The organism is Nonlabens antarcticus (assembly GCF_015356755.1).
In the GTDB taxonomy this organism is placed as follows: domain Bacteria; phylum Bacteroidota; class Bacteroidia; order Flavobacteriales; family Flavobacteriaceae; genus Nonlabens; species Nonlabens antarcticus.
The window spans coordinates 346,030-403,700 of record NZ_JADFCO010000064.1; the positions used below are offsets into that span (position 1 = coordinate 346,030).

Annotated in this window: 58 protein-coding genes (1 of these 58 running past the window's edge); 35 read left to right on the top strand and 23 right to left on the bottom strand. The window is 38.3% G+C overall.

The genetic code is table 11. The features are described 5' to 3' along the window. Window positions 1–679: the 3' portion of a glutamate-1-semialdehyde 2,1-aminomutase gene (gene hemL / locus IQ282_RS07675; protein WP_194851261.1), read on the top strand. It extends 614 nt beyond the left edge of the window; 679 of the gene's 1,293 nt are visible here — the last part of the coding sequence; its start codon lies off the left edge, out of view; it ends in the stop codon at window positions 677–679. A gap of 198 nt (window positions 680–877) precedes the next feature. Here the strand turns inward: hemL and IQ282_RS07680 are convergent, their stop codons facing one another. After that, on the bottom strand, window positions 878–1,306 hold the full coding sequence (locus IQ282_RS07680; RefSeq protein WP_194851262.1) for a hypothetical protein: 429 nt from the start codon (window positions 1,304–1,306) through the stop codon (window positions 878–880). 247 nt (window positions 1,307–1,553) lie between these two features. Here IQ282_RS07680 and IQ282_RS07685 point away from each other — a divergent pair, with 247 nt between their 5' ends. From IQ282_RS07685 to IQ282_RS07705, 5 genes are all read left to right on the top strand, one after another. Then, window positions 1,554–3,518 carry a putative porin gene (locus tag IQ282_RS07685; protein ID WP_228547265.1) on the top strand — a complete coding sequence of 655 codons (1,965 nt, stop codon included), beginning with the start codon at window positions 1,554–1,556 and terminating at the stop codon, window positions 3,516–3,518. Between the two features lie 183 nt (window positions 3,519–3,701). Continuing rightward, a complete protein-coding gene (locus tag IQ282_RS07690; RefSeq protein WP_228547266.1) occupies window positions 3,702–4,712 on the top strand; it encodes a hypothetical protein in 1,011 nt (336 codons plus the stop codon). Window positions 4,713–4,920: 208 nt separating this feature from the next. Further along, entirely contained in the window at window positions 4,921–5,088 is a 168-nt protein-coding gene (locus IQ282_RS07695) for a hypothetical protein (RefSeq protein WP_194851264.1), read from the top strand. Window positions 5,089–5,144: 56 nt separating this feature from the next. Further along, window positions 5,145–7,574, top strand: coding sequence for a TonB-dependent receptor (locus IQ282_RS07700; protein ID WP_194851265.1), 2,430 nt, complete (start codon window positions 5,145–5,147; stop codon window positions 7,572–7,574). Window positions 7,575–7,584: 10 nt separating this feature from the next. After that, entirely contained in the window at window positions 7,585–8,142 is a 558-nt protein-coding gene (locus tag IQ282_RS07705) for a type 1 periplasmic binding fold superfamily protein (protein ID WP_194851266.1), read from the top strand. A gap of 80 nt (window positions 8,143–8,222) precedes the next feature. Here IQ282_RS07705 and IQ282_RS15035 read toward each other — a convergent pair whose 3' ends face one another. The 5 genes from IQ282_RS15035 to IQ282_RS07725 form a co-directional block, all read right to left on the bottom strand. Beyond that, a complete protein-coding gene (locus IQ282_RS15035; protein ID WP_262893089.1) occupies window positions 8,223–8,351 on the bottom strand; it encodes a hypothetical protein in 129 nt (42 codons plus the stop codon). Between the two features lie 35 nt (window positions 8,352–8,386). Continuing rightward, on the bottom strand, window positions 8,387–8,551 hold the full coding sequence (locus IQ282_RS07710) for a lmo0937 family membrane protein (protein WP_194851267.1): 165 nt from the start codon (window positions 8,549–8,551) through the stop codon (window positions 8,387–8,389). Between the two features lie 136 nt (window positions 8,552–8,687). Continuing rightward, entirely contained in the window at window positions 8,688–10,241 is a 1,554-nt protein-coding gene (locus IQ282_RS07715; RefSeq protein ID WP_194851268.1) for a cryptochrome/photolyase family protein, read from the bottom strand. 227 nt (window positions 10,242–10,468) lie between these two features. Beyond that, window positions 10,469–11,797, bottom strand: coding sequence for a DASH family cryptochrome (locus tag IQ282_RS07720; protein ID WP_194851269.1), 1,329 nt, complete (start codon window positions 11,795–11,797; stop codon window positions 10,469–10,471). A 508-nt stretch (window positions 11,798–12,305) separates the two neighbouring features. Further along, complete coding sequence (locus IQ282_RS07725) at window positions 12,306–12,947, bottom strand: flavin reductase family protein (RefSeq protein ID WP_194851270.1); 642 nt, start codon at window positions 12,945–12,947, stop codon at window positions 12,306–12,308. A gap of 79 nt (window positions 12,948–13,026) precedes the next feature. Here IQ282_RS07725 and IQ282_RS07730 point away from each other — a divergent pair, with 79 nt between their 5' ends. Both IQ282_RS07730 and IQ282_RS07735 read left to right on the top strand, forming a co-directional pair. Continuing rightward, window positions 13,027–13,824, top strand: a complete 798-nt coding sequence (locus tag IQ282_RS07730) for a class I SAM-dependent methyltransferase (RefSeq protein ID WP_194851271.1) — start codon at window positions 13,027–13,029, stop codon at window positions 13,822–13,824. A gap of 71 nt (window positions 13,825–13,895) precedes the next feature. Further along, complete coding sequence (locus IQ282_RS07735) at window positions 13,896–15,422, top strand: GH3 family domain-containing protein (protein ID WP_194851272.1); 1,527 nt, start codon at window positions 13,896–13,898, stop codon at window positions 15,420–15,422. A gap of 137 nt (window positions 15,423–15,559) precedes the next feature. Here the strand turns inward: IQ282_RS07735 and IQ282_RS07740 are convergent, their stop codons facing one another. From IQ282_RS07740 to hemG, 6 genes are all read right to left on the bottom strand, one after another. After that, on the bottom strand, window positions 15,560–16,144 hold the full coding sequence (locus tag IQ282_RS07740) for a hypothetical protein (RefSeq protein ID WP_194851273.1): 585 nt from the start codon (window positions 16,142–16,144) through the stop codon (window positions 15,560–15,562). A 131-nt stretch (window positions 16,145–16,275) separates the two neighbouring features. Then, entirely contained in the window at window positions 16,276–18,744 is a 2,469-nt protein-coding gene (locus IQ282_RS07745; protein ID WP_449406807.1) for a TonB-dependent receptor domain-containing protein, read from the bottom strand. Next, entirely contained in the window at window positions 18,683–20,038 is a 1,356-nt protein-coding gene (locus IQ282_RS07750; protein ID WP_194851274.1) for an HTTM domain-containing protein, read from the bottom strand. The genes IQ282_RS07745 and IQ282_RS07750 overlap by 62 nt, the downstream gene beginning before the upstream one ends. A 59-nt stretch (window positions 20,039–20,097) precedes the next feature. After that, window positions 20,098–21,225, bottom strand: coding sequence for an imelysin family protein (locus IQ282_RS07755; protein ID WP_194851275.1), 1,128 nt, complete (start codon window positions 21,223–21,225; stop codon window positions 20,098–20,100). Between the two features lie 148 nt (window positions 21,226–21,373). After that, the gene (locus IQ282_RS07760; protein WP_228547267.1) at window positions 21,374–22,579 is read right to left on the bottom strand and encodes a DUF4856 domain-containing protein; all 1,206 of its coding nucleotides are present in this window, start codon (window positions 22,577–22,579) and stop codon (window positions 21,374–21,376) included. A 156-nt stretch (window positions 22,580–22,735) separates the two neighbouring features. Beyond that, window positions 22,736–24,043, bottom strand: a complete 1,308-nt coding sequence (gene hemG / locus IQ282_RS07765) for a protoporphyrinogen oxidase (protein ID WP_194851276.1) — start codon at window positions 24,041–24,043, stop codon at window positions 22,736–22,738. A 272-nt stretch (window positions 24,044–24,315) separates the two neighbouring features. On the opposite strand from hemG, the gene IQ282_RS07770 reads away from it, so the two are divergent. The 7 genes from IQ282_RS07770 (at window position 24,316) to IQ282_RS07800 (ending at window position 30,223) form a co-directional block, all read left to right on the top strand. Further along, window positions 24,316–25,248 (top strand): peptidylprolyl isomerase, encoded by a 933-nt coding sequence (locus tag IQ282_RS07770; protein WP_194851277.1) that lies wholly within the window; start codon window positions 24,316–24,318, stop codon window positions 25,246–25,248. Window positions 25,249–25,410: 162 nt separating this feature from the next. Beyond that, window positions 25,411–26,502: a BT_3928 family protein gene (locus tag IQ282_RS07775; protein WP_194851278.1), complete on the top strand. Its 1,092-nt coding sequence runs from the start codon at window positions 25,411–25,413 to the stop codon at window positions 26,500–26,502. Next, entirely contained in the window at window positions 26,499–27,572 is a 1,074-nt protein-coding gene (locus IQ282_RS07780; protein ID WP_194851279.1) for an ABC transporter permease, read from the top strand. Before IQ282_RS07775 ends, IQ282_RS07780 begins: the two co-directional genes overlap by 4 nt. Window positions 27,573–27,692: 120 nt before the next feature. Then, window positions 27,693–28,286 (top strand): hypothetical protein, encoded by a 594-nt coding sequence (locus IQ282_RS07785; RefSeq protein ID WP_194851280.1) that lies wholly within the window; start codon window positions 27,693–27,695, stop codon window positions 28,284–28,286. Next, a complete protein-coding gene (gene tpiA, locus IQ282_RS07790) occupies window positions 28,286–29,038 on the top strand; it encodes a triose-phosphate isomerase (RefSeq protein WP_194851281.1) in 753 nt (250 codons plus the stop codon). The genes IQ282_RS07785 and tpiA overlap by 1 nt, the downstream gene beginning before the upstream one ends. Further along, window positions 29,039–29,887, top strand: a complete 849-nt coding sequence (prmA, locus tag IQ282_RS07795) for a 50S ribosomal protein L11 methyltransferase (protein ID WP_194851282.1) — start codon at window positions 29,039–29,041, stop codon at window positions 29,885–29,887. Between the two features lie 60 nt (window positions 29,888–29,947). After that, complete coding sequence (locus IQ282_RS07800) at window positions 29,948–30,223, top strand: ATP-dependent Clp protease adaptor ClpS (RefSeq protein WP_194851345.1); 276 nt, start codon at window positions 29,948–29,950, stop codon at window positions 30,221–30,223. A 71-nt stretch (window positions 30,224–30,294) separates the two neighbouring features. Here the strand turns inward: IQ282_RS07800 and IQ282_RS07805 are convergent, their stop codons facing one another. Next, complete coding sequence (locus tag IQ282_RS07805; RefSeq protein WP_194851283.1) at window positions 30,295–30,969, bottom strand: M24 family metallopeptidase; 675 nt, start codon at window positions 30,967–30,969, stop codon at window positions 30,295–30,297. Window positions 30,970–31,083: 114 nt separating this feature from the next. Between IQ282_RS07805 and IQ282_RS07810 the strand changes: the two genes are divergently transcribed. Genes IQ282_RS07810 through IQ282_RS07825 form a run of 4 tightly spaced genes read left to right on the top strand, consistent with a single transcriptional unit; the run spans window position 31,084 to window position 36,241 of the window. Beyond that, window positions 31,084–31,755, top strand: a complete 672-nt coding sequence (locus tag IQ282_RS07810; protein WP_194851284.1) for a TetR/AcrR family transcriptional regulator — start codon at window positions 31,084–31,086, stop codon at window positions 31,753–31,755. A 1-nt stretch (window position 31,756) separates the two neighbouring features. Further along, entirely contained in the window at window positions 31,757–33,439 is a 1,683-nt protein-coding gene (locus IQ282_RS07815; RefSeq protein WP_194851285.1) for a peptidase domain-containing ABC transporter, read from the top strand. 2 nt (window positions 33,440–33,441) lie between these two features. After that, window positions 33,442–34,794, top strand: a complete 1,353-nt coding sequence (locus tag IQ282_RS07820) for an HlyD family secretion protein (RefSeq protein ID WP_194851286.1) — start codon at window positions 33,442–33,444, stop codon at window positions 34,792–34,794. Next, window positions 34,778–36,241 (top strand): TolC family protein, encoded by a 1,464-nt coding sequence (locus tag IQ282_RS07825; RefSeq protein ID WP_194851287.1) that lies wholly within the window; start codon window positions 34,778–34,780, stop codon window positions 36,239–36,241. The genes IQ282_RS07820 and IQ282_RS07825 overlap by 17 nt, the downstream gene beginning before the upstream one ends. Before the next feature lie 140 nt (window positions 36,242–36,381). Here the strand turns inward: IQ282_RS07825 and rluF are convergent, their stop codons facing one another. Next, window positions 36,382–37,134, bottom strand: a complete 753-nt coding sequence (rluF, locus tag IQ282_RS07830; RefSeq protein WP_194851288.1) for a 23S rRNA pseudouridine(2604) synthase RluF — start codon at window positions 37,132–37,134, stop codon at window positions 36,382–36,384. A 628-nt stretch (window positions 37,135–37,762) separates the two neighbouring features. On the opposite strand from rluF, the gene guaB reads away from it, so the two are divergent. From guaB to IQ282_RS07870, 8 genes are all read left to right on the top strand, one after another. After that, entirely contained in the window at window positions 37,763–39,238 is a 1,476-nt protein-coding gene (gene guaB / locus IQ282_RS07835) for an IMP dehydrogenase (RefSeq protein WP_194851289.1), read from the top strand. Next, window positions 39,239–39,853, top strand: a complete 615-nt coding sequence (locus IQ282_RS07840) for a fumarylacetoacetate hydrolase family protein (protein WP_194851290.1) — start codon at window positions 39,239–39,241, stop codon at window positions 39,851–39,853. Then, window positions 39,850–40,182 (top strand): Hpt domain-containing protein, encoded by a 333-nt coding sequence (locus IQ282_RS07845; RefSeq protein ID WP_194851291.1) that lies wholly within the window; start codon window positions 39,850–39,852, stop codon window positions 40,180–40,182. Before IQ282_RS07840 ends, IQ282_RS07845 begins: the two co-directional genes overlap by 4 nt. Window positions 40,183–40,185: 3 nt before the next feature. Then, window positions 40,186–41,442 (top strand): competence/damage-inducible protein A, encoded by a 1,257-nt coding sequence (locus tag IQ282_RS07850; RefSeq protein WP_194851292.1) that lies wholly within the window; start codon window positions 40,186–40,188, stop codon window positions 41,440–41,442. Window positions 41,443–41,501: 59 nt separating this feature from the next. Further along, entirely contained in the window at window positions 41,502–41,741 is a 240-nt protein-coding gene (gene rpmB / locus IQ282_RS07855) for a 50S ribosomal protein L28 (protein ID WP_194851293.1), read from the top strand. Between the two features lie 21 nt (window positions 41,742–41,762). Beyond that, on the top strand, window positions 41,763–41,945 hold the full coding sequence (gene rpmG, locus IQ282_RS07860) for a 50S ribosomal protein L33 (protein ID WP_194851294.1): 183 nt from the start codon (window positions 41,763–41,765) through the stop codon (window positions 41,943–41,945). A 7-nt stretch (window positions 41,946–41,952) separates the two neighbouring features. Then, entirely contained in the window at window positions 41,953–42,105 is a 153-nt protein-coding gene (locus tag IQ282_RS07865) for a DUF4295 domain-containing protein (RefSeq protein ID WP_194851295.1), read from the top strand. A 913-nt stretch (window positions 42,106–43,018) separates the two neighbouring features. Beyond that, window positions 43,019–43,582, top strand: coding sequence for a hypothetical protein (locus tag IQ282_RS07870; protein ID WP_194851296.1), 564 nt, complete (start codon window positions 43,019–43,021; stop codon window positions 43,580–43,582). Here the strand turns inward: IQ282_RS07870 and IQ282_RS07875 are convergent. Both IQ282_RS07875 and IQ282_RS07880 read right to left on the bottom strand, forming a co-directional pair. Next, window positions 43,579–44,325: a zinc-dependent peptidase gene (locus IQ282_RS07875; protein ID WP_194851297.1), complete on the bottom strand. Its 747-nt coding sequence runs from the start codon at window positions 44,323–44,325 to the stop codon at window positions 43,579–43,581. The genes IQ282_RS07870 and IQ282_RS07875 overlap by 4 nt on opposite strands. 88 nt (window positions 44,326–44,413) lie before the next feature. After that, entirely contained in the window at window positions 44,414–45,133 is a 720-nt protein-coding gene (locus IQ282_RS07880) for a Bax inhibitor-1/YccA family protein (RefSeq protein WP_194851298.1), read from the bottom strand. 115 nt (window positions 45,134–45,248) lie between these two features. Between IQ282_RS07880 and IQ282_RS07885 the strand changes: the two genes are divergently transcribed. The 3 genes from IQ282_RS07885 to IQ282_RS07895 are packed head-to-tail and all read left to right on the top strand — an operon-like array spanning window position 45,249 to window position 46,897. Next, complete coding sequence (locus IQ282_RS07885; RefSeq protein WP_194851299.1) at window positions 45,249–45,797, top strand: RNA polymerase sigma factor; 549 nt, start codon at window positions 45,249–45,251, stop codon at window positions 45,795–45,797. A 30-nt stretch (window positions 45,798–45,827) separates the two neighbouring features. After that, window positions 45,828–46,430 carry a hypothetical protein gene (locus IQ282_RS07890; protein ID WP_194851300.1) on the top strand — a complete coding sequence of 201 codons (603 nt, stop codon included), beginning with the start codon at window positions 45,828–45,830 and terminating at the stop codon, window positions 46,428–46,430. After that, a complete protein-coding gene (locus IQ282_RS07895; protein ID WP_194851301.1) occupies window positions 46,427–46,897 on the top strand; it encodes a hypothetical protein in 471 nt (156 codons plus the stop codon). Before IQ282_RS07890 ends, IQ282_RS07895 begins: the two co-directional genes overlap by 4 nt. A gap of 300 nt (window positions 46,898–47,197) precedes the next feature. Here the strand turns inward: IQ282_RS07895 and IQ282_RS07900 are convergent, their stop codons facing one another. The 6 genes from IQ282_RS07900 to alaS form a co-directional block, all read right to left on the bottom strand. Beyond that, window positions 47,198–47,824, bottom strand: coding sequence for a DUF4230 domain-containing protein (locus IQ282_RS07900; protein ID WP_194851302.1), 627 nt, complete (start codon window positions 47,822–47,824; stop codon window positions 47,198–47,200). After that, on the bottom strand, window positions 47,821–48,738 hold the full coding sequence (locus tag IQ282_RS07905; RefSeq protein WP_194851303.1) for a GSCFA domain-containing protein: 918 nt from the start codon (window positions 48,736–48,738) through the stop codon (window positions 47,821–47,823). Before IQ282_RS07905 ends, IQ282_RS07900 begins: the two co-directional genes overlap by 4 nt. A 65-nt stretch (window positions 48,739–48,803) precedes the next feature. Further along, complete coding sequence (locus IQ282_RS07910) at window positions 48,804–49,094, bottom strand: hypothetical protein (RefSeq protein ID WP_194851304.1); 291 nt, start codon at window positions 49,092–49,094, stop codon at window positions 48,804–48,806. A 19-nt stretch (window positions 49,095–49,113) separates the two neighbouring features. Continuing rightward, on the bottom strand, window positions 49,114–49,752 hold the full coding sequence (locus IQ282_RS07915) for a hypothetical protein (protein ID WP_194851305.1): 639 nt from the start codon (window positions 49,750–49,752) through the stop codon (window positions 49,114–49,116). Between the two features lie 148 nt (window positions 49,753–49,900). Beyond that, window positions 49,901–50,470 carry an RDD family protein gene (locus IQ282_RS07920; protein ID WP_194851306.1) on the bottom strand — a complete coding sequence of 190 codons (570 nt, stop codon included), beginning with the start codon at window positions 50,468–50,470 and terminating at the stop codon, window positions 49,901–49,903. A 15-nt stretch (window positions 50,471–50,485) separates the two neighbouring features. Beyond that, on the bottom strand, window positions 50,486–53,107 hold the full coding sequence (gene alaS, locus IQ282_RS07925; protein WP_194851307.1) for an alanine--tRNA ligase: 2,622 nt from the start codon (window positions 53,105–53,107) through the stop codon (window positions 50,486–50,488). 216 nt (window positions 53,108–53,323) lie between these two features. Between alaS and IQ282_RS07930 the strand changes: the two genes are divergently transcribed. After that, a complete protein-coding gene (locus IQ282_RS07930; RefSeq protein ID WP_194851308.1) occupies window positions 53,324–54,304 on the top strand; it encodes a M23 family metallopeptidase in 981 nt (326 codons plus the stop codon). Continuing rightward, the gene (locus IQ282_RS07935) at window positions 54,304–54,630 is read left to right on the top strand and encodes a MerR family transcriptional regulator (protein WP_194851309.1); all 327 of its coding nucleotides are present in this window, start codon (window positions 54,304–54,306) and stop codon (window positions 54,628–54,630) included. The genes IQ282_RS07930 and IQ282_RS07935 overlap by 1 nt, the downstream gene beginning before the upstream one ends. Window positions 54,631–54,741: 111 nt before the next feature. Here IQ282_RS07935 and IQ282_RS07940 read toward each other — a convergent pair whose 3' ends face one another. Beyond that, window positions 54,742–55,566, bottom strand: a complete 825-nt coding sequence (locus IQ282_RS07940; RefSeq protein ID WP_194851310.1) for a transporter — start codon at window positions 55,564–55,566, stop codon at window positions 54,742–54,744. Between the two features lie 174 nt (window positions 55,567–55,740). On the opposite strand from IQ282_RS07940, the gene IQ282_RS07945 reads away from it, so the two are divergent. The 3 genes from IQ282_RS07945 (at window position 55,741) to IQ282_RS07955 (ending at window position 57,658) form a co-directional block, all read left to right on the top strand. Further along, window positions 55,741–56,169 carry a DUF2141 domain-containing protein gene (locus IQ282_RS07945; protein WP_194851311.1) on the top strand — a complete coding sequence of 143 codons (429 nt, stop codon included), beginning with the start codon at window positions 55,741–55,743 and terminating at the stop codon, window positions 56,167–56,169. A gap of 135 nt (window positions 56,170–56,304) precedes the next feature. After that, window positions 56,305–57,216: a TIGR01777 family oxidoreductase gene (locus IQ282_RS07950; RefSeq protein WP_194851312.1), complete on the top strand. Its 912-nt coding sequence runs from the start codon at window positions 56,305–56,307 to the stop codon at window positions 57,214–57,216. Window positions 57,217–57,220: 4 nt separating this feature from the next. After that, window positions 57,221–57,658, top strand: coding sequence for a hypothetical protein (locus IQ282_RS07955; RefSeq protein ID WP_194851313.1), 438 nt, complete (start codon window positions 57,221–57,223; stop codon window positions 57,656–57,658). Window positions 57,659–57,671: the final 13 nt, after the last annotated feature.

A 57,671-nucleotide genomic window follows, 5' to 3' on the forward strand; every position in this document is an offset into this window, starting at 1 on the left:
TATTATCGAGCCTATTGCTGGAAACATGGGGTGTATCATCCCTCAAGAAGGTTTCTTGGAAGGTATTCGGGAATTATGTGATGCTAACGGTGCTTTATTTGTTTTTGATGAGGTGATGACTGGATTCAGGCTGGCGGCTGGTGGAGCACAGGAAACAACTGGAGTAAAGGCAGATATTGTCACTTATGGAAAAGTAATAGGTGGTGGTTTGCCAGTGGGTGCTTTTGCGGCACGCAAGGAAATCATGGATCACTTAGCACCTACTGGACCTGTTTATCAGGCGGGAACCTTGAGTGGGAATCCGCTGGCGATGAGTGCTGGTCTGGCGATGTTGACTCATTTAGATCAGCATCCTGAGATTTTCACAAGTCTCGCTAAAAAGTCAGAACATCTACATAATGGGATTGCAGAAACGCTTTCGCGAAATGGAATTGACCACCAGATCAACAGGTATGGAAGTATGATTTCTGTACATTTTACAGATCAGCCGGTAGTCGATTTTGAATCTGCCGCTAGAGGAAATAATGAGTGGTTCAAAAAGTATTTCCACGGTCTATTGAATCGTGGTATTTATTTGCCACCCAGTGCTTTTGAAAGTTATTTTCTGAATGATGCTCTTAGTTATGAGGATCTGGATCGCACTATTGAAGCTGTTGACGAGGTGGTTAATGAATGGTAAGTACGCTTTCGCGAAAGCGAATTTCATTCCGGCCATCTAGCTACTTATTTGTTATTTGGATTATTCAAGTTCAGATTTCTTTGACATTGAGTGTTTGCTTTAAAACCACTAATGCGCTACGTACTTCAACTAAATAGAAAAAGCCTGAAAGCAATAGCTTTCAGACTTTTCCCAACCAACCAACAAAAATTATAATTTTTATCCTCGTTTTGCTTTCATCATTCGATGGCGGCGATTTTTCTTGTTTTTAGCAGCTTTTTGAAAACCTTCATACTGATCATTTGTCAATATCTTTTTCAAAGATCTTTTAGTTGCGATATTAGCATCCATTCTCTTTTCTCGGTGTGCCACTTTCTGATCAGTCGTCATTGATTGAAAATCCTCTTGTGAGATTTTGTTATTTTGACGTATCGTACGATGCTCTCGTATTAGGTTAAATATTTGTTCTTCTTGTCTATCAGTAAGATCAAGAGAAAGAGTCATTTTCTTTGCTCGTATGGAGGCCATAGCTTCCGGACTTAGATTGGAAGCTAGTTCTTTGCGGTTATTGTTACGTTCGTTTTTTTGTTGTCCCTGGGCGGTAAAGATGGCAAGCATAAAAACTATTGGAAATAGAAGACTTTTCATGATGGCGTTATTTAAGGTTCTTTACCTTGTGACGCTTGCATCATAAAAAAGTTTAAAGCGGGTGAACCTTACTTGATACAATAATTAAATCGCTTCATACAGACTATTAATCTGTATTACATAAATATTTTTACTCATTTGTAATCTAAAAATGGTGAAAAGAAAACTTTACTATTATAGCAACGTCTTTGAGAACTACTAGAACCTGCTACATATAAATACTTATTTTTGGCACTTTATTTCAATGATGAAAAATCTACTGTTTTTATTACTACTCCTGCCCGTAATGCTATCTGCACAAGTGCAGCCGGTCAGGGATATTAATGGTGACTCCCGTAATAACGACAGGCCCTTGAATAATAAGGAGGTAAATGTCGAAGGGGAAAAACCACCGATTACAGACTATTTAATCATTAGTCAAAAACGTGATACTATTTTTCTCGATACCACGCTATCAATGCAAAAGGACTACAAGTTCAATTACCTGAGGAAGGATGATTTTGAATTGATGCCTTTTTCTAATATAGGTCAACCCTACAACAAGCTGGTTAAGAGATTTGATATGGAACAGCTTTCTCCTAGAATGGGAGCGGAGGCGCGCCACGATAATTATTTTGAGGTGGATGATATTTATGATTACTATGTTCCCACACCATTAACCGATTTGTATTTTAAAACTGCAATAAATCAAGGACAGCAATTAGAAGCATTGTTCACGAGTAACTTGTCACCTCAGTTTAATTTTTCTATCAGTTATAAAGGAGTACGCAGTGCTGGTGATTATGTAAACACATTAACCAGTACTGGGAATTTTAAGTTTACCTCGAGTTATGTTTCTAAAAACAATAAATATCGATTGAGATTGCACACCGTTTTCCAAGATCAATCAAACCAGGAAAGTGGAGGTTTAAATGCTGATGCGTTGAGAGGATTTATAAATCAGGATGAAAACCTAGACGACCGTGGAAGACTAGAACCAAATCTATCCACCGGATTCAGCCTACTTGATGGTAGGCGTTTTTACATCGATCATGATTATGAAATTTTGGGAAGGAGCGATAGTCTGAGTAACTATAGCGTTCGTATTTACAACAAGATCAATTACGAGGATAAATTCTATCGTTATACAGAAGATACAGCTACTGAAAGTTTTTTAGGAGAAGCCTATCGTCCCAATAACATTTATGATCAAACTAATCATGAGGAAGGTACTATTGAAATCGGTGCTTCTTTAGATCAAGAACTATTGGGCTACTTCAAAGCAGGAATTGCTTATCGAGAATACAACTATGGTTATGACCGTATTGTAAATAAGGTTAATGATACCATTACGAATAGATTAAAGGGGAATCTGGTGCAGTTTAAAGCGGAGTTTGCAAAGCGCATAGGTGCGTTTCAACTTCAGGCCCGTGGCGGTCTCAATGTTGCTGGAGATCTTGATGGTCAGTTTTTGAATGCTATAGCCACGATAGACTTTAAAGATTTCAACGTTGGTGTGGGAGCTGGGGTAAGTTCGAGAGCACCTAACTTTAATTTCCTGTTGCATCAAAGTGATTACGTTTTGTACAACTGGCAAAAGAATTTTAGCAATGTCAAAAAGCAACAACTCACGTTTGAGGTGAATTCGCCCAAATATTTTGATCTGGATGTGGAATTCAACACTTTTCAGGACTACACTTACTTTCAGGAAATACCGGTTTTAAGTTTGCAAGGAGAAACAACTGGATATACCGCATCACCACAGCAGACAGGTGAATCCTTAACCTACTTAAAGGTTAAAGCTCATAAATCCTTTGAGTTCTTAAGATATTTTGGATCTGACCATACCTTGTTGTATCAAAACGTTACACAACAAGAGAATATCATCAACGTTCCCAGTTTTATCACTAGAAATACTATATACTATAAGGATAGGTGGTTCAACAAAGCCTTGTTAATCCAGACAGGCATTACATTGAAATATTTTGATGAATATCGTATGGATGGCTATGATCCCGTACTAGGAGAGTTTTATTCTCAAAACTCTGTAAAATTAGGAGCTTTTCCCCTTGCAGACATCTTTATCAATGCAAAAATACAGCAGACTAGAATATTCTTAAAGGTTGAAAATGTCACTGCACCATTGGGTAAGCCAGAGTTTTTCAGCGCTCCTCGACATCCTTATCGGGATTTAAGTATTCGTTTTGGGTTGGTATGGAACTTCTTTTTGTAGGAATTATACCTCGTTTTTCAAACTCTAAATTATAAATCTTTCCTAAAAACGTTAAAGTTAATGACCCTTGAGTTGTTGACAATACTGCGGTTGAAGCCTTTTTTTGTTAAATACCGAATTGGCATTATCAAATATTTGAGGATTACAGAGCGTTAAGAAGGTATGTTTGAAAAAAGAAAAACTATGAAAATTACAAAATTAACTTTAGCGCTATTAGCAGGAGCTGTAGCGTTTGTATCGTGTAATGACGATGACAGTATTAACGATGGGAAATTTGACAGGGCAGAACTTTACGCTACAAGCAATACTAGCGGAAATATAACTGTTTATGATTTTTCTGATTCAAATGAAGTTACTACAACAATGTTATCTACACCTGGTTCAACAGATAACGAAGGTATCTTTTATGACGAGGATTCAGACCAATTGATCTTTGCTTCAAGAACTACTAAAACGGTCAATATCTCTGGAGATGTTGAAGATTTAATCACTGGATCTCCAGCCACTTTAAATTCAACAATGTCTACTGCAGACCTAGTAAGTCCTAGAGCCGTTGCTGTAAATGGTAACTTTATAGTTGTGTCTGACAATGATTCAAATCAACTTTTTGTATACCAAAGAGCTGGAGCAACTGCAACGCTTAGAAACACTATTCAAGTAAATTTTTCCTTGTGGGAAATACAGTTTAACGGGAATGACCTTTACGCAGTAGTAGATAAAACAAACCAGCTTGCCGTATTCACAAATTTCCTGTCTAATGCAAGTGATCAATCGCTACCAGCTTCTAAAACAGTTGCTTTTGAAGGCATAGTTAGAACACACGGTTTTGTTTACAATCAGAAAGATGACATTATGATCTTAACAGATATAGGAGCACCATCAGGAGCAGGATCTGATACAGATGGAGCATTCCATATCATTGCTGATTTTACATCAAAGTTTAATAATGTAGCAGACGGTGCTATGTTATCAGCAGCTGGAAATCAAGTAAGAGTTGAAGGAGCCGCTACCTTTTTAGGAAATCCTATCAGTGCTTCCTATGACAGTGAGACAAATACCATTTTTATTGCAGAAAGAGCTAACGGTGGTGGACGTATCCTTGCCTTTGATAGTTCTGTGAGTGGAAATGCTACACCAGCTGTCAATAATCCATTACCAGGAGCAAGTACAGTTTTCTTTTATGGTAATGACTAATTTCCAGACGACATTGTATATCATGAAAGCCACTTCAATTGAAGTGGCTTTTTTTTTGCTATTATAAAAACCATCGTATCTTTAACGCATGCAAAAACTTAGGAATCTTATTTCTATTGGTTTTCTGGTGTTGTTTATAGCAGCCCAGTCCACTGTTCTGCATCAATTTTCGCATGACGATTATTCGACACATTGTCAAATCTGTCTTGTGGGACAACACTTCCAGTCACTGACTTTTAATTCAGCAGCTGTTGTTCAAGTCCCTGTAAATATTTTAGTAGCTGTTAAGAAGGATACTGAAAATTATTACGCTTTCGCGAAAGCGGAAACTCTTTCCACCTATTACGCTTCACGGCCACCGCCGGTTACTTGCTAGATTCTATTTAGCGTCCTGTTTCAATGGACGGCATTCAAGTAACTTAAATAACAATCATGTTTTATAAAACACTGATGGTTGCTGCTCTATTTATGAGCGCAGTAACTATACAGGCTCAGGATTGCAACCTTGAGCTTAAAGGTATCGTGAAAGATTTTCACGATGGCGCGCCCCTTTCTTTTGCGCAACTATATATTCAAGAAATTCAAAAAACAGTTTCTACCGCTGCTGACGGTTCCTATCGCATACCTGATTTATGCGCAGGAACTTACACGGTGATAGTAACTCACTACGACTGTAAAACACAAACACTCAAAATAACAGTAGATAAGAATACGATTAAAGATGTGCTCCTGGAACATCATATCAACAATTTACAAGAGATTGAGATTATTGCAGATGTTCACGATGACCATAAAAATTCTCAATCGAGCACCCGGATCACTCAAAATACAATCAACGATTTTAGTGGCGCTACCCTAGGTGATGCACTTGCGACAGTTCAAGGAGTCACTGCTTTGAAGACGGGAAACAGTGTGGTTAAGCCTGTAATTCATGGTCTTTACGGGAGCCGTGTTGCTATCGTTAACGATGGCTTGCGACAGCAGGATCAAGAATGGGGCGTTGAGCACTCGCCCAATATTGATTTGAATACCGCCAGTAATATTCAGGTAATTAAAGGAGCAACCGCACTTAGATATGGAGGGGATGCTATAGGGGGAACTATAGTTATTGAGCCTGAGCGTATTATCGCAAAGGATACTGTGAAAGGTAGAGTGGTATCCCAACTTCAATCTAATGCACGCGGTGGTAGCATTAGTGGATCCATTAATAACTATCGAGAATCTGGATGGTACCAGCAAGCAACTCTTACCTATAAAAAACTAGGGGATTTTGAGGCACCGGATTATGTATTGAGCAATACGGGTAACCAGACTTATGCGGCAAACTTTGCAGTGGGTTTTCACAAGTTTGAGTATGGAGCAAGTATCAAGTATTCTTATTACAATACAGAATTAGGAATTTTACGAGCATCACATATAGGGAATGCAGCAGATTTAGTCCGTTCCATTAATTCTGGAGAACCTACTGTTATAAACGACTTTACGTATGATATAGATCCCCCTAAACAAATGGTGGAACATCACGGGATCCAGGCGAATGCCTATAAGAGAATACAAGGTTTAGGAAAACTGGAAATAGATTACTCTTTCCAGTTTAATAACCGGCTAGAATTTGATATAAGACGAGGCGAAAACGCAGGGAAAGCATCGTTAGACTTAGACCTAACCACGCACACGCTAGCGGCATATTTCTTCTTGGATTCCATGGAAGATTTTGAAATGGAATTTGGAGTCGATGGTTTGTATCAGATAAATAGTCCCAATCCAGATACGGGAATACGCAGATTGATACCTGATTATAACAGTCAGAAGTTGGGATGGTTTTTTAGTCTCAATCACAATCTAAACGAGCAATGGTTGTTGGACGCAGGTTTCAGATATGATCATTACAATATTGATGCGACTAAGTTTTATCAAACCTCCCGATGGGAAGGATTGGGTTATGACCAGCAATTTCCTCAGTTTGAAATAGGGGAACAAGGCAATCAGATTTTGACAAACCCTGAATTCCGTTATGATTTATTTGCTTTCAGTGCAGGAGCTAAATATTTTGCGGATGATCACTATGATTTTGCGATAAACTTAAGCAGTGCAAATCGTGCGCCTAATCCCAGTGAGCTTTATAGTGATGGATTGCACCATGCACTCGCGACTATTGAGTTGGGCCAGCTGGATTTGAATAAGGAGCAATCCTATAAATTAAATCTAGTGGCGCATGCGGTTCATGGCTCCCTAGATGTTGAGGTGAATCCTTTTGTGAATCTAGTCAACGATTATATACAGCTGATTCCTACGGGTCTAGAATCGACCACTCGCGGTGCTTTTCCCGTATATCAATATGAGCAGATTGATGCGGTACTCGCTGGGGTTGATCTGGGATTGAACTGGGATGTTTTTACAAGAAATTCAAGAGACGCACAATCCATAGAAATGCTCCGTTGGAATTCTAGATTTTCTTATATATACGGTCAAAATAAGACAGCGGAAGAACCCTTGATTACCATGCCGCCTATACAATTTTCTAACGAACTGGTCTGGAGTCAAGGTGTTTTCAAAAACCTGGATCTCAAGCTGTCTAATCAAACTATTCTAAAGCAAACCCGTTTTCCAGATAATGATTATGCGGTTGATGTTCCAGATGATCAAGGTAATTTCTCTACTCAAGTGGTCAATATCTCAGAATCTCCAGCAGCTTATAGTTTATGGAATCTGGGGGCTGGGTACGCTTTCGCGAAAGCGAAAATAAATCTAAGAGTCAACAACCTTTTCAATACTAATTACAGAAACTATTTAAACCGTCAACGATTCTATGCAGATGATATAGGACGTGACGTACAAATTCAATTTATCTATAACTTTTAAATAAAAAATCATGAGATATCAAATATTAAAAATCGCAATAACTACAGTTTTATACTGTGTTTTAGTGAGTTGCAGTGACAATGACGTGCCACAATTAATTAATGAAGAAGAGTTGATTACAACCGTTGAATATACATTGACTAATGATACAGACGCAACAAACGTTGTCGTGTACAAATCTGTAGATGCAGATGGAAGTGGGCCTGAAGCTCCAACTTTAATGACAACAGGAACTTTACTGGCAAATTCCACCTATTCTGGAACGATCCGCTTTTTGAATGAATCTGTAGCGCCTGCTGAAAATATTACAGAAGAAGTGCAAGAGGAAAGTAGTGAACATGAAGTTTTTTACGCTACCTCTATCGCAGGTATTGCAATTACAAAAACAGATACAGATAGTGATGGAAACCTACTGGGTTTGAGAACTGCTCTAAAAACGGAAGCACCAGGAAATGGAAATTTGACAATCGTTTTACGTCACGAGCCTATTAAACCTAATGACAATACATTATCAGGAGCGGCAGGCGAGACTGATGCACAAGTTGTATATTCCTTAATAATTCAATAGAGGTTTATTTTCAAGACCTAAAAAAAACCCTCCAGATTCTTTAGAATCTGGAGGGTTTAATAATTTAAAGGAGTGTAGAATTAATCTATAGCATCTCCTACATCATCTGCAACATCCTCAATTTTATCACCAGTAGTTTCTTCTCTACAGCTTGTGATACTTACAGCGAATAATGCTACAATGCTCAAAACTAAAATTTTCTTGATCATAATATTTGTTTTAAGAATTAAAATTTTCAATTGAATTACATTCTGCGACCAGAAATAATGTTATAAAGAACAATAATGATCGCTATAACTAGTAATACATAAATTAAATTACCCATACCCATTCCATCGCCTACTCCTATAAGTCCTAGAACAAAAACAATAATACAGATAACGGCAACAAGCCAAAGAATACTTCTCATAATAGTTGGTTTTTTAGTTAATAAAGGTGAATTTACTTACATCAAGTGTAAACGGTTGTTAACGAAATTGCAATTTAATAAAAATTATCATTCTAATTTGTAAGGTTCTGTCATTAAGGTGTTGTTTTCTAAGGTTCTAATAATTATTTGGGTTTTCAATAATATGTCGTGCTTTTTTCATGTGAGCACTTAGTAACTCAGGATCCATCTTTTTTAACAACGCCATCATCATATTCATACGTTGATTTGATTTGAAATATTCCTTTTTCTCTTCCAGAAAATTCCAATAAAGCGAATTAAAAGGACACGCATCTTCCTCTGCCTTTTTCTTTGAAACTTTATAAATACAGCCCTTGCAATAATTACTCATCTTGTTGATGTAGCTACCACTAGATACATAAGGTTTTGTGGCTACCAGGCCGCCATCAGCCCATTGCGACATCCCGCGGGTATTCGTTATTTCCACCCATTCTATGGCATCAATATAAATTCCCAGATACCATTCATCCACATAACTAGGATCTGTCATAGTAAGAAGTGCATAATTCCCTGTGATCATCAACCGTTGAATGTGATGCGCATAAGCATTATCTAATGAATTATTAATAGCACTTTTAAGACAGTTCATTTTAGTATCGCCCGTCCAGTAGAATTCTGGAAGTTTGTTTCTATTTTCAAGTTTGTTGCGGTGTTGATAATCGGGCATTTCTCTCCAGTATATACCACGCATGAATTCCCTCCAGCCTAATATTTGACGTATAAATCCTTCCACTTGTGAAATGTCAATGGGATTCTCAGTTTTTTCGCTTTCGCGAAAGCGGGTAATCGCAGTTTCAATAACTTCCTTCGGGCTCAGTAATTTACTATTCATAGCAAAGCTCAATCGCGAGTGGAATAAGTACTCTTGATCTGTATGCATCGCATCCTGGAAATCACCGAAGTGAATCAATAAATTCTTGCAGAAGTAATGCAAAACATCAAGTGCATCTTGTCGGGTTGTGGGCCAGTTGAAATTGTTTTCGTCAATCTTACCAAATGTTTTCACACCGCTTTCTTCTAGAAGGGTAACTATCTTGCTTACATCCTTCCTGAATCCGCGTTCATGAGCAATGTTAGTTTTCTCGTCCCACTTTTTACGGTTGCTTTGATCATAATTCCATTTACCTCCTTCTGGTTCCTTGTCTCCTTCAATCATCAAGTCATACTTCTTGCGCATATCACGGTAGAAATATTCCATAGTTAGACGTTTCTTACCTTCAAAAAATTTTGAAACGTCCATTCTTTTAGTCAAGAAATGCTCTGTATCAAATCCTTCCCATTCAATGTCAAGTGACGCGCAAAATTCTTTGAGTTGTTGATCCAGCCGCCATTCGTCAGGTGCGAGGTATTCAAATTTTTGAATATCGTGTTTCTTGATTAAGGCAGTAAGGTTTTCAACAAGATCCTGCTGATTTTCTTTATGATCAAGCGTGTAGTAAATACTTGTAAAACCGCGACTGTCCATCCATTGTTTAAATCCACGCATGGCCACAAAAAACGCCACTACTTTTTGAATGTGATGCATCACATAATCGGTTTCCTGCCTCATTTCGGCCATGTGATACATGACGTGTTCTTGGTCACCATTGAACCAGCTGTGACTGTGATTGAGTTGATCTCCTAAAACAAGACGAAGCGTTTTTTGTAACATATTCCTTTTCTAATCTACTTATAGTTCAAATACTTAGTCATGAATAAAATTCCAAGACTCACTCTGGCATTAACTGCCATATGGCTAGCAATGCTTTGTTATTTTTCTTTTTATACGTCAGTTTCATCTTCAACTTTAATGATGATCTATATCACTGGTCAAGGTTTTTTGACTGCCTTAGTCATTACCCAATGGAACAAGGAACGCAAGTCAAGCAAATGTAAAGGCTAAAACATACGCTCGTTGAGCCACAGATTTCTATACTTTTTATCTCTATCATAACGATCGGCTTGTGATTTAATATTAAAAGTACGGTTGCGAGGATCGTTGCCTACACCGCTATTGTACATCCAGTTCCCATAATTTGAATGAACATCATAGTCAATTAATATATGTTCAAAATAAGCGGCTCCTAAACGCCAGTCTTGTTCTTGATGCATTGACCAGTAACTGGCAACATTCTGTCTACCGCGATTGCTCATAAAACCAGTAGCGGCAATTTCCTTCATATTGGCATTTACAAAGTCTTCATTTGTTTTCCCTTTGATCCACTGCTTTAAAGCTACTTGATCTGAATTCCATTCGTATTCTTTTTCCAGAATACCACTTATGCTGAATATTTTTTCTTGATGTTTGAGGGAGACATATTTGAAGAAGTCTCGCCATATCAATTCAAAAATTAACCAGTAGGTATCTTGATTTTCTACAACCTCGTTTTCAAATCTTTTTACTTCGTGATAAATCTGCCGTGCAGAAATACAACCTATTGCTAACCAGGCGCTGAATTTGCTGCTGTAATCAGTTCCTACCAGTCCATTTCTGGTTTTCTTGTAATACTGGAGTTTTTTAGTTTGCCAGAAATAATCGTTCAGTCGGTTCCAAGCCTCAGTCTCACCACCTTGCCATGGAAAAGCGCTGCGGGAATCGGTCTCAGATTCTTCAAGTCCCAGTTCCTCTAATGTTGGAATTGATGTTTCTGGAACTTTAAAAGCTTTTTGCTGGTAACCTTTAATACTTACTGTTTCCCGGATCTTAGATTCCTTCTCTAACTTCTTTCGGAAACCTGTAAAGACTTTTGGGATTTCTGCAATGGAATAGGGGATATCATCCGGATGAAATAAAAACTGATCATAAACACGATGTCCTTTCAAGTTCACCTTCAGACCTTTTTCTTCCAGCGCTTTTCCTACCGCATTTTCTTGATCTGTTTCGTCTCGCGTCCATTCCGTTTGCAAAAAGATATTTTTAATACTAAACTCTTCTACTAACCGTGGAATTACATTTTCAGGTGCATCGTTAAAAACTAGTAGCGGGATTTCGTGGTCTGAAAGGTTTGATTTTAGATCTTTCACTGCTTGCTGAATAAACCTTGCACGAAATTTACCCGTTTTCCCAAAAGGAATATCAACCTTCAGGTTCATTCCAAAATCACTTTCCGTATAATAACGAGGATCAAAAAAATAAACTCCTATTATAGCATCATTTTCCTCACAAGCAGCTTTCAAACTGTTGTTATCTTCAGTTCTCAGGTCATTCCTAAACCAGACTAGATTCATACCTTTTATGCTTTTTATTATCGTTACGAATAGTAATTATTACAAATTTAAAGATGGGAATATTAGAAGCACAATGTGAAAATCTCAAAAAAACGCAAACAACTAACGCTAAGTGTCTTTCTATAAAGAAATGTAAATGCAAATCTGATTTGTTCTTAATATTTAAAACTTCATTAATTATGGCTAAAAGCTCAACGCTAACAAAGTTTTAGAAATTCGACTCCTCAACTCCTTAACTGTTCTCGACTGCGCTCGAACTGACATTTCACTTTATACTTTTAAAACTGAAAGTCAAATCTAAATCTCAACTTAAACTGAAAATCCTTTTCGCTATTCTTTGTTCGTTGATCGATATTCGATGTTCTAATGTATTCTTAATACTTATAACTCCATTACTTATAAATCATAGCTCAACGCTAACAAGGTTTTAGAAATTCAACTCCTCAACTGTTCTCGACTGCGCTCGAACTGACATTTTTACTAAATACTAAATACTAAATACTAAAATCTACAGCTCTATCTCACTAATATCATCGCCTACTCTTGCATAGCGCAGTCTTTTCTGAACGGTCCCTGTAGCATAACCATCCAGTCCATTCACAGCTATTGATCCCGCTTTTTCTAGGTTGAGCCATCCGTCTTCACTTTGGATTCCTTCATTGAAAAAAATATCAGTGATTTTACATAAGACGAGAATGCAGTTGTTTTCTTTCAAGAAATATTCGCTTTCATAGGTTGCCGCTACTTGGATCGCCGCCATTTTTACGAAAGGAGCTTGTATTCCATCCCGCGATATTTTTTCAATATTCAGTGCTTCAAATTCTGAGGTTGACTCTGGATATTTTGCGCTGGATTGATGTGCTTTGTTAACTAGATCAAGCTGAATATGGTTGAGCGTAATTACTCCAGTTTCTTTCAGATTTTGATAGGTGTGTCCCACGCCATGACCTAGTGGTCGTTGTATAAAGGTAAACATCGCAGGATCGCTACCCAGGTGCGTTACACTGCTAAAAATAGACAGGTTGTCAATACCATTAATAGACCTAGTGGCTAGTAAGTTAGCGCTTTTATAACCGGTAACACTATTGATCAAGTTACCGCGATAAAATCGTTCCATATTTTTAAGATCACTAGAGCTGTAATGCGTCATAATGTGGAGGGTTTTGCTCAAAGATAAAACATAGCCAATCTCGTTAGATCATCACAAATTAAATTTGCTACATTAGATTATGAAGATAAAAGATGCCTTTCAGGTCAACAAACAAACTTGGAATCAGAAAACTGCTATTCATTATGAAAGTGAATTTTATGATAAGTCCGCTTTCGCGAAAGCGAAAAACTCTCTAAAACCCTACGAACTGAAAGCATTGGGAGATGTAATTGGGAAAAGTTTGCTGCATTTGCAATGCCATTTTGGTCAAGACAGTTTAAGTTGGGCTCATAAGGGAGCTGTTGTTACGGCTGTAGATTTTAGTGAATCAGCGATTGATCAGGCAAGACAGCTAAGTATGGAATTAGAAATTCCTGCAAACTTCTTGTGTTGCAATGTGTTAGATGTTTCAAACCATATCACCGACACCTTTGATATAATTTTTACCAGTTACGGAGTTATATGCTGGTTGCCAGACTTAAAGCCATGGGCTCAAATGATTGCAAGGCGACTCAAAAAAGAAGGTATTTTTTATATGGTAGAATTTCATCCTATCGCCTGGATGTTCGATTATAACGCAGAGTCACCACTTATGAAATTTTCATATGCACTTAAAGACCGTATATATGAAGAGTATCGCGGCACGTATGCAGATGAGAATGCAGCAATCACTAGCAAGGAATACAGCTGGAATCACTCCTTAAGTGAGGTTATCCAATCACTGATTGATGCAGGATTGCAAATCGAATACTTTGCAGAACATGATGAAAGTCCGTACCGCATTTTTCCAGAAATGGAAGCTGTGAGCGATATGTATGTACTCAAGCACAAATTATATCCTACTATTTTTGAGCTGAAAGCAAAGCAGTTGCTATAAACCTATCCTAAGAGAAACTTAACATCAAATGTGGGTGAAGGAATAATCCTATTTTTGAAAAAAATATTTCAATGGCTATACTGGGACCTATCATAAAAGCAGCACTCAACATTCATGAGTATTTTACTCATGTAAATGATCACCAGGAAGCACAACAGGCTGTTCTAAAAGAGTTACTGATACGCGCTGCAGATACTGCTTTTGGTAAAGAATATGATTTCCATCAGATTCTCGCAGAAGATGATATTTATAAAGCTTTTGAAAACGCTATTCCTTTCCATGATTACCATAGTATGGATGAAAAATGGTGGAGTAGAGTTAAGGAAGGAGAGGAAAATGTAACCTGGCCGGGAATGCCATCTTACATGGCCCGCAGTAGTGGTACCACCGGGAAAAAGAGCAAAATGATTCCTGTGACTAATGCCATGTTAGAAGCGATACGCAAGGCAGGTGCGAGACAGGTAAGTGCGTTAACTAATTTTGAACTAGATTCTGATGTCTTTGAAAAAGAAGCGCTGGCGTTAGGAAGCTCTACAGAACTTGATGATGTTGACGGGTTTAAAGTGGGAGAAATAAGTGGTATTGCAGCGAGTAATATACCAGAATTCCTAGAAAGCAAATACCGTCCAGGATCTGAAATCGCGGCCATGGAAGATTGGGATGAGAAGGTTCAGAAAATTGCAGAAATGTCTAAAGAATGGGACATTGCGATGATTAGTGGAATTCCTTCCTGGTTAGAATTAATGCTAAAAAAGGTGATTGATTATCACAAGGTAGATTCCATTCATGAGGTCTGGCCTTCCTTGAGTGTTTTCACTTCAGGTGGTGTGGCATTTGAACCTTACCGCAGCAGTTTTGAAGCACTATTTACAAAACCAGTACAAATTGTAGATACCTATCTTGCTAGTGAAGGATTCATCGCTTGTCAGCAAAGGCAAGAAACAGATGCGATGCAGCTCATCACAGATGGTGGGATTTTCTTTGAATTTGTTCCCTTTAAGCCAGAATACATTTTAGAAGATGGAAGTCTGCGTCAGGATGTGGTCGCCCTTGATATTTCTCAAGTAGAGCCAGATGTTGATTATGTATTATTAATTTCCACCGTTAGTGGTGCATGGCGTTATCTAATAGGTGATACGATTGCATTTACAGATGTTGACCATGCCGAAATTAAAATTACCGGAAGAACTAAGTTCTTTCTCAACGTGGTTGGAAGTCAGTTATCCGTACTTAAAATGGAAACTGCCATAGGTGAGGTGCAAGAGGAATTGAGCGCCACCATTAAGGAATTTACTGTTTATGCTCGTAAAATTGATGGAGAATTTCATCACAAATGGTACCTAGAAACTGACTCTGATATCTCTGATGAAACTCTCGCTACCTCTCTAGACGAGAAACTACAAGAGGCAAATAAAAATTATAGAGTTGCTAGAAGTAAAGCTCTTGAGGGAGTGAAAGTCTACAAGGTTCCCAATGGTTTTTTTAACAAATGGAATGCCCATCAAAAGAAAATGGGAGGACAGGTAAAAATGGCAAAAGTCCTGAGCGATGACAAACAAGAAGAGTGGGAGCAGTTTGTAGAGGATGAGTTGGGTTAGTTTTCAATTCCAGTACCAATTAACAGTGGATAGTTGTTGTTTTATCGTTGTTTCTATTTATTGAATCATTTGATAGTAGGTTGTTGTGCGAGGTAAAAAAATATTTAATTCATCTAACCTCTAACCTCTATTTGTAATCAACTCATTTCTTTCATGGTCGGTTTTTTACCCGTGGTACCGTAGCGATTAATCAGCTCAGTGATTTCTTCTGGAGATAGGTAAAACTTGCGCATGTGGTCTTTGTAAGAATCGGATAGGCTTGTATTGTTGAGAATAAAATCCTTGGTTTTCAAAATATAATTTCCCATCCCATGTTTTACGGCATAATCGTCTGCTGTGCGTTCTACTTCTTTTATATGTGAAGGAGAATACAAGTATTTCAATCCAAAAATAAGCATGCTTATCGTGGAGCGACTTCTATAATCCATCACATGACCCAACTCGTGACCTAGCCATCCTATTAGCACATCATTAGGGACTTCATCAATGGTAAAATATTTATCTTCTACTTTAAACTTTTTACTAATGAGCACAATGTAGGCGCGCTCTTTACGCGATTTTAAAAGACTGGTCCATTTAGGTTGCGCCTGCATAAAATTCTTGCGCACCATATCGTTATACTTAAATTCAACTTCAGTATGAGCAAGTTCTGGGTAGAAAGACATCGCCATTTCGGCTTCTTTCCTGATGTTGTCTGGCGCAATTAATTTGGGATAATTCATTTAGATGTAAGATAGCTTTTACCCTTAATTGAGGTCGTGAAAAATGAGTTAAATGAACTTTTTAACCATCAAGGCTGTATTAATTAACCTATAAATTAGAGCTAAACCGCTTTCGCGAAAGCGAACTTAAATTAAATTTTGATCTCTAAAGTGACATAATAATTGCGACCGGGAGAAGGGATGATCCCAGGACCAGGGTAACCAGTTGCGCGTCTCGTGAAGTAAGCGTTGTCCAAAGCATTATTAATTCCAGCTTCTAACTTGTAATTTTTGTACTTGTAGGAAGTAGAAAAATCAAGAATATCATAACTGGGAATAGCACCTATGACACCGCTTTGGTTTCCCTCTGTGGCATTAGTAGCATCTGTGAATTGCTGGCCCAGGTAGCTGTACTGTATGCTGGATAAAAAGTTTTTGTAACCAAATGTGAGTCCGGTTTTAAAGTTCAATTCAGGAACAAATTCTACCTCGCTTCCCTCAACGCCGTTTTCATCAGATCTCGTATATTCAGACTGTATGAAAGATGTATTTAGGAAAAAGTTGAAGTTATAATCATTGTTTTTGATAAATAGTTTGTTCAAATTAAAATCGAAAAGCGACTCCACACCGTATATCACCGCATCGCCTACATTAGTTCTTAAAATTTTTGCGTTTCCATCAGGCGTTGCCTCGACAACAAACCCGATGCGATCATTATAAAACAATCCAAACACGTTTGCATCGTAAGAAATGAAATCATTAAAATTCCCACGTAGTCCTAGATCTGTCGTGAATCCTTTTTCGTCAGCAATATCAGGATCAATGCTAAAAGCAGGGTTTACCGTACTTATATCGGCAAATGTAACTGACCGGTAGTTTTGGGAAATATTTCCATAAATTTCAATGCCGTTTGCTGGTTTGTAACTGGTTCCCAAACCTAACAATACAAATGAACGCTCGTTCACGGCATCTTCCCTTACTCGTTCACTGAGGATTACGTTCCCAGCTGCATCAGTATTAATACGTTGGAAATAGCCGTCACTTTCTGTTTTGATGTATTCCAGTCTAAATCCTGGTGTAATACTTAATTTGTCATTTAAATAAAAAATATTCTCCCCAAATACGGACAGATTCGTATTCGGGTAATCAAATCTATTTTGGGTAGTGAAATTCGGAAAACGGTCGTTTTGGAAATCAAAGTTGGGATTAGTTCCATCAGATCCGGGCCCTTGTTCACTGGAGTTGGTTGCCCGATAATATTTTGAACCTATCAAAAAAGTAGCATCTCGTTTACCAATGGTATATTCAGAAACCAACCTCGTTTCAAAGCCGTAATTATTAAAGTTCCCATCTATTAAATCTCGTGGACCACCTGGATCTACTTGACTTACTCTATTAGAACGAAACCCTAATGACTTTCTAGAAGCATCGAGACCGAAAGCACTGAACGAGAAGTTTGTATTTTCAGAAAATTCATGATCCAGACGAATGTTATATAGAAGCCAGTCCACTTTAAACCAGTTGCGCTCGCGATTGCTTTGGTAGGGATCTGCATTGAATTGACCATCAGTTAAACCACCGGCCTGTTGAGCGAGATATCTTAGGTAAGTAAGTTCTCCAGAAATCTTAGTCTTTTCATTGAATTGGTATCCTACGTGGCCATAAAAGTTCTTACTCTCAAACTGAGAATTAGGCCTAAAACCGTCCCCTTTTTTGTAATTGAAGAAAGTGTAGTAACTCCACTTTCCAGCTGTGCCGCTGGCACTGGTGAAATTAGTATAGAGGTTATTGCTTCCTAGTGTATTTCTGGTTATAAACTCAAAAGGCTTATTTTTTTCCGGTTCTTTCATTACAAAATTAATCAACCCACCGAATTGCGTTCCATATTGTAGGGAAGCAGCGCCACGTATCACTTGGATTTCCTTTAAGCCTTCAGAAGCTGGTGAGTAGTAACTTTCAGGATACCCTAGAACATCTGCACTAATATCATAACCGTTCTGACGGGTGTTGAAGTTTGCGGTACGGTTAGGATCCAGACCGCGACCACCTATATTTAATTGTAGCCCTGCATCATCATTTTGAAATATATTGAGTCCCGATACCTGATTGTAAATCTGTCTTGCATTGTTAGTAGCTAGGTTTGCAGTAGAGTTTTCCAAAAGGATAACCTCTGTTTTTTTTCCTGCATAGATGGCAGTTCCTTCCACATCTTTCAAGCGTTTAAGGTTAAAAACTTGTTGCTTTCTAACGTTGATCTGGACTGCGGTAAGCGTCTCTGCGAGATTAGAAAGTTGGAAATTAACTGTGGTGTTTTGAGTAACCGGAATTGTTTTTTCCAGTACTTCATATTCATAATCAAACACTACCATACTCAATTCAGATTCAGCGGTAGAGAAAGAGAACTCACCTTGTTCATCAGTTTTTGCAAGTATAGCCTTGTCTTTTTGATAGATACTGGCTTGAGCAATGGGAAGTCTTGTAATTGCATCAGTTACTTTTCCTGTTACTATATTTTGAGCGGAAGCAGCAATAGAAATTAAAACAAAAAGTAAGAATAATTTATAATCCTTGAATATCATCGTTGAAGGGTAAGATCCAGTCTTTATGCTGGAATGATTCATTTATAGAGTACAAGTCAATTGATTTATCAATATAAGGCTGACTTAACCTTCCATTGAGAGCTACATAACTTTCTGCAAACACCTGAACATTTTGATGTCCTTGTGCTGTAAAGTGATCGCCTAGATAATGTGCATATTGCAAGATGAAATCTGGCTGGAAGCTCATTTGTTTTTCTTGATATGAAGTGAGGAAGTCTGTGTTATCAACTACAAAACTAGCGCCAGTATCACCATCCACGATTCTGTATTGAGTATAGCCCATTTTTTCCATAAGCATTACCCGCCAGGAAAAACGATAGCCTTCTTCTGTCCAGAAAAGTTCATCTGGATACAGGCTGTAACGCCATGGCAATAATAATTGAATAACAAAAAATAAGGATAGTACTGGTAGAATGATGAAGGGTCTTCTCACTCTGTAATTCTGGCTGATGATTATTTTTTTGATTTTATATGCTGGTGGTTTCAAAAACCTATTGAGAATTCTTAAAATTCTTTTATGAAATGCGGCATCAAAAAAGATCAGACAGCTTACAATCATTACTAATGGGAATACTCCTATGGGAAACAACATTCTTGTTAACACGTGAAAAACAACCGCCAGAATAAAACCTAATGTTCTCGTTTTTCTGTACAATAAAAGAAAAGGAATACTTAAATCATAGAGCATTCCTGACCAGCTCATCACATAAGGAATCCATTCTAATTGCATGAGATTTCCCAACAAGGGCAAGTCATATTTTGAGGGCAACCAAATCTTCAATGGCATCGCACGCAACAACCAGTCAGAGTTTAGTTTTGCTAGTCCTGCATAAAAGTACACGATGCATAAGAGCAGTTTGATGCTATCTGTGGTCCAGCGAGGTACAAACTTGTACGCTTTCGCGGAAGCGTAATTATCTAACGCATAATACTTATTTGCTGGTAAAAAAATCATCAAGAAACTCAATACACTCACGAAGTAATAATGATTGAGGTAAGTGGTTTTATCCATCAACTCGATGTACGTAAAGCTTAAAAAAAACATTATAATCGCTATCCTATATTTGAATCCTAAAGCGACAAAAAGCGCAGAAAGTCCACATATCGCATATAAAATATAGGTGTAATTGCCTAAAGGTTGGATCCATTCAAAGCCATAATAGGAAAAATGAAATTTGGGATCAATGTATAAAGTCTTTATCCAGCCGTTGAGCCAAAACCGAACCACGCTAAAAACCATCATCAAACCGAAACCAATGCGAAATACCGCAAGCGGTGCACTGGAAACATTTTTATTGAAATAGTTGTGGAACATGTTTTTAATAAAAAAAGGCCGCCAGTTTAATAGCGACCTAGGGATTTGTATGTGATTAATTAATCGCCATCTGCATCCACATAATCTACGGACACATTTAGTACTTGTAACATATCTACCTTCATCAATACTACAGCACGCTGTAATTCATCATAAGTAACTGTCATTTTTGAATTGTCCGTTGAAACTTGTTGGGATAAATCGTTATTGAGTGTATTTAATTGAGCTCTTGCAATTCCAAATTGGTCATTGATCATTGCTGTAAGTGAGATTTCAGTAGACTCATTGACATAATCTGCATATCCAAGACCATTGCTGGAGCCTGCAAAAGAAGTTCCATTGAAAAAGTCTTCTACAGCTTTAAGACTTTCTAGGGCTAGCTCCTTTGAATAAACCTTGCTGTATAATCCTTCTACACGATCTGGTAAAGGAGTGGTGGAGAAAACACCTGCAGGTATTCCTATCTTATTAGCTCGCAATCCCTTTTCATAGTAGAAGATAAAATCATTGACTAACTTATTGATGGCACTGGAAGCATTATTTGCCGTGCTAGTAACAAAAACGTCACGATAGGATGTCAACCAGTCATTACGTACTTGCGAAGTCAAACCTTTCATCTGGTTTGTAATATCTGTCAAATACAAAACGTTTTTCCTAAAGTTGGAATCCGTTGAGTAAGCTGCAATAATGGAAGCATCATCTGCGGCAATAGCATAGATCATATATTCTACGGCAGGAAATCCTACGGCATCATTATTATTTGCTGTTGTTAGATCATAATTTCTCTCGTCCAAATTAGTTTCATCAATTCCATTGATGTTACTCTCGATGTCAGAGGTATTTGTAGGATAAATGTTCATCTGGAAGGAATACAGAATTTCTTCGGCCTTTCCTATATTGAACATTTCCACATATTGCCAGGTTTTATATGCTTCCAACCACGAGCTTCTCATAGTGGTTAAATTTGTCTGGGTAGGATTCTCAGTAAATTCCAACCGATCTGCATTTAACTGATCTAATTTGTTTTCTAAATCTGTTAGTGATGGGAGAATAATATTGTCCGCAATATTTGTTAGCATTGCTTTCCTATCAAAATCATTACTGGGAATATCATTTGTAGACTCGTCTTCTGAGGTACAGGAGAATAAAGCGATTGTTATAAAAAACAAGAATGAAACTTTTTTCATTTAAGGGTTTTCAATTTTAATTTTAATTTTGTAACGTAAATACGTTTAAGAGCAATGTTGTTGCAACTAATTGGTACGTAATAAACCAACAGCCTTACTTGAAAAAATAAAAGCCTTAAGGTTTTTACCTTAAGGCTTTTTAATTTTTTTATCCGGCAGCTTGCTCTACAGTGAAACCAAATCTGGAAGAAATAGTTTCACAAATAGTGTCTAAAGTATCGTCTGTCACATCCCAGAAACCATCATTTTCAGTAAGCTGGTCTAAGATCGTTTGAACTTCAGCTCTTGTGAAATAGGGTTGATTTGAATTTGGTTTTCTTGTGAATTGAAGACTGTATACAAATCCGTAAGCCTCCGAAAATGCGTGGAATGCTCGTGCATTATCAGAGTCTAGGTTTCCTTTTCCGTTCTGAAGATAGAAGACGGCTCTTACAGCTGGAATCTTAGAAATGTTTTCTTTAATGATTTCAGCTTGTTGATCTCTCAGGTCATAATCTCCAGCGACAATTGCAGCACGACCTAGTTTGAATGCATCATAAATTGTTGCTGCAATTCCGGTAAAATCTGAATCAGATTCTACACGGTCTAGGTATTCACCTAAAAAGCTATCTTGATCAAGAATAGGAGTTGCCGGGTTAGGTTCTGCACCATAAAGATATCCATAGGCTTCATCCCACTTATGCTCCATAGTCGTGTAGTTCTTACCAGACTCTAACACCTGGTTATCGTTATTTAGACGATTATCACCTTCATCAAGAACCTGCTGGCTTAAATAGTTGTTCAACATTTGGTCTGTCATCAGGCCACCTAATAGTCCTTTTGCAAATGCTTGATTGTATTCTAGACCATCAGCATTGATGTAACGTATGGTTCCACCGCCTGCTTGTTGCAAGTTTCCAGCAACTCCTTTACTTGCTGTAGTGTTCCAGGCAGGAAAAACTTCATTGACTTGACCTGCAATGTAGCCATCAAAATCAGCTTTTATCGCTGCAGCTTCAGTGCTGTTGCTACCGTAATAGTCAAGGCTAGCGGCAACTTTGCTACGTACACTTTTATCGGAGGCATTTAATGCAGGATCATTAAAATCGTTTGAACCTTGAACGTGAGCAAACTTATTATCGATAATAGCTTCTGTCAAGGTATTATCCTTTAAAGCATCAAGAACTTGTTCAGACATCTCGATGCGAGTAGTTTGCCCAGAGAAGTTTACCGTAGAGGCACTGTTGCGAGTAAAGGCATAAGTTGTAGGTGCTTCCGTGTTTACACGTGTGATTTCATCGTCATTAGAATCACAGCTCATTAATGCTGCAACGGATAAGACGGATAATGAAATATTTTTTAAATTGGTATTCATATCTTATTTAGACTTAATTAAAATAATAAGTTGACAAAAGTAATGCCTTATTTAGATTAAATAAAAATAATCAGGAAATAAATCTATTGGTTTTATGTATCGTAATCACGATTTTAATAGAAATAATCTTTACTAAAGGTTAATTGGCTGACGCACTTAGAATTGTGAGGCGTCCTTCATAGTTTGTTCAATGCAATCACCTAGTGAAACTCCATTGATATAGTTTCCCAATATTTTAAAATTGGGACATCTCGATTCCCAAAGTTGGATTTCCTTGAGCCAGTCGCTATGACCTGAGCTTTTTTGAGGTATCGCTTTTTTCCAATATTTTGAATGGATAAGTTCTAAATCACCATCGATGCCGGTCCATTTTCTAAATAAAGGGATGCACAGTTTTTTAAAGATTTTCTTAGCATCTTTCTTTTTACAGTTATCTGGACGCACAAAGAAATTTATTAATGCTTTATCGCCGTTCACTGCTGTAGAAAAAGTATTCCCATTATACATTACACCTATAAAATCCTTGCGCTCAAAAGAAGAGGCTAGAAAGCCAAAACCTTTTGTCTTTTTCTGCAATTCCTTAAGGTTGACTTGAACTTGTAGCGTGAGCATTGGATTGTAAGCTATTTTCCGTTCTGGAAAATGATCTTGTTTAAGAACTTTTTTGAGAGCATAATAAGGTAACGTAGAAATCACTTTTCCTGCCTTTATCTTAGTTCCGCTTTTTAATTTAATTTCCCAGTGATGACCAAATTGTTTAATGGATTTTATGGGAGAATTTAAATGAATATCAGATTCCAGCTTTCGCGAAAGCGAACTGGTCAAGGTTTCCACACCATTTTTGAAGCTCACTATTTTGCGTGAGGCAGAAGGTGACTTTTTTAAACCTTTAAGAAGGCTCCCGTATTCTTTTTCAAGCTCTACAAACCGTGGAAAAACAGAGGCTATCTCCAGGTTTGCAGCATCACCTGCATAAATACCACTAACAATGGCACCGGCCATGCGCGTTGCTACTTCCTTTCCAAAACGCCTTGTGAAAAAATCCAATACACTTTCTCCATCTGGAGAAACGCTCTTAATAAAGGGTTCCTTAAGAATGCGCAGTTTTGCACTAGAGGAAATCAATCCTGTATTTATTAGAGTTAAGGGCGACGCTTTTAGAGTATGCAATTGATCATTCCACAAAATCTGGCGGATTTTACTCTCCTCCATCGCTGGAACAATATCATCTATAATTCCCAGTTCGCCACATAATTTCTCTACCGCTGGAGTCATTACCAGGCTGTTTGCACCGTGCTCCACGAGCAAACCATTGATAAACTCAGACTTGATCACACCACCCGCACGAGAATCTGCTTCAAGAATGACAAAGTCAGTATTTTGTTTGTGTAGTTGATAGCCCGCACTAAGTCCAGAAAGCCCTGCACCTAGAACAATGTATTCGTAAAACTCCTTGATAACCATAATTCAAAGGTACTAAACCTAAGTTTTGATATAGATGCACAGGTGGCTCTTGTATTATAAATATTCTTTAAAAAATAATAGTTTTAAATGGGAGTTCGCTTTCGCGAAAGCGGTGTAATTATAAGGAGTGATAATCTTCATTTTATTAAAGAATAGAAAAGCAGGAATGCTAACCAAAGCAGCATTAAACAAAAACTTATGCTTTCTGTATGATTTTGAATTGTGTCACGCAGGGCTAATCGATTAACTTTGCTTTTTTAAAATTGAAAATTATGCAAGACGGAATTTATGCAAAGTTTGTTACTTCAAAAGGCGATGTTCTTGTGCAACTGCACTACAAAAGAACACCTGGAACGGTTGGCAATTTTGTTGCACTAGCTGAAGGGAATCTAGAAAATAAGGCCAAAGCTCAAGGAACTCGCTACTACGATGGGATGAAATTCCACCGGGTAATTCCGGATTTTATGGTTCAAGGTGGTGATCCACAAGGAACCGGTGCTGGTGGTCCTGGTTATCAATTTGATGATGAATTCCATCCAGAATTACGTCACGATGGACCGGGTGTTTTGAGTATGGCAAATGCTGGACCTGGAACAAATGGTTCACAATTTTTTATAACACATGTGGAAACGGCGTGGCTAGATGATAAGCACACGGTTTTTGGGAAAGTTATAGAAGGTCAAGATGTGGTGGATGCAATTGCCCAAGGTGATGAACTTGAGAAAGTGGAAATCATTCGTGAAGGTGCAGAAGCTGAGAAATTCAATGCTGTAGAATCTTTCCGTCAGTTTGAGGGAGCAGGACAAAAGCGTGAGGAACAAGCCAGAAAGCAAGCCGACCAGGAAATGGAAGAAATTGCAGCTGGTTTTGATAAAACGGATAGCGGTCTGAGGTATAAGATCATTAATAAAGGTACTGGAGCCAAAGCTGAAAAAGGTAAGATGGTAAGTGTCCACTATAAAGGAATGCTACCCAATGGTAAAGTTTTTGACTCTAGTTATGACCGCAAAAAGCCTATCGACTTCAAACTAGGTGCAGGACAGGTAATTGCTGGATGGGATGAAGGCGTTGCCATGTTGAACATAGGAGACAAGGCGAGATTTGTTATTCCACCACATATCGCATACGGTAGCGCAGGTGCTGGAGGAGTCATTCCACCAGATGCGACCCTAGTATTTGACGTTGAGCTGGTTGATGTGAAATAGAGGCCTTAAAGCCACAATGTGTACTTTTAAAATGTAACATTGAAAAGTTATAATTAAATCCCCAATTGCTTATTTGCAATTGGGGATTTTCTTTTGAGAGCTATTTCCAGCTTTCTGGTTTAGTTGCGCAGAGCGCGTTATCTTTAGCGCAAGATTTATTCTATGAAAGTTCTAGTTAATTTTTGCCGGGTATTTGTCGGCGTGTTGTTTATTTTTAGTGGATTGATAAAGCTGAATGATCCACTGGGTTTTTCTTATAAACTGGACGAGTATTTTAGTGCTGCGGTTTTAGGTCTAGAATTCTTGCAGCCACTAGCCTTGCCACTAGCGATATTTTTAGTGATTCTAGAAGTAGTTTTGGGTGTTATGTTACTTCTGGGCTTTCAACGCAAATTCACAATATGGTCGCTGCTTTTAATGATATTGTTTTTTACGTTCCTAACGTTCTACTCCGCTTATTTTAATAAGGTGACCGACTGTGGTTGTTTTGGAGATGCCATACCGTTAACGCCTTGGCAGAGCTTTATTAAGGATGTAATTCTGCTATTAATGATTGTCATTCTATTTATGAATGTACAATTGATACGACCACTATTTGCAAAATTCACATCCACTATTATCATAATGTTGATGACTATAGGATGTTTTGGACTGGGTTATTATGTATTAATGCATTTACCGGTTCTTGATTTTAGAGCTTACCAGGTGGGAACTAACATTAATGAGTCTATGCAGCCTGATCCTAACCGACCAGATATTTACGGATACGACTGGTACTATGGCGAGGATGGAAATGAGGAAATAATAACTACTGATGGATTGCCGCCAACAGGAAAACCTAATTATACAAAAGTTGAAACCCGACTTATTGAAAAAGGGTATGAGCCGCCTATTAATGATTTTGCCATTTCCTCAAATGAAGGTGACATCACACAAGAAGTTCTTGCAGAACCTAAAATTGCCGTGCTCATTATGTACAATTTGAGAAATGCTGAGCATGGCGGTATGCTCAAATTGACAAAGTTTATCAACCGGTCCAAAGCCGCTGGCTATAAAGTTATAGCGCTGAGTTCCTCATCTCCAGAAGCGACAAAAGATGCTAATGAAAGTTATAAATTAGGTCTTGAATTTTATAGCATGGATGGTACAGCGCTTAAGACCATTGTACGCTCAAATCCCGGAGTGATGCTCCTAAAAAACGGAGTAATTACTGGTAAATCTCATTGGAATGATTTTGAGGAGCTGAGTTTATGATTAGCTATTTGCTTAGGAAATTGGGTTACGCGATATTGACTCTTTATGGTGTCGTTACCGTCGTTTTCTTATTATTTTATCTGCTTCCAGGCGATCCTGCTCAAATGATGATGGGGCAAAATGAAAGTGAAGAACAACTTGCCGCGCTGCGTGGAAAGTACGGTTTTGATCAGCCCATCGGCACACAATATCTCTTATTTTTAAATGATCTAAGTCCACTTTCCTTTCATAGTGAAGTTCCAAATGATTTTACATTTGACGATGGTAACTATACTGGTGTTGATCTTCTTACTATTAGTCAGAATACACTGATGTTAAAGTGGCCATATTTACGGGAGTCTTTTCAAAAATCTGGTAAGAAGGTGAGTGCTGTAATAGGAGAAACATTACCCAACACTATTTTACTTGCCGTTTGCGCTATAACGATAGCATTAGCGATAGGCCTCGTTTTGGGAGTCATATCAGCATTGAATAAGAATAACTGGATTGATAATGCGATCCAGTTGGTGAGCACCATGGGAATGAGTGTTCCTAGTTTTTTTAGCGCTATCATCTTTGCGTTTTTGTTTGGTTATCTCTGGCATGAATACACAGGCTTGAGAATGAGCGGCAGTTTGTATGAACTGGATGATTATGGCGAGAATGTTCAATTGCAGTGGCGCAATTTGATTTTACCAGCAGTTGTTTTAGGAATACGTCCGCTAGCTGTTATTAGTCAATTGATGCGCAATAGCTTGTTGGAAGTTATGAGTCAGCAATATATAGTGACGGCTTATTCTAAAGGCTTAACTAAATACCAAGTAATTGTAAGGCATGCCTTCAAAAATGCGCTTAATCCAGTGATTACTGCAGTAAGCGGCTGGTTTGCAAGCATGCTTGCAGGTGCGGTTTTTGTAGAGTATATATTTAACTGGAACGGTCTGGGAAAAGAAATAGTAGAAGCACTCAATACGCTAGACCTGCCTATGATAACTGGCGCCGTTCTTGTGATTGCTTCCTTATTCATTGCGATTAATATTCTAGTTGATTTTGTTTACGTCTGGCTTGATCCTCGCGTAAAATTAGATTGACTTAAACTGGATTTTTTGAACTGGCATAGATTTCGTACTAGAAATCCCACCTGTAATAATATCAATATCTTTGCAGCTTCAAACCACAAGAACCCTATCGTTCCCTAAGAACAACAAACCATGAAACAAATTATTTTTTTTATCACTCTAATCGTGAGCAGCACAGGAGTTGCTCAGGGAGAGAATGAACAAATTAAGACAGATTTTCAGAAGTATTCAAATGCTTTAAAAAGCAAGCAGTTTACTCAAGCAACTTCTTATATGCCAGATGCGATATTTGATGTTGTGAGTAAGCAACAACTGGTGCAAGAAATGAAAAATACGCTGGATAGCTCTGAAACTGAAATTAAAATTAACGGGATCGTGATATCGGGATTTGGTACTGCAATGAATGTTGGCAATACAGATTACGTACCGTTTAACTTTACACAGAAATTTGACATTAAATATTTAAACCTTTTTGATGCTACTGACGATGAGCAATCCCGTAATTCTACGACTAAGTTCATAGTACAGATGCTCAACGAGAGCATGCCAGAATCAAATGTAAGTTTTGATAAATCCACAGAGGTTTTTAAAGTGAGCAGTCTTAAACAAGCCGTAGCTGTAAAAACCAACGGGTCTGCCAACTGGAAATTTGTAGTTATTGAAGCACAACTAAGAAGCGAACTTGCGTCTATACTGCCAGCTGCGGTCGTTAAAAAATTAAACTAATGAGAAAGAATATTGTTGCGGGAAATTGGAAAATGAATTGTGATCTGCCCATGACGCAGGATCTAATCGCAAAAATAATAACAGAGTTACCAGATACCCTCAATTGCGAATTGATGGTTGCACCATCTCATCCATTTTTGTATGCTGCATTTAATGCATCACTGGAAACTCCTATAGAAGTTATCGCTCAGAATGTGAGCCAGCATGAAAATGGTGCTTTTACAGGCGAGGTTTCTATTGATATGTTGCAAAGTGTGGGGATCCAGACGGTGATTATAGGACATTCAGAACGTAGAAATACCTTCCTAGAAAGCGATCAAGAACTTGCTGAAAAAGCGAAGGCTGCCATCGAGAATGGTATGAGAGTAATATTTTGCATAGGTGAGCATTTAGAGCAGCGTAAAACGGGCAACCATTTTGAAACTGTTACCGCGCAGATTGAAAAAGGATTGTTCGACCTGACTGCAAAAGAATGGAAACAGATTGTTCTAGCTTATGAGCCAGTCTGGGCGATAGGAACTGGAGAAACTGCTAGTCCCGAACAAGCACAGGAAATGCACGAGCACATCCGCAAGTTTGTTGCCGATAAATACGGTGATAAAACTGCCCAAAATGTGAGCATTTTGTACGGTGGTAGTGTGAAGTCTTCAAATGCTACAGAAATTTTTGCAAAACCTGATGTGGATGGCGGTCTGATAGGTGGCGCTTCCCTCGATGCAACCTCATTTATTGATATAGCAAAAGCTTTTTAAATGTCAAAAGTTACAGATCAATTATACGTAGAATACACTTTTACCGTGAATCCTACAGAGCCATGGAATGACGTTCTCGCTGCAGAATTAGGCAGCTTTGGATTTGAGAGTTTTATGGATACAGAAACCGGTTTGCTGGCTTATATTCAGAAAGATCTAGATGCTGATGATCTATTGGTTGATTTAGAATTGTTGCAGAATGATCTGGTAAAGATCGCTTTCGCGAAAGCGGACATCCCAGCAACCAACTGGAATCATGAGTGGGAAAGTAACTTTGATTCCATCATGGTACAAGATCGTTGCGAGGTGCGTGCACCCTTTCATAAAAGTCACGAGGTTGAATTTGATATTGTGATTGAACCTAAAATGAGTTTTGGTACCGGTCATCATCAAACGACGCACATGATACTGGAACATTTGCTAGATATAGATGTTAAAGATCAGAAGGTTCTGGATATGGGAAGTGGCACTGGAGTTCTCGCGATTCTTGCTCAAATGCGTGGTGCTAGCGCGGTGGATGCTATCGATATTGACACCTGGTGTTATGAAAATGCACTTGAAAATGTCGAACGCAATAATGCCGATAAAGTAACTGTGATTCTAGGAGGAGCAGAGCAATTAAAGGATCGCTATTATGATACAATAATTGCAAATATCAATCGCAATATTTTATTACTTGACATTCCTGCTTATGCAAAATGCCTTTCTTCTGGAGGTCATTTATTGTTGAGTGGTTTTTATGAATCAGACCTGGATGCTATTAAAAATGCCTGCATCGCAGTAGGTTTAGATTATCTGAGCCATAAAAAGAAAGACGACTGGGTTGCACCCATACTGCGCAAAAAGTAAAGTTGCGTTAAACAGATTTTACAAACAGGCCTGATTCCTTAATTTTGTACTATGATGAAGATGAGCACACAGATTGAAGAGCTTCCAGAACTGGACGTGGAAGTTGCTGAAAAAAGAGAAAACAGAATCGTTTTATTTAACGATGAGGTCAATACATTTGATCACGTGATTGATATGCTGGTAGAAGTTTGCGATCACACTCCCATTCAAGCAGAGCAATGCAGCATGATCGTTCATTACAAAGGAAAGTGTAATGTAAAAACGGGCGATTATGATGATCTAGAACCTAGATGTTCTATGTTGCTAGAAGCTGGTTTGACAGCAGAAATTCAGTAAGTAGTTCCGGAAAAAAAAACTAAAAAGCCCGCTTCACTTTTGTGAAGCGGGCTTTTTAGTTATGAGATTTTTTAGATCGCCACCTGTTCAAAAAAGGATCCTATTTTTTTCTCTCGATCGACCAGATGAATCTCTATAATCCAGTGACGCGCTTTTCCTTCTGAATCCAATGAATTCATGGCAATTTTGTTTTCCGGATGTATGTAGTTGGTTTTATCCTCGCCTTCAAGTTGTTCATGTGGAAAATGGCCGATTAAATGACCAGCAATGGGACCACCAAATTCCCACCCAGCATCCTGAGCAATTTGCATGCAATAGGAGTAAAGCTCATTGCCAGTGAGAGATGGGTCTTTCAGTAAATATTCCTGAGCCATAAACCACAATCGCTCACTGTCATCTGCAAGTCTATGTTTTGTACGATCGTTTCCTAAAACGTAAGTTCTACCATAATCTGCTTCATATTCTTCTAAAATAGGACCGAAGTCTAAGAATACGATATCATCTTCTTGTACTATAAGATTAGGTGGGTTTTCATCATAAGGCTGCAATGTGTTTACACCAGCTCGAACTATTCTCTTGTGCCAATACTTTTTGATATTAAAAAGCTCTTCAGCCAGCTCAAATACAGCGGTGTTTATTTGTTTTTCTGAAACTCCTGGAGCAATGATTTGTCGGCGTTCCATTTCCAGAAATAATTCTGCTGCTTTATGTTCTGCTTCTTGGAGGCGTTCAAAAGTATCGTTCATACTTCAAATTTAGTTTAAAATTGAGAGGGTTGTAGGTTACTAAAGTATTAAATAATACAATTACTATCACGTGTTAATAGTAATGCTATTATATTTGTCTCAAATATTTTTTAGATGCAAACCTTACTCAAGAATCTTAAAGTTGAAATCAATGAAAAGATCTATGTAAAAGATCCAGAATCTACAGATCTAGGAAAGCGTATTATAGAATCTAGTATACACATGATTCATGATATGGGGTTTGAACAATTTACTTTTAAAAAATTAGGTAAGGAAATCGGTTCTAATGAGAGTTCTATCTACAGGTATTTTGAGAGCAAACACCGTTTGCTTTTGTATCTAACATCTTGGTACTGGGGTTGGATGGAATATCAATTGGTAATAAAAATAATACCTATATCAGATCCTATAACTAAACTGAATACAGCCGTAAAGATTCTTACTAGGGAAATAGTGCAGGATGTGAATTTTAAACATATTGATGAAGTCACGCTTAGTAAAATTGTGATAGAAGAAAACTCTAAATCATTTATGACTAAAGGAGTTGACGAAGAAAATAAAGAGGGATATTTCTCTATTTATAAAAGACTGGTGTTGAGATTGCGAGCTATGATTGTTGCCGTAAATCCTGATTATGCCTTTGCAACATCCCTGAGCAGCACCATTATAGAAGGTTCTCTACACCAGCATTTTCTAGAAAGACACTTTACTGCTTTGACAGACTGTAATGAAAATGTAACGCCTACAGATTACTTTTTAGATCTTATTCATAAAGCGACTACCTGATATGGATAAAAATCATAAGAATATGTTGACGGCATGGCAACGGTTTACGAGCATGCTGGAAATGGATAAAAGAGATGTACACCAGATCTTTTTCTACGCCATTTTTGCAGGTTTAGTAGGTCTCTCTTTACCACTGGGGATTCAAGCCATTATAAACTTAATTCAAGGTGCTCAAATTTCTTCGTCTTGGATTCTTTTAGTGGTTTTGGTAACCTTAGGAGTTGCATTTGGAGGTGTTCTGCAACTTATGCAAATCAGAATCACAGAAAATATCCAGCAAAAAATATTCACCCGTTCTTCCTTTGAGTTTGCTTATCGATTTCCTAAAATAAAAATGAAAGAGTTTAGCAATTACTATCCACCAGAACTTGCTAACCGGTTTTTTGATACCCTAACTATTCAAAAAAGTCTTTCTAAATTATTGGTAGATTTTCCTACCGCCTTGTTGCAAATTATTTTTGGTTTGTTGTTGCTCTCCTTTTATCATCCGTTTTTTATCGCTTACGGCTTTTTATTGCTGCTTTTGGGTTTTGTACTTTTTAAATATACTGCTGAAAAGGGGCTGAAAACCAGTATTAAAGAATCAAAAAGCAAATACAAAGTAGCACACTGGCTGCAGGAAGTGGCAAGGTCTGTTATTAGCTTTAAACTTTCTGGAAGTACAACCCATGCGGTAGATCGTAATGATGAATTGACTGCAGAATATTTAGAGCATCGGGAAAAGCACTTTAAAGTGGTGATATTACAGTCCATCCAGATGATAGGTTTCAAGGTACTGGTTACTGCTGGACTATTAGTCATAGGAGGATTTTTAGTGTTGAATCAACAAATGAATCTTGGACAGTTTGTGGCGGCAGAATTGATTATTCTGATAATTATAGGAGCGGTAGAGAAAATTATTTCAGGACTGGATAGTTTTTATGATATGTTGACCTCACTTGAGAAACTAGGAGAAGTCGTCGATAAAGAATTAGAGTCCTCAAGTGGAGCAAAACCATTTAAGGTGGACGAGAATTTCAAGGTTCAATTAGAAAATGTGAGTTATAAGGTTCCTAATAGAACAAATGCTATTTTAAAGGATATCTCATTTACGATTACAGAAAACTGTAGGATATTATTAAATGGAACTAATGGTAGTGGAAAATCAACTTTATTAAGGTTGATGGCAGGTATTAGCGAGCCCACTGATGGAAACGTCTACTTGAACAACACAGATTTGAGAGGTGTAAACTTAAATTACTATCGATCAAACCTTGGACAGTCTATGACAGAGGAAACTCCTTTTGAAGGAACGCTTAGAAACAACATCACTTTTGCTGATAAATTCATACCAGATGAACAAATCTATTGGGCGATGGAGCAAGTAGGTTTGTTAGAGTTTTTGAAACAGTTGCCACAGGGCTTGGAAACCCCAATTTTTCCTGAGGGTCAGCAAATAAGTTATACCGTAGGTAAAAAAATAGTATTGGCTCGCAGCATCATACGGAAACCAAAAATGTTGATTTTAAAAAATCCACTGGATCAGTTTGAACCATCAGAAAGCGAGCGCATCATGAAATTTCTAACAGATCCTGCAAACGGCTGGTCACTAGTCGTGGTAAGTCAACATCCCGGATGGATCAAATGTTGCGACCGTTTAATCACGCTGGATCGTGGTCAAATTATTATTGATAAACCCATTTAATCATGCTGAATATATCAAAGGTTGAAATGGAAAACAGACCAGATCTTAAAAACTATAAGTCTGGTAAAAAAATACTCAACCGCACTCATTTTCAATATTTTAATAGATTTTTAATAGGATTTGCAGTAGTGCTTGTCGTAGTATTGTTTTTGCCGTGGACACAATCTGTTACAGGTAGCGGCGCTGTAACCACATTAACGCCAGGTCAACGTCCTCAAACCATACAGTCTCCCATTCCTGGACGTTTGGAAAAATGGTTTGTCAGGGAAGGAGATCGTGTTAGAAAAGGCGATACCATCCTGCAGATAAGCGAGGTAAAGAGTGAATATTTTGATCCTTTGTTAGTAGAACGAACCGGTAATCAAATTGACGCAAAAAGTAATTCTGTGAATGTTTATGGTCAAAAAATCCAAGCCTTATCGCAACAGACAGGAGCATTATCGTCAGAACGTCAATTGAAGCTAAGTCAGGCTTCAAACAAAATTATTCAAGCAGAGTTAAAAGTAATTAGCGATAGTATAGATCTGGAAGCGGCAAAAACCAACCTTAAAATCGCTGAAACACAAGTGAGGCGTACAGAAACGTTGTTAAAAGAAGGTTTGAAGTCTGTGACAGATGCTGAAGAGAAAAGATTAAAGCTTCAAGAAACCCAAGCTAAGCTTATATCGCAAGAACAGAAATTACTTCAAAGCCGGAACGAGATCTTGAATGCACAGATAGAGATAAGCCGCATAGGACAAGAATATGCAGAGAAAATTGCCAAAACACAAAGCGACCGCTACAGCGCAGAATCTGCACAACTGGATGTTGAAGCTCAGGTAAGTAAACTTGAAAGTGATAGAAGTAATTATAAGATACGCAGCGGGATGCTATTTGTGACTGCGCCACAGGATGGGTTTATCAATCAGGCTATAAAATCGGGTATAGGGGAAACCTTTAAAGAAGGTGAGGCGCTGGTCAATATTATGCCTTCAAATTATGACCTGGCGGTGCAAACTTATGTGGACCCTCTTGATTTACCACTTCTTTATGTGGGTGAAAAGGTGAGAGTACAATTTGACGGGTGGCCGGCAATTGTGTTTTCTGGATGGCCTAATGCGAGTTATGGAACCTATGGAGCCCGTATTGTTGCTGTGGAAACCTTTATCAGCTCCAATGGGAAATTTCGTGTTTTGCTCGCTCCAGATGACGAGGAGGATTATGTATGGCCTGATGCTTTGCGTCCAGGATCCGGTGCATACACCATTGCATTACTGGATGATGTTCCTGTGTGGTATGAATTATGGCGGCAATTAAATGGTTTTCCACCAGATTATTACCAGCCTAAAAAGAATTCAGATGAAAAAAAGAAGTAGTACGTATTTTCCTTTAGTAATACTTCTATTATGTATGTCAGTGCAGATGAAGGCGAGCACGCTTTCGCGAAAGCAAAATAAACCACAAGCTGCGCTGCTGCAATTACAAGACACTACTATTTTAGGATTTCAAGAATTTTTAGGATACGTCAAACGACACCACCCAATAGCTAAGCAAGCAGAGTTATTGCTGGATGAGGCTCAGTCTAATTTACTTAAAGCGCGAGGTGGATTTGACCCTAAAATAGAAGTAGATTACCGCCGTAAGGATTTTAAGGGAACTGAATATTATGATGAATTATCGGGCGTCTTTAAAATACCCACATGGTATGGTGTAGAGTTTAAAGCTGGGGCAGAACGCAATGAAGGCAGTTTTTTAGACCCGTCATTGACCGTCCCTGATGATGGTTTATTTAGTGCTGGAGTAAAAGTAAATTTGGGCCAGGGCTTGTGGATAAATGATCGCATGGCAACCTTGCGTAAGGCTAAATTATTTGAAAAACAAAATACGGCAGAGCGTGATTTACAAGCAAATGAAATATTATACAAGGCTTCACTTGCCTATTTTGAATGGTGGCAAAAAACGCGTGAAGTTCAGGTTTTTGAAGATATTTTAGAAACGGCATTAATACGGGAGCGTGGTATTAAAATAAGTGCGAGAGAAGGTGATAAAGCTGCGATAGATACGGTGGAAGCAAGCATAGCCACACAAACCAGATTGTTGAGCCTTGAACAATCACGAATAGACGAGGTAAAAAGCCGGTTGACCTTATCCAACTATTTATGGCTAGATGGGGTTCCCGTAGAACTTCAGGAAACGGTGGTCCCTCAAGATGAGTTGATGGGTTCTATCGATGTTGTTCTAGGAATTCTAGGGTCTGACCTTGATGAATTTTCAATAGAAAACCATCCTAAAATATTAGCCCTCAATTTTAAGCTGGATCAGCTAGAGGTAGACCGACAGTTGAAGGTAAACAAATTACTGCCCAAGATAACGGCAGAGTATAATTTTATCACCTCAGAATGGGATCAGACAAATACTATCACGCAGGATAATTATAAAGCTGGATTGACATTTGCGTATCCTATTTTTACCAGGAAAGAACGCGGTGATGTACGTCTCGCAAAGGTGAAAATTGAGGATGCGAGATACAGCTTGCAGGCAGAGTCTCTGGTTCTGCGCAACAAGATCAATGCTATTTTCGCACAGTTAGAAAGCTATGAAAGACAGATGGGGATTATAACACAACTAGCCTCTGGATCTCAAACTTTACTAAATGCAGAAAATCGCAAGTTTGATCTGGGTGACAGTTCTCTTTTTTTAATTAACTCCCGCGAAGTCAAGTTCATTGAAACTCAATTGAAACAATTAGAAATAATGTCAAAACTCTACACCTCAAAAGCCGATTTATTTAGAAGCCTAGTGATTTCTCCAGAGAATTTATAAGATTTTAGATAGTTACTCGATATTGCTTCCTTTGGATGAGATAACGGTAGTTTCATGAGACTTTGGATCGCAACTTTTTCATCGTTGAGGTAACCTAGAATTTATCTCGTTACCTTATTGAGATTTTGAAATATATAAAATTAGTCCATCTCATCCTCCTCGTTTGGAATATAAGCTTTGTCACTATCTGCTGTCATTTTTCTAATCTCTGTCAACTCGGCTTCTGTTATATTTCTATATTCTCCTACAGGAATGTCAAGTTTAATGTTCATAATGCGAACTCGTTTTAGCTTAGTAACCCTGTAATCCAGAAATTCACACATGCGACGTATTTGCCTATTCAAACCCTGAGTAAGCACAATGCGGAATGTCTTGCGACCTATCTGCTCGACTTCGCAATTTTTAGTAACCGTATCAAGAATCGGCACACCGCTAGCCATCCTTTTCAGGAATTTATCGTTGATACTGTGATCTACGGTAACAATGTATTCCTTTCCATGATTATTTCTAGAACGTAAAATCTTATTGACAATGTCGCCATCATTCGTCAGTAGAATTAATCCCTCACTAGGTTTGTCTAACCTACCAATAGGAAATATACGCGTGGGATAATTGATAAAATCAATGATGTTATCCCGCTCAACACGACCATCTGTGGTACACACTATTCCTACAGGCTTGTTAAAAGCGATGTAAACAGGTTTCTCTTTTTTAGCAGAAATAGTTTGACCGTCCACAGCGACAATATCATCTGGTAACACTTTAGTTCCCATTTCAGGAACGCTGCCATTAATTGTTACCCGTTCCTGCTCAATTAACTTATCGGCAGCACGACGCGAGCAATACCCCTGCTCACTTAAAAATTTATTGATTCTTATTCCTGTTTCAGACATATTACAAAGGTAATAATGTGGAGGGAATTCTTTGAAACGCAAAAGTCTGTTCTATAAATTGTCAGATTAGGGTATTTGATACCTCGCTTTATTTTCGCAAATTCTTTTGACAACTGTTTGACAACTGTTTGACAACCTGCTGATCGACAATCAACGAACGATTTTTACGTGCTAATTAGCATTATTTTATTGGACATATCGGGATTCAAGAGATCCATGAATTAAGTAGGCTGCTATTCAATGATAAATGACATTTTGCCTTTCCTGTGAGAACTCTCCTAAATTAGGACATGTGATTTTTATATATAATAAACATTACATTCTTGATATCTTAAGATTAATTACTTCTGTTTTTACCTACTGAATATACCAGCAACATTCTCGCGCGGCTCAAAATAAGCTTGTCCCAGATCAAAATTCAATTACCAGTTAGGCTTGTAAAAAAGTTCGCGTGTCAAGCGATACCAATATATTGAGCGCGGTACAATAGAAACCAGCCTGTCGTCAAATTCGAATTTTTAAAAACAAAATAAAACCCTCATAGAAAATGGCAGCTATTTCAAAAGCTCAGGATTTTAGCTTTGAACCTTAAATCCCGTACCTTTGCATGCAATTAAATTCAATTGCAATGATCTCACACGAAGCTAAGTTTGTAGGCGAAGGCCTCACTTACGACGATGTACTTCTCGTTCCTGGTTACAGCGAGGTTCTTCCTAGAGAAGTAAGTATAAAAAGTAAATTTTCACGCAACATAACGCTCAATGTTCCCATTGTTTCCGCAGCAATGGATACGGTTACAGAAAGCCGCATGGCTATTGCTATGGCCCAAGAAGGTGGTATAGGTATTCTTCATAAGAATATGTCAATAGAGGCACAAGCTCAAAAGGTGCGCCGTGTAAAACGCGCAGAGAGCGGTATGATTATCGATCCTGTGACACTTACAGAGGAAGCTACCATAGGTGATGCTAAAGCTAGCATGCGAGAACATGGGATAGGAGGGATTCCTATTGTTGATCAAGAAGGTTATATTAAAGGTATTGTAACAAATCGCGATCTGCGCTTTGAAAAGAAAGACAGCAGATCTGTGACAGAAGTCATGACTTCAGAAAATCTAGTCACTGCCAAAGCTGGAACCTCGCTTCAACAAGCTGAAATAATTCTTCAAAAACATAAGATTGAAAAATTACTAGTCGTTAGCGATGACGATAAGCTAGTGGGTTTAATAACGTTCAGAGATATAACAAAACTAACCTTGCAGCCTAATGCAAATAAAGACCAATATGGTCGTTTGCGGGTTGCCGCTGCTATAGGAGTGACTGGTGATGCAGTAGATCGTGCAAGGGCGCTGGTTAATGCTGGTGTGGATGCGGTAGTAATCGACACTGCACATGGCCACACTAAAGGGGTTGTTGATGTACTAAAAGAAGTTAAAAAACACTTTCCAGATCTTGATGTTGTCGTTGGAAACGTGGCTACCGCCGCCGCAGCAAAATATCTAGCAGATGCTGGAGCAGATGCTGTTAAAGTGGGTATAGGTCCAGGTTCTATTTGTACTACTCGAGTAGTTGCTGGAGTAGGTTTCCCACAATTGAGTGCTGTTATGGAAGCGGCTCACGCTTTAAAAGGAACAGGAGTTCCCGTTATTGCAGATGGTGGTATACGATATACGGGAGATATTCCCAAAGCACTAGCGGCAGGAGCAGACTGTGTTATGTTAGGTTCTATGCTCGCTGGAACAGCAGAATCTCCCGGCGAAACCATCATTTATGAAGGTCGTAAATACAAGTCTTATCGAGGGATGGGATCTGTAGAAGCGATGCAGACTGGATCTAAAGACCGATATTTTCAGGATGTTGAAGACGATATTAAAAAATTAGTTCCTGAAGGGATCGTTGGACGTGTTCCATTTAAAGGTGATTTGGGAGAAAGTATGACTCAATTCATAGGTGGATTGCGCGCCGGGATGGGATATTGTGGTGCTAGCGATATTGAAAGCTTGAAGGATAAAGGTCAATTCGTTAAAATTACAGCGGCTGGTGTTCAAGAAAGTCATCCTCATGATGTTACCATTACTAAGGAGTCACCCAACTACAGTCGTAATTAAATGAAAATCATTTGTATAGGGCGCAACTACGTTGAGCATATTAAAGAATTAAACAGTGACCGTCCTGATGAACCCATCGTGTTTCTCAAACCCGATACCTCTATATTATTAGATAAAAATCCATTTTTTATCCCAGATTTTTCTAACGATGTCCATCATGAAGTGGAAGTCATTATTAAAATCAACCGGTTGGGAAAACATATTGACGAGAAGTTTGCTCATAAATATTATGACGAGATAGGTTTAGGTATTGACTTTACAGCCCGTGATGTACAACGTGAATTAAAAGAAAAAGGACTCCCTTGGGAAAAATCCAAAGCCTTTGATGGAGCCAGTGTCGTTTCTAGAACTTTTATTAAGAAAGATAAACTAGGTGATTTTAATAATATTGATTTCCAGCTATTTAAGAATGGTAAGCTGCAACAAGATGGTAATACCCGACTTATGATATGGAAAATCGATGAACTGATATCCTACGTAAGCAAATACTTTACTCTTAAGATAGGAGATCTTATCTTTACGGGAACGCCAGCAGGAGTTTCTAAGGTGGTAGAAAATGACGAGTTGAAAGGTGTCCTAGCTGGAGAAGAATTATTTTCAATACGAGTGAAATGAGCAAATTATACGACCTTATTAAAATAAAAGAGCTGTCTGAAGATGACCCGGATTTTATCAAAGCAATGGTAGACACTTTTATAGAAGAAATTCCAATGGATCTTGAGCAATTAGCCACAGCAATTGTGGGTGATGATCGCGCAATGGTTTTTGAATATTCACACAAGATTAAGCCTACGGTAGACATGTTTGGATTGTCATGCCTATATGATGTTTTGGTTTTAGAAGCATGGGGTAAATCTGATGATCAAATGGATATAAAGGAGCATTTTATGCGTGTTCAAGAGAATTTGCAAAATGCCGTCGAGCAACTAAAAGCTGATTTTTAAGATATGAAAGCTACCATCATTACGATAGGTGACGAGATCTTGATAGGTCAAATTGTCGATACAAACTCGGCATGGATGGGTCAGGAACTTAATAAGATAGGCGTGTCCGTTTACGAGATTATTTCTATAGGAGATGATAGAGATCATATACTTTCCGCTTTCGCGAAAGCGGAACAGCAGTCAGATGTAGTGCTGATAACCGGAGGATTAGGCCCTACAAAAGACGATATTACTAAATCTACTATCTGTGAGTATTTTGAGGATTCCTTAGTCCAGAATCAAGAGGTTTTAGAGCACATCAGGGAAATATTTTCCAGTTACGTAAAAGACGCCATAGTTCCTGCAAACGAATTGCAATCCATGGTTCCTTCTAAGGCTAGAGTTCTGAAAAATGCCCACGGCACTGCTCCAGGAATGTGGATGGAGAAAAACGACACCATTTTCATTTCAATGCCCGGAGTTCCTTTTGAGATGAGGTCATTGATGACAGATGAGGTACTACCGCTGCTTTCTAAGACTGATGGACTGCCTTTTATATACCACAGGACTATTTTGACTGCAGGTCAAGGAGAAAGCACTATAGCCGCGCGAATTGAGCAGTGGGAAGATGATTTACCAGCAGATATTAAACTAGCTTACTTGCCTAGTTTGGGATCGGTGCGTTTGCGGCTTTCAAGCATTGGGCCAGATCGAGAAGAGGTCACTTTAAAAGTTGAACAAAGAGTTTTAGTCTTAAAAGAGCTTATAAACGATATCATTATAGGTGAAAGCAATGATGAGTCGATGGCGCAACAAGTATCAGCACTATTTAAAAAGTCAGGATTGACACTTGCCGTTGCAGAAAGCTGTACGGGAGGACAAATAGCACAGCAATTAACGGAATTTTCTGGTGCATCCCAGTTTTTTATGGGCGCCTCTGTAACTTACGCTACAAGATCAAAAATTGATTTGTTAGATGTAAATCCAGATATAATTGATAAATATAGTGTGGTAAGCGAGCAAGTTGCGATGGCGATGGCCACAGGTGCACGGCATAAATTTCACTCTGATATTGCGGTTTCAACTACAGGAAACGCAGGACCTAGTAAGGGTGACAGTGAGGTAGAGGTAGGAACTGTTTACATAGGAATCGCCACGGCAAACGATACTTTTGCTATTAAATTTATGATGGGGAACCATCGAGAACGAGTCATTCAAAAGACGGTAAATAAATCATTCGAACTGCTTCAGAAAGAAATATTGAAATTACTCGCAAATTAGGTTTGTGTGTTCCAATTTATATTCGTTATTTTGCATTCCGATTTTAAACACAGATAATCATGTCACGAGTTTGTGAACTTACTGGTAAAAAGGCTATGTCTGGGAACAATGTTTCCCACGCAATGAACAAGACCAAGCGTAGATTTAACGTAAACTTGTTCAAAAAACGTTTTTACCTTCCGATAGAAGATAAGTGGATCACGCTACGTGTGTCTGCTAAAGCGATAAAGAACATCAACAAGAAAGGAATTACCTTGATGGTTAAAGAAGCCCGTGCAAACGGTCTGATTTCCAAGTAATTCCTATAGAAGAGCACTAAGATGGCAAAAAAAGGCAATAGAATACAGGTGATCCTGGAATGTACAGAGCATAAAGCTACTGGCGAGCCAGGTACTTCTCGTTATATTACAACGAAGAATAAAAAGAATACTCCAGACCGACTTGAAGTTAAGAAATTCAATCCGATCTTGAAGAAAATGACTGTTCATAAAGAAATTAAATAATTAAGACATGGCAAAGAAATCCATTGCAACCCTTCAATCTGGGTCAAAAAGATTAACTAAAGCCATTAAGATGGTAAAGTCCCCTAAAACTGGTGCTTATACTTTTGTAAGTGCTATTATGACTCCTGAGATGGTAAACGATTTCTTGAATAAGAAATAAGTTGGTTAGTTAAAACGACAAGACCGCGTTACGCTAGTAGCGCGGTCTTTTTATGTCTTTTTTTTGAGTACGATATCGGCTCCTTTAGAAATTATCATTCTTGAAGTTAGTGTACCCTTGCGTCTGATAATGGAATAGGGTACTTAGTAGCTATTATGATTCCATAAGCTTTATCCAAAGCTTACTTGTAGATAAATCAAAATCGTACTTTTTCCCTAGGTGATGATTTAACGATATTCATTTGACCCAAAGGCAGCAACTCAATAACAATTTTGAACATCCTCATTAATTTAAAATGCTTATAGGGTATTTTAGAAATAGGTTTGATCTAGTGATTCTATTAGAGAAAGTCCCTCATTTGTTTTTATTTAAGATTGCTCTTACGGTATAGTGTTGTTACGCAATACAGATCAGCATCATCACAATTATGAGAGAATCAGTGGAGAATTATTGAAAGCATTCTCAGATGCTTTAGTCATATCCATATAGATTTTTATTGGTAAATATTGCACACCACTCGATGCTTTGAGTCACAATTAAATTATTAAATATGTCTCATCATCATCAATAAAGAAGAGCTAATTTAAATATCAATCTTAAGGACCATTTTAGTGCAGTCTTTATTTAGATTGTATGTCTTCATTATGGACTCCACGATTGAGGAGATAAATCGAAATTGTAATCAGTTGGTTCAATGTTACGATAGGTAGCTTTTTAAGGATTTAAGCTCACCATTTATCAAAAATACTACTCTACACCTAGTGATTTACATATCAATTGATTGGGAATTCTTAACAAACTTACATTCGATTGAGTTAAACTTTTGCGAATACCCTATATAGGGTATGTACCGTAAGCTTCACTTGTCGTAATTTTCTGACTTTATGCAATCTAGCAACACAACAGCGTAGTAATGAAGGATATTTTGACTCTAGGAATTCAGATGGCTCAATCTGATATATCTGTCGATCAAGCGCGTGATTTGGGCATCATCGGTTATTTGACTTTTATTAAAGTCAAAGCAGAACAGCAGCGATCTCAGGCAAATTTTAGTAATCATAATTTAAGCTTAGATACTGTTGAAGTTGGCTATAATTCTCTCAATGCTAACCTGGAAGAATTAATCCATGAAATGTGTTTAAATGTGCGTGAGAATAAATCAATAGTAGTGGTTAGACAGCTCAATTATGTGTTGTTAGGAATTGAATTTAATGGACCTAAATTGTCATGGGAAATCATTCAATTATTGGAGAACGTTTATTTTGAAGCAAAGACATTTATTGTGAAGCCATCTAACTCCTTTATGAATAAAATTGCGGCGGTACAGTCTTTAGGTGCCATTGCTACTTTTAAAAATCAGATGGACTTGCCTAGTGTTACATGTGTAAATTCAGTTGATTTAATAATTGATCGATTGATTCAATTGAGATTGAAACCTAATTCAATTTATAAGATGACCAAGCTACAATCAGCTTAATTCACCCATTTTTCTTTCATTAATAGAGCCTTACTTATAAGTGCGTATAACTTCGGAAAAAGCTGTTTTAACTCTGTGGGAGACTCAAAGTAGTATTCTGTAAGAACGGCCATGAACTCATATTGGTTTGTAAATGCATATTCCCTAAAATATCTAGAGCGCGCTAAATTTATTCGCAAATCTTTATCTAATAGAGTAAGCAAAATCTTTTGATGATACTTATGGTATCGCAAGGCATCTATATAATGTGCCCGCTCGCTTTCTATATGTAGAACGTGCGTAAATTCATGTAAGGCCAGATTTATATTATCATCTTTAATATTAATACCTTTCAAAACGTCAGGCCAAGAAAGTGCGAGTACCGCAGCTCTGGGATTGTATTCTCCTTTATGTTTTTCTGTATTTGCAGCACTCTCAAAAGGTTCATCAAATATCAAAATGGTTTCTAGCTGGTCCATTAAATAATTGCGACGTCCGAAGGTGAGCATTACGGCAATGCAACTGATTAATACCTTTTGTTCTTCTAAAATAGGTTTAGCATAGCGATGTTGAAACTGCTTGTCTTTTAAAAAACAAACAACACGATGTTCAAATTGCCTTTTATACCTAGAGGAGAGTTTCTTGTAAAAAGAGCTTGATTCTAAGGTTAGCTTTCGCGAAAGCGATAATTTTCTCCAGCTTAAAATTTGTCGATACCATAGAAAATCATACTTGTTTTGAAGGTATCTCAATAAAAGATGCATAACTGCAAAAAGCAGGATAAGTCCTACGAATGCGTACCCGTATGGTGCGAGCCAGGCTTTATCGCGTGGTATGAAGAGTGAAATCAGCTTAATCTCGTGACGTGAAGATGCTCAAAATATACCAAAAGAGCAACATTAGAGAAGCAAATAATCCCAGCGATGCACCTACATATTGATCAGTACTGTATTTGTGAACCAGTTGCGAGGTCTGATAAAGAATAGTTCCAGCAGCAAGGAGAATCATTCCAGCGCTGAAAACCAATCCTAGATTAAAACCGAAGATCATTCCGGCAACAATAGCTCCCACTGCAATGACAAATCCTATAGCGAGGAAACTGCGAAGGAAGGAAAAATCTTTTTTGGTAATTAAAACCACAGCACTCAACCCAGTGAATAAGGCCAGCGTCATGATCGCCGCCTGATTGATAACTGAGAAGTAATCTCCTTCCATATAGAAAATTGCCATGTATAGAAGGGGAACAAATATTATCGCCTCTGCTACTACAAAAAGAAATAGTGCTAGATATTGTTTAGTCTTGTCGTGAGTAGTATGAGCAAGTTTTTCTGCATAATTAGTGGCAAACATGAAGGCGCCTAGAACTAAAAGCCATTTCCACCCTTGAGTGAGCGATAACATCAACTCTACTAAAGGATCGATTCTCAATAAAATCGTTTCAACGATGACAAATAAGAGTGTTGCAAGTGCGACATGTGCATATGTTTTGCGATAAAATGCTGCTCTTGTATCGTCCGTTACTTCTATAAGTGGTTGAAACGTAGGTTCGTTTCTATATTCAATGGGTTGCATACTCTTCAAATTTCAGTAAAGATAATTACTCTTCTCAATTTGAAAGTCATGCGAAGTCTAAATTCCTTGCCAACACTCTTAAACCTTTGTATTTTTCATGAGTCATAACAGCCCAATGAACCAAGTACAAGAAAGCGAAATCCTAACCTTAATCGCAGACCCTACATCAATTGATAAGGGTTTTAGACTATTGGTGAAAGAACATCAACAGCAGTTGTACTGGCAAATTCGTAAGATTCTTTTGAATCATGAAGATACAGATGATGTGCTTCAAAACGTATTTATTAAAATATTCAAGGGGCTGCCTAAATTCAAAGGTGATAGTAAATTAAGTACCTGGATGTTCAGGATTGCGTACAACGAGAGCATGACCTTTCTCAAGCGTAAATCTAAGATCTTACAGATTAACAGTGCAGAGATGCAGGATTACTTGGTCGATCAATTGGAAGCAGACGTTTATTTTACGGGAGATTCCATCCAGCTAGAGTTACAAAAAGCACTGGCGCAGTTGCCAGACCGACAGAAAGAAATTTTCAACATGCGATATTATGATGAGATTAAATTTAAAGACATCGCAGAAATACTAGAATTAAGTGAAGGAGCCGTGAAATCCAGTTATCATATTGCGGCCAAAAAAGTAGAAGCATACCTAAAAAGAGATTAAACCATTTTCCTTAAATGGAGTCATAGAACTATGAAAAAGAAGAACACACATAAGAACCTGGGATTTGAAATACCTGATGGGTATTTTGAATCTAACATGGATCGGATGTTCGATTTTAAGGTGCAGCCATCAGAGCAGCACAAACTCCCATTTGCAGCACCAGTGGGTTATTTTGAGAATTTAGAACAACGCATTTTTGAGAATACCTGTGATCCTAAAGCAGAATTTTCTGCAGCAGATCAAGAGTTGCCATTTAAAGTACCTGAAGATTACTTCAAGAATCTAGAGCAGCATGTGTTAAATCAAACGGTGGATAAACCAGTTGTACAATTAAAGCGTGATTATCCAGCCTGGGTGATTCCTATGCTTGCTGTTGCAGCTATCTTTATCGCAGTAGTTACCATAAATGGTTTGTGGCAAAGCAACAGCTTTTCCATGGAGGATTTGAATAACGATGAGTTGGGATTGTATCTAGCTGATACCGATTTTAGATCAGATCAAGATGTCATTAATATATTGTATTCAGATTCAGATGACTTGAAGAATGTGGCTTTTAGTAATGCTATAGATAACGATGATTTATTGGATTATTTAGTAGACGAGGTAGATATGAATCTAATGATGGAAGAATGAAACAAATATTATTTATACTAGTCGTCTTTGTTACGGGAAGTACATATGCTCAAGCCCAAGTAAGATCAAGTTCAGACGATCGTACAATGGCGGAAAAGATTGAAACTCTATTGATTGCTTTTTTGAGCCAAGAGGTCGAACTAACTGCAGATGAAGCTCAAAAATTCTGGCCTGTTTATAACGATATCAAAGAAGAGCGCGACAAACTCCATAGTGAGAAAAAGCGTTTGATGTACGACATGGCAAAGAATTTCGATAATGTCTCAGACAAAGAAGCGCAACGATATGTGGATCGCATGTTTGATATTGAGGGTAAATTAAATGAATCTAATTTTGAAGCCCGCAATCGTAAAATTATTAAAGTTATAGGACCTAAAAGATTTCTAAACCTCAAGAAGGCAGAACGAGAATTTCGCGTGAAGTTAATCAAGGAATATGGAAGTCGCCGCAGAGGTAACACTCCTTAGTAAACATAAAGATTTAAGTTTTGGTTAATGATGATGAATCCCTCAAGATTAAATTTTTGAGGGATTTGTTTTTTTTGACTTTTGACTTATCGGGTATTCAAGATTGAATAATTATTTTGTACACATTTATAATCTATAATATACTTGGGAGGACTTGTGTTCTCTGCGGAAACTCTTGCAGCATAGGAATAAACGGATCATAAGACTATAGATAACTGAACTGCTCTACTTTTTAGTCTTGTGTCATACGTCAGCAAGTTATGAGCGCAGCGATTAACAAGATCGTCTTATGTCATAACCCTAATCTAGTATTGTTTTCCATTCCTTCTCAGAATGTATTTTTGAGCCATCGAATTCCAATGTCCATCCCTGACTGCTTGCGATAATGTAGATTTGACTCAGTTCAGTTAATAATCGATTTTCTGCGTTTTTGACAATGTTACTTTTTATAATCTTACCACGTAAATCTTTGGTAATGCGGCGTTTCATGTTATTGAAATCCCTCGCTTCAAATCTGTTGGTTATACCATTGTCCAGATTGTAATAGCTCAGGTCAGGATCTATTTTTATCTCTGGCTCTGGAATTTCTAAAATCCGAATCGTTTTTGAATCCGCATCGATTTCATAACGCATCTTGCGCAGATCGTAGGCTATTTGAGCTTTGGCATTTGAAACAATCAACGCACGTTTTTGACTGCTGTAAAAATCGCCCCAACCGTAAGTTTTTGTATTTTCATAGGTGTAGACCTTGGCATAGGTAGCTTCTGTCACTACCAGTTTACTCACTTTGCGCACCTGTTTTTCAATCAAAGCGGTTTGTGCCGTCAAGGTATCCCTATCGTCATTCCTATTAGTGACATAATTGTAGATCATTACTATGAGCAGCATGATAACTGCTCCTATTATAAAACTTTTAATTCTTCTCATTGAAGTTTTAGATTCGGGAATTTTTGCTGTAATAAGATACTGCTTTTTATCAATTGTTCTTTGTGCGCCTCGTTATTTTTGGGTCGATGGTCTTGCAGCTTGCGGTGTTTTTCTACAGCTTTAATGGTTGTTAAAGTGTTTGTGTGGAGTACGCTTTCGCGAAAGCGGTTCCACACATAATCAACAGCGGTCGCATTGGGATGTAGCATATCTGCGGCATAGAATCTATAGTCGCGCAGGTCGTCCATAAGGAGTTCATAGGCGGGAAAATAGTAATTTTCACCCTTTTCACAACGCTGCTGGATCGCCTCGTAAAGCCGTGCTTTACTGCGGGTATTTTCTATCATTCCATCTTTTGTATGCCTCACCGGCGACAACGTGTAGATAATTTGTGCTGTAGGATTAACTTTTTTAATGAGCCGTTCCATTTTTTCCAGCGCCTCTTGTATTTTTTCAATAGAAAGCAATCTTTTTTCAAAAAGTGCCTGTGGTTGTTGGTGACAGTTGGCTACAATCTCACCAGTTGCCTTCAGTTCATAAATCCAGGCAGTACCTAAGGTTACAATAATATGCGATGAAAGTTCGATCTGGTTTTTCATCCATATTCCCGCTGTTTTTAAATTAAGTAAGGTCGTAGCCGAATCGTTTCCATCTAATTGCGAGTGGGCCAAATAACTGAAATTCCCACAAACATCATTTTCTGTAAAATTGCCACTCACCGATTTCTCCATCAACACCCACAAACTATGCGGATTAAATATGACCCCAAACGGATTGACCACTGTATCAAATCCATAATACTGAAACTTGTCTCCTATATTTTGGGAAAAGCAACTGCCCAGCATCAATACAGAACTATCGTAATCGATGGGCTGATTATGTTTAGATATGGGAAAATCTGTGGTGAATTTCATGCGTATAATTGTGCACGGTAAATGTACATTCTAAAAAGCAATAGGATGTTAGGGTGGTTATAAAGCTAATGCGACCACAACCAGATCAATTGAACAATCCAATAACATAGGAAAGGGGTGAGGGTGATCACGCAAATTAATAGAAAGCGGCGTTTGCGATTTTCTTTCACAGCTTTTTCTCGGTAAGCTTTTTTGAAGGCTTCCACCTTTTCGGTAGAGTGCTGAACGTTATATGTTCCTTTTTTATATAAAGCTCCGGCCTTCACACCTACCATAGACTTACTGCTAGTCTTGCGCCTTCTAGCGTTGTTTTTCATGGCCGTGACCATAGCCTGAATGCTGCCACCTGAACTCATGAGATCAGTTTACAAAATTCTAATTACAGCTCAATTTTTTTGCATTGGAATATTTCGCAACATTTTTGATCAGTCTTTTGAGAACCTTCGTCGTTAGTAATTCCCCCTTTGCTTTAAATACAATACTGGGTTCCTCATCACCATTAGGGTCAAAGGCATTGTATCTGTCTTCTGTAGAACCTTCAAGCGTTTGAGAATAGATGACCTGATTTTTCTTAATATCTAGGATGCTTAAAATACCAGTAACATGCTCTTCTGGCGACCGAAATCTACGGCTATCGTAGAATTCTGTTACCACTGGCTCTTTGTATGCAGACGATAAAATTATGACATAATCGAGCGTAGGTTGTGAATGTCTGATTTGATTTATATCATAATTGGAAAGCCTATTACCTGCAAGCTTTAATTTTAAATTCTTAACCGAAGAGTTAGCCGAGTAGCATTCCCCTGCAATTCCTGTAAATGCTGCATCCAGTAAGGTTGTTGCTTCGTTTATTTGATTTGATGGCACATCAGGTTGAAGGGAGGCATAACTACCAGAACGTAGGTAAAGCACATTTTTTTTGAATTTTATAGGCTGCGTGTAAGTAACAGATCTAATATTATTGCAACCGGATAAAGTTACAAGGAGAACAAGGATTACAATAAAATATTTCACTTTGGTTCCGTTTAATACGGCAATCTAACTGAAAAATTAGATTGCTAAATATGATTTTGAATTAAAAAATAAACAACCGCTCTTGATCTAAACAGTAGCAAGAAAATCACTTAAGAAAGGGGTTATACAAACACGAGAAATTGCAAATCTAACTTTCAACAACATAAGTCTTTGCGATGCGGTCATGCAAAGAACGCCAGTAAGGTGGGTCTGTTAAAAGTGTGATCATCTCAACAAACATGATAAAAAAACTAATTCCAGAAATCAATCCTAGCATCGGGTAGGACGTACCTAATTCCTCGCTCATCTTGAAATAATCTGTCATTTCCATGAGGCTTTTATCTTGGAAAATGAAAAAGTAAACAGGTAAAGTCACAAGAGCCTGGGCAATAGTAAATACACTTCTCAATATTGCTTGCGGTGCATTTATTTTATGGCCATCATAATCCACGACCCTCATTCCCATACTCATTTTACCTAGAGTCGCTCCATAAAAACCTTCCATTAATGGTTTGTAAGCGATGGAAACCGTAGTAATCAATACAAAGCACCAAAAACTCTTCAATACCAGTAAATTATATAACGTAGCTCCAGCAATGGGAATTCCTACTATTAATCCGTCAAGGATAACTGCAATCAAGCGCGAGTTAAAACCTTCGAATTTTAAAGGGTTATCCTCTAAGTCTTTTTGGTTTTGTAAAAATGGGTCCTTTTGCATGAGCAGAATAGAAAATTATAAATATCCTTTCGCCGCCTCAAGAGCAGCATTAATCCCATCAGGATTTTTACCACCTGCGGTTGCAAAATGGGGTTGGCCACCACCGCCGCCTTGAATGTGTTTTCCCAGCTCGCGAACGATGGTTCCCGCGTTGAGCTTTTTGTCATCGACTAGATTCTTGCTGATGATGACGGTGAGCGTTGCTTTATCGTCTGCGTTAGAACCTAAAATCATAAACAGATCTTTCACATCGCGATCGATCTCAAAAGCCAGGTCTTTAATGGAATTTGTGTTCAGATCTGTTGCTGCAGCAATGAAATTGATCCCATTAATTTGAGTAGCGCTTGCGATTAGATCACCTTTTAAATTTCCAGCCTTGTCGCGCAACAGCTGTTCAATCTGTTTCTTTAAAGTGCTATTTTCATCTTGTAAACCTTTAACCATTTCCACCGGATCTTGTGAGGTAGCTTTTAAAGCTACTTTAATATCATCCAGTGTTTCTGATTGTTGCTCAAAATATTCTTTAGCTGCATCGCCGGTGATCGCTTCAATCCTGCGGATTCCTGCTGCAACCGCACCTTCGCTCTTAATTTTGAAATGCCAGATGTCGGCGGTGTTGGGAACATGGGTACCGCCACACAACTCGTTACTCGCACCGAATTTTACGGTCCGCACGACATCACCATATTTCTCGCCGAACAATCCTATAGCACCATCTTTGATAGCTTGCTCATAAGTGTTGTTCCGATTTTCCTCTAGTGCCAGATGTTCTGCGATTCTTGCGTTCACAAACTGCTCTACTTGTAGGATGTCGTCTGCACTAAGCTTAGCAAAGTGCGAAAAGTCAAAACGCAAGGATGCATTTCGAACCATCGAGCCTTTTTGTTCCACATGATTTCCCAGAATCTTGCGCAACGCTTGATGCAAGAGGTGTGTGGCGGTATGGTTAGCTGCACTGCGCTTTCGCTGGTTAGTATCGACGACCGCCTTGAAAGAACCATTCAGTTCTTTAGGTAGGTTTTTAGTAAGATGAACGGTTTGTCCGTTTTCTTTTTTGGTGTCAATGATATAAATAGTGTCGCCACCAGCAGTTTCCAGGTACCCTTTATCACCGGTCTGTCCACCGCTTTCTCCATAAAACGGAGTCATATTAAACACCAACTGATATTGATCGCCGTCTTTTTTACTGGTGACTTTTCTGTATTTGGTCAGGAAAACGTTGGCTTCAAGACGGTCATAACCTATGAATTCCTGTACATCGTCTTCTCTTAATTCTGTCCAGTCTGTTGTAGAGGTAGCACTTGCAGCACGAGAACGGTCTTTTTGTTCCTGCATCGCTTTGTCAAAACCAGCTTCATCCAGCTTCATTCCTTTTTCGCGCAATATCAATGCGGTCAAATCAATGGGAAAACCAAAAGTATCGTACAATTCAAAAGCTTTGGAACCTTCAATTTCGTTAACTGATTTTGCTTTCGCGGAAGCGATCATAGAATCTAATAAAACCAGTCCTTGATCCAGCGTTCTTAAAAAAGAGTGCTCTTCTTCCTTGATGACATTGGTAATTAAATCTTTTTGGGATTTCAACTCTGGGAACGCATCGCCCATTTGGTTTGCCAGCGTTTGAACCAGCATGTAAATAAAAGGTTCCTTTTTATCCAGATAGGTAAATCCATACCGTATCGCACGGCGCAAAATCCTACGAATTACATATCCAGCGCCCGTATTTGAGGGTAGTTGTCCGTCTGCAATTGAAAATGAAACAGCGCGCACATGATCTGCAATCACACGTATGGCGATATCATCTTCCTGTTTTTTTCCGTAAGAATGACCGGTGATGGTTTCAATCTCTGTAATGAGCGGTTGGAAAACATCTGTGTCATAGTTGGAGGTTTTTCCTTGAAGCGCCATGGCGAGACGTTCAAACCCCATTCCTGTATCCACATGTTGCGCAGGCAGGTTTTTGAGCGATCCATCTGCCATACGGTTGAATTGTATGAAGACAAGGTTCCAGATTTCCACAACTTGTGGGTGGTCGTTATTGACTAAGGTAGCACCATCAACGGCTGCTTTTTCAGCATCACTGCGCAAATCGACATGAATTTCAGAGCAAGGACCGCAAGGACCTTGATCGCCCATTTCCCAAAAGTTGTCTTTTTTATTACCGTTTAAGATGCGGTCCTCTGTGATTAATTCTTTCCAATAATCGTAGGCCTCTGAATCGCGCTCTAGTCCTTCACTTTTATCACCTTCAAAAATGGTGACGTAAAGGCTGTTTTTATCCATTCCATAAACGTCGATCAATAATTCCCACGCCCAGGCAATCGCCTCTTTTTTAAAATAATCGCCAAAACTCCAGTTCCCCAACATCTCAAACATCGTGTGGTGGTATGTATCAACGCCCACTTCTTCTAGGTCGTTGTGTTTTCCACTTACTCGCAAACATTTTTGTGAGTCCGTAACCCGATTTGATTTAGGTTGGGAAATGCCCAGGAAATATTCCTTGAACTGATTCATCCCGGCATTTGTAAACATGAGCGTGGGATCATTTTTAATCACCATGGGCGCACTGGCCACAATCTCGTGTTTTTTATTTTTGTAAAATTCTAAAAACGTACTTCTTATCAGTTCTGACTTCATTCTTTGGGCTGTCGTAGCGGTTAATTACAATTTCTTACTTTTGTTATCGTTGTTTTGATGTTGAAGGTGATTCCGCTTTCTTTTTCGCTTTCGCGAAAGCGAAACAAAAAAGAGGTTCATACTGCACTAGATGCGGTACGATTGCGTAACATTTACAACTTTCCCACGCCTCACAAAAGCCGTGGAAATCAACGCAAAAATAGCATTTTATAACGTATGGCAAAGGTTAAGTACTACTACGATCCGGAAACACTTTCCTACCAAAAAGTAGAGCGTCGCAAGCGTAGAACTTTTGGTAATGTGTCTTTGTTCGCATTCTGCAGTTGTCTAGTTGGCTTTCTGTTATATTTATTTGCAGGACAGATCTATGATTCTCCAGAGTTGCGCACCGTTAAGCGAGACAAAAAATTTGTTGAACTTCAACTAGAGAATATGGAGAGTGAGATAAAACAACTCACTACGGTAATTGAAGATGTAGAGAAACGGGATAATAGTATTTATCGCATCTACTTTGATGCAAGTCCTATTAGTACAGAACAACGACAAGCCGGTTTTGGTGGTGTAAATCGCTATAAGAATTATGAGGGGTACACAAATTCTGATAAAGTCATATCACTAAGAGAATCTATGGACCGTTTGAAAAAGCGCACTGCAATCCAAAGCAAATCTCTAGATGAAATTGCAATCCTAGCAAAAGACAAGGAGAAGTTACTGGCAAGTATACCAGCGATTCAACCCGTGCGTAATACAGATTTGACCCGCATGGCCAGTGGTTACGGTTACAGAACGGACCCATTCAATAAAACAAGAAAATTCCATTACGGTATGGATTTTACCTCACCTAGAGGAACTCCCGTTTTTGCATCAGGCGATGGCGTTGTGGAGCGTGCAGATTCTAACAGTTCTGGGTATGGGAATCACATACGTATAGATCATGGATTCGGTTATGTCTCTTTATATGGTCACCTGCGTGCTCGTAATCCTTATAATGTAAAAGTGGGTCAGAAGATCCAGCGTGGTGATATAATTGGGTACGTCGGTTCCACTGGACGTTCTCAAGCACCACACCTGCATTATGAAGTTTTTAAAGATGGTGATCGCATCAACCCTATTAACTTCTATTATGGATCATTGACTCCAGAGGAATTTAATGAGCTTTTAAAACAATCACAACAAGAAAATATATCCCTGGACTAATGCACGTAGAACTTCCTGAAAAGCTTTATTATTCCATGGGCGAGGTGACCAGGGCTTTTGATGTAAATCCATCACTCATTAGATTCTGGGAGAAGGAGTTTGATATCATCAAACCTAAAAAGAACGCTCGCGGCAATCGCAAATTCACGAAAGATGACATCAAAAACCTACAGACGATCTATCATCTGGTTAAGGAACGTGGTCATACATTAGAAGGCGCACGAGATTATATGAAATCCCACAAAGAGGAAATCACCAATTTTGAAATCATCGCAAAACTTGAGTTCGTAAAAGCGGAGTTATTGAAGATTAAGAATAATATGTAATAGTATATAATGACGAGTACAAGTTAAATAGGACCGTTGAAAAATATGTTTTCGAAAATCTGAACACTTTCTTATAAAATGGAGCCTTCAGTAATGGAGGCTTTTATCATATCAAAATTTTGATTTGTAAACGATCCCTAGATTAATTGCTGGACCTATTCCCACATTTCTTCCATCGATGGTGTAAACACCATTTATAAAAGCGCCTATTTTTTCTGATAATGGCTTAAAGAATGTCACACCCGTTCTTAAAAAATCAACTTCCAATTCCCGGAAGTTATTAGGCGCCGGATTTCCACGGTAGTCCTTGCCTTCAATGGAATTCTGGTAGTCCAGGAAAACGTCTACATAATAGGACGATCGTGCGAAACCTAACTTTAGCGAACTCGCATATGCATTTGATACTGGATCAAATTTGTAATCATATCCTGTTTGCGCCGTGGCAAAAAAGCCGCTGCTGTGTTTTGCATGAATCAAAATTCTGGCAGGAATGCTGCTGGCGCGCTGGCCTATGGCGTTGCGACCTTCGGTTTGATAGTCTGATAGTGGAAAGGAAAAACCACTGGCGAGTTGGGCAGAAAGCTGGAGTTTTTCTAGCTCTAATTCGTAGAGCTTGTATTTGAATAAAATGCGAGCGTCTTGAAATCCTTTTTCATCGCCACTTTTTACATATGCGGCAGCCAGATTGAGGTCTATTTTATCAGTAATGCCATAAGCGACAAAAACATTGATGTTTTGAAAGGATTTATCCAGTTCGAGTTTGCGCTCTCCGGCGAGATAAGTAGGATTACTTTCTGATCCCGCACCCAAGACAATCGTGAAATTTTTGCTTCCGTTATAAAATCCATCGGCCAGACCTTGAGATGTTGACCGGGAAATGGCAAGTAATCCAAGACTGATGAATATCAGGTAGGATCGGGTTGGGAAGTTAATCATGGGTGTAGTGGTTGTGGAAACTTACGCAAATGGAAGTAAAACCGTTTCTTTAAATCGTATTTAACCATGATCTTACAGTTCAGTGATGGAATCCTACAGTTGAGAAAGATGGAATTTTTATCGCTGTAATGTCTTCGCATATTTGAAGTATAATTAATTAAAAGCACTTGAATTATGCAAACTATGATCACTTCCATTTTATTTGTTGTTGTTTCCGCTTTCGCGAAAGCGCAATCAACACCAGCCCCACAAACCACTTACACCCTCACAATAACTGTAGAAAACGCACAAAATGATGAAGGCAAAATGATGTTTTCCTTAAACACAAAAGAGCAATTCATGCGTAGCAAACCATTCCAATCTGGCAGCGTTGATATCAGTGATGGGCTGGCAACCTTTACGTTCACAGGCGTTCCAGCTGGAGATTATGGAGTGCTCGTGCTTCAGGACAAAAATGACAATGGTTTTATGGATTATGAATCTAATGGGATGCCTAAAGAACCTTACGGGATGAGTAATAACCCGACGATTTATGGACCGCCTACTTTTCAAGATGCGAGGTTCTCCCTCTCAGAAGACACTGTCTTAAAAATTACGATTTAGTAAAACATAGCTTCATTAAGGCCTGATATTTCCATAGGAGGTATCAGGTCTTATTATTTTCTTACTGTCAAATAACAATCGTTAATTTATAGCAAACCAGCTTCCTAATTAAAATGTGCACAATAACTTAGAGCCATGAAAATACTTATTACAGGAGCCACAGGATTGATAGGTTCAAAAGTTTCAGAAGTGTTGCGCGCTGCGGGACATAGCATAAATTATTTGACCAGCAGAGAAGAAGCGATCAAAAACGAGTCTAATAACAAGGGGTTTCTTTGGGATGTTAAGGCAATGACCATCGATCCCAATTGTATTAGTGGTGTAGATACTATAATCCATCTTGCTGGAGAATCGGTTTTTCAAAAATGGACGGAGGAAGCCAAGGATAAAATTATGTCCAGTCGCATCAATAGCACTCAGCTGCTTCTCAACTTATTAGAGGAGAGTGAGAATCAGGTTCAACATGCCATAACGGCAAGTGCGATCGGTATTTATCCTGATAAGTGGGATGGACAGCCTATGAAAGAAAATGAAGTACCACCCACGGCTGATAATTTTTTGGGCGAGGTATGTGTGGAATGGGAAAAAGTAGGTAAGAAATTCAAGGATCTGGGACTGAAACACTCCATAGTTCGTATAGGTATCGTGCTCGCTGCAAAAGGTGGTGCACTGGAACAAATGGCTAAACCCGTAAAACTATATGCCGGCGCTGGATTTGCCAGCGGTAAAATGTGGCAAAGTTGGGTAGCAATTGACGACCTGGCAGGAATTTTTAAACATATTACAGAGAACGAATTGGTAGGTGTTTACAACGGCGTTGCCCCCAATCCTATACAGAATAGACCTATGATGGAAGCTATAGGAGACGTTCTGGGGAAACCTGTATTTTTACCAAATGTACCAGCTTTCATGATGAAACTAATTTTAGGAGAGATGGCTGCTACAATTCTTGCCAGTCAATATGCCAGTAGTACTAAAATTGAAGAATCAGGTTACCTATTTAAACTACCGCAATTAAAGCCAGCGCTTGAGAAATATCTAGATTAGTGGTATGATTTTAAATTACCCTAAAAGCAACTACTGGTTGCATCATAATCCGGATCTTACACTGATAAAAAATAAAAGTGAATTACAAAATTTACAAGCCGGCACTACAGGAGATATCGAAATAGGCGAGAATGATAAGTTTGAAATCAAAATGGCACGATGGATTGAGAACGAGATGCCTGATTTAGATGAATCAAAAACGTATGTTATACAGTTGAGTCATTTGGTTAAATGGATGAAAGTATTAGAAGTAGTGCTTATGTTGGGATTCATCATTTATGTCAACTTAGTAGACTGGCAATGGTGGACCATGATGATTTCAATCTTGGTATTAGTAGCTGCTCATTTTGGGCTGTATAAATTTATCCAGAAAAATAAACCTATCACTTTGATGGAGCAAAATAGCGCTGAATCTTATCATAATCTAGAAGTCAATTTATAGAAAATAATTTACT

Coding starts and splice junctions, on each gene's coding strand:
- IQ282_RS07680 (WP_194851262.1), bottom strand. CDS start 1,306: ATGAAAAGTCTTCTATTTCCAATAGTTTTTATGCTTGCCATCTTTACC.
- IQ282_RS07685 (WP_228547265.1), top strand. CDS start 1,554: ATGAAAAATCTACTGTTTTTATTACTACTCCTGCCCGTAATGCTATCT.
- IQ282_RS07690 (WP_228547266.1), top strand. CDS start 3,702: ATGAAAATTACAAAATTAACTTTAGCGCTATTAGCAGGAGCTGTAGCG.
- IQ282_RS07700 (WP_194851265.1), top strand. CDS start 5,145: ATGTTTTATAAAACACTGATGGTTGCTGCTCTATTTATGAGCGCAGTA.
- IQ282_RS07705 (WP_194851266.1), top strand. CDS start 7,585: ATGAGATATCAAATATTAAAAATCGCAATAACTACAGTTTTATACTGT.
- IQ282_RS15035 (WP_262893089.1), bottom strand. CDS start 8,351: ATGATCAAGAAAATTTTAGTTTTGAGCATTGTAGCATTATTCGCTGTA.
- IQ282_RS07710 (WP_194851267.1), bottom strand. CDS start 8,551: ATGAGAAGTATTCTTTGGCTTGTTGCCGTTATCTGTATTATTGTTTTT.
- IQ282_RS07715 (WP_194851268.1), bottom strand. CDS start 10,241: ATGTTACAAAAAACGCTTCGTCTTGTTTTAGGAGATCAACTCAATCAC.
- IQ282_RS07720 (WP_194851269.1), bottom strand. CDS start 11,797: ATGAATCTAGTCTGGTTTAGGAATGACCTGAGAACTGAAGATAACAAC.
- IQ282_RS07725 (WP_194851270.1), bottom strand. CDS start 12,947: ATGACGCATTACAGCTCTAGTGATCTTAAAAATATGGAACGATTTTAT.
- IQ282_RS07730 (WP_194851271.1), top strand. CDS start 13,027: ATGAAGATAAAAGATGCCTTTCAGGTCAACAAACAAACTTGGAATCAG.
- IQ282_RS07735 (WP_194851272.1), top strand. CDS start 13,896: ATGGCTATACTGGGACCTATCATAAAAGCAGCACTCAACATTCATGAG.
- IQ282_RS07740 (WP_194851273.1), bottom strand. CDS start 16,144: ATGAATTATCCCAAATTAATTGCGCCAGACAACATCAGGAAAGAAGCC.
- IQ282_RS07745 (WP_449406807.1), bottom strand. CDS start 18,744: ATGAATCATTCCAGCATAAAGACTGGATCTTACCCTTCAACGATGATA.
- IQ282_RS07750 (WP_194851274.1), bottom strand. CDS start 20,038: ATGTTCCACAACTATTTCAATAAAAATGTTTCCAGTGCACCGCTTGCG.
- IQ282_RS07755 (WP_194851275.1), bottom strand. CDS start 21,225: ATGAAAAAAGTTTCATTCTTGTTTTTTATAACAATCGCTTTATTCTCC.
- IQ282_RS07760 (WP_228547267.1), bottom strand. CDS start 22,579: ATGAATACCAATTTAAAAAATATTTCATTATCCGTCTTATCCGTTGCA.
- hemG (WP_194851276.1), bottom strand. CDS start 24,043: ATGGTTATCAAGGAGTTTTACGAATACATTGTTCTAGGTGCAGGGCTT.
- IQ282_RS07770 (WP_194851277.1), top strand. CDS start 24,316: ATGCAAGACGGAATTTATGCAAAGTTTGTTACTTCAAAAGGCGATGTT.
- IQ282_RS07775 (WP_194851278.1), top strand. CDS start 25,411: ATGAAAGTTCTAGTTAATTTTTGCCGGGTATTTGTCGGCGTGTTGTTT.
- IQ282_RS07780 (WP_194851279.1), top strand. CDS start 26,499: ATGATTAGCTATTTGCTTAGGAAATTGGGTTACGCGATATTGACTCTT.
- IQ282_RS07785 (WP_194851280.1), top strand. CDS start 27,693: ATGAAACAAATTATTTTTTTTATCACTCTAATCGTGAGCAGCACAGGA.
- tpiA (WP_194851281.1), top strand. CDS start 28,286: ATGAGAAAGAATATTGTTGCGGGAAATTGGAAAATGAATTGTGATCTG.
- prmA (WP_194851282.1), top strand. CDS start 29,039: ATGTCAAAAGTTACAGATCAATTATACGTAGAATACACTTTTACCGTG.
- IQ282_RS07800 (WP_194851345.1), top strand. CDS start 29,948: ATGAGCACACAGATTGAAGAGCTTCCAGAACTGGACGTGGAAGTTGCT.
- IQ282_RS07805 (WP_194851283.1), bottom strand. CDS start 30,969: ATGAACGATACTTTTGAACGCCTCCAAGAAGCAGAACATAAAGCAGCA.
- IQ282_RS07810 (WP_194851284.1), top strand. CDS start 31,084: ATGCAAACCTTACTCAAGAATCTTAAAGTTGAAATCAATGAAAAGATC.
- IQ282_RS07815 (WP_194851285.1), top strand. CDS start 31,757: ATGGATAAAAATCATAAGAATATGTTGACGGCATGGCAACGGTTTACG.
- IQ282_RS07820 (WP_194851286.1), top strand. CDS start 33,442: ATGCTGAATATATCAAAGGTTGAAATGGAAAACAGACCAGATCTTAAA.
- IQ282_RS07825 (WP_194851287.1), top strand. CDS start 34,778: ATGAAAAAAAGAAGTAGTACGTATTTTCCTTTAGTAATACTTCTATTA.
- rluF (WP_194851288.1), bottom strand. CDS start 37,134: ATGTCTGAAACAGGAATAAGAATCAATAAATTTTTAAGTGAGCAGGGG.
- guaB (WP_194851289.1), top strand. CDS start 37,763: ATGATCTCACACGAAGCTAAGTTTGTAGGCGAAGGCCTCACTTACGAC.
- IQ282_RS07840 (WP_194851290.1), top strand. CDS start 39,239: ATGAAAATCATTTGTATAGGGCGCAACTACGTTGAGCATATTAAAGAA.
- IQ282_RS07845 (WP_194851291.1), top strand. CDS start 39,850: ATGAGCAAATTATACGACCTTATTAAAATAAAAGAGCTGTCTGAAGAT.
- IQ282_RS07850 (WP_194851292.1), top strand. CDS start 40,186: ATGAAAGCTACCATCATTACGATAGGTGACGAGATCTTGATAGGTCAA.
- rpmB (WP_194851293.1), top strand. CDS start 41,502: ATGTCACGAGTTTGTGAACTTACTGGTAAAAAGGCTATGTCTGGGAAC.
- rpmG (WP_194851294.1), top strand. CDS start 41,763: ATGGCAAAAAAAGGCAATAGAATACAGGTGATCCTGGAATGTACAGAG.
- IQ282_RS07865 (WP_194851295.1), top strand. CDS start 41,953: ATGGCAAAGAAATCCATTGCAACCCTTCAATCTGGGTCAAAAAGATTA.
- IQ282_RS07870 (WP_194851296.1), top strand. CDS start 43,019: ATGAAGGATATTTTGACTCTAGGAATTCAGATGGCTCAATCTGATATA.
- IQ282_RS07875 (WP_194851297.1), bottom strand. CDS start 44,325: ATGCATCTTTTATTGAGATACCTTCAAAACAAGTATGATTTTCTATGG.
- IQ282_RS07880 (WP_194851298.1), bottom strand. CDS start 45,133: ATGCAACCCATTGAATATAGAAACGAACCTACGTTTCAACCACTTATA.
- IQ282_RS07885 (WP_194851299.1), top strand. CDS start 45,249: ATGAACCAAGTACAAGAAAGCGAAATCCTAACCTTAATCGCAGACCCT.
- IQ282_RS07890 (WP_194851300.1), top strand. CDS start 45,828: ATGAAAAAGAAGAACACACATAAGAACCTGGGATTTGAAATACCTGAT.
- IQ282_RS07895 (WP_194851301.1), top strand. CDS start 46,427: ATGAAACAAATATTATTTATACTAGTCGTCTTTGTTACGGGAAGTACA.
- IQ282_RS07900 (WP_194851302.1), bottom strand. CDS start 47,824: ATGAGAAGAATTAAAAGTTTTATAATAGGAGCAGTTATCATGCTGCTC.
- IQ282_RS07905 (WP_194851303.1), bottom strand. CDS start 48,738: ATGAAATTCACCACAGATTTTCCCATATCTAAACATAATCAGCCCATC.
- IQ282_RS07910 (WP_194851304.1), bottom strand. CDS start 49,094: ATGAGTTCAGGTGGCAGCATTCAGGCTATGGTCACGGCCATGAAAAAC.
- IQ282_RS07920 (WP_194851306.1), bottom strand. CDS start 50,470: ATGCAAAAGGACCCATTTTTACAAAACCAAAAAGACTTAGAGGATAAC.
- alaS (WP_194851307.1), bottom strand. CDS start 53,107: ATGAAGTCAGAACTGATAAGAAGTACGTTTTTAGAATTTTACAAAAAT.
- IQ282_RS07930 (WP_194851308.1), top strand. CDS start 53,324: ATGGCAAAGGTTAAGTACTACTACGATCCGGAAACACTTTCCTACCAA.
- IQ282_RS07935 (WP_194851309.1), top strand. CDS start 54,304: ATGCACGTAGAACTTCCTGAAAAGCTTTATTATTCCATGGGCGAGGTG.
- IQ282_RS07940 (WP_194851310.1), bottom strand. CDS start 55,566: ATGATTAACTTCCCAACCCGATCCTACCTGATATTCATCAGTCTTGGA.
- IQ282_RS07945 (WP_194851311.1), top strand. CDS start 55,741: ATGCAAACTATGATCACTTCCATTTTATTTGTTGTTGTTTCCGCTTTC.
- IQ282_RS07950 (WP_194851312.1), top strand. CDS start 56,305: ATGAAAATACTTATTACAGGAGCCACAGGATTGATAGGTTCAAAAGTT.
- IQ282_RS07955 (WP_194851313.1), top strand. CDS start 57,221: ATGATTTTAAATTACCCTAAAAGCAACTACTGGTTGCATCATAATCCG.